The following is a 57,671-nucleotide window of genomic DNA, read 5'->3' on the forward strand; positions in this document are numbered from 1 at the left end:
GACTCGATCATCCCATAGGGGAGCAGAGCGCCGGAGTTTCAGTGGGTCAGGCGCAACGTCTGTGTCTGGCACGGGCCCTAGGTCAGTCGGCCAAGCTGTTTGTGCTCGATGAGCCGACTGCTAGCTTAGATAGCCACAGCGAGGCGGCGGTGATGCAGTCGCTTATTGATGCGCGCCAGGGCGCCACCAGTCTGCTGGTGACCCATCGCCTGGATGCCCTCATCGATATGGACAGGATCTGGGTGCTAGATGGCGGCAAGCTGGTGCAGCAGGGGGACTATCACACCCTGATGGCCGAGCCTGGGCTGTTTAGCGACCTGTGCCATCGACAGGAGGAGGCGTAATGAAACACCTGCTGCCTTTTATCAAGCTGTTTAAGCGCCAGTGGCTGATGATGCTGGTGGGGCTGCTGCTGAGCCTGACCACCCTGATGGCGGGTATTGGCCTCTTGTCTTTGTCGGGCTGGTTCCTGTCGGCTACCGCCGTGGCGGGACTGAGCGTGGTGACTGCCCAAGCCTTTAACTATTTCACCCCGGCCGGTGGGGTGCGTTTCCTCTCCATCGCCCGCACCGCCAGCCGCTATGGCGAGCGTCTGGCGACCCACGAGGCCACCTTCCGCCTGCTGACCGAGCTGCGCACCTGGGCCTGGGGCAAGCTGATGCCACTGAGCGCCAAGGATCTCAGCCATCTGCGCGGCGGCGATCTGCTCAACCGCCTGGTGGCCGATATCGACACACTGGATCATCTCTATCTGCGGTTAATAACACCGCTGCTGGCTTCGCTCTTGATGATCGCCGCCCTGTATGGCTTTCTTTCCTGGTTTGACAGTGAGCTGGCGCTGACCCTGTGCGGCGTGCTGCTGACTCTGTGGTTCCTGTTGCCTCTGGTCTTCTATCGTTTGGGCCACGGGCCGGGCATTGCCCAGCTGGAGAGCCGGCGTCAGTATCGGGTGCTGTTGCTGGAATACCTGCAAGGCCAGGCGGAGCTGACCCTGTTTGGCGCCGAGAAGCGCTTCAGGGCCGAGCTGGACGACGCCCAGGCGAAATTGTTTGCCAGCCAGTCCACCATGACGGCAGTGACTGCCCTGAGTCAGGCGCTGCTGATCTTAAGCCATGGCCTGGCGCTGGTGCTGCTTTGTTATCTCGCTGCCGATGGAGTGGGTGATAAGATGCCACCAGGGCCACTGCTGGCGCTGGTAGTGTTTATGACCCTGGCCTGTATCGAGATGTTGATGCCGCTGGCAGGCGCCTTTCAGCATCTGTCGGCCTGCGTGCAGGCGGCCGAGCGGGTGAGTGAGATCACCGAGCGTCGCCCCAGCATCGACTATGGCGAAGAGGCTAGCCTGGCGGCGAGTCGCGGCGCCCTCTCTATCGCGGGGGTCAGCTTCGGCTATCAGCCGAGTCAACAAGTTTTGGACGATTTGAGCCTGGAGGTGAAGCCGGGCGAGAAGCTAACCCTGCTGGGGCAGACTGGCTGCGGTAAGTCCAGCCTGCTGTCGCTCATCACCCGGGAGTGGACGCCTGAGTCGGGCACTATCCTACTCGATGGCCGGCCGATCGAGGCCTATAGCGAGCAGGCGCTGCGCCAAGCCATGACGGTAGTGAGTCAGCGTATCTATCTGTTTGCCGGCACCCTGCGCGATAACCTGACCCTGGCGCAGTTTGAGCAGGCACCAACAGGTAGCCGCGCTGAGCGTAAGGCCTGGCGTGAGGCCAACGATGCCAAGTTAATTGAGGTTCTCCAGCGTGTCGGCCTAGGGACATTAACCCAAGGCGACAAGCCGCTGGATAACTGGATAGGCGAGGGCGGCAGACAGCTCTCAGGCGGTGAGCGCCGTCGTATCGGTGTGGCCAGGGCGCTGCTGCGTGACGCACCGTTATTGCTGCTGGACGAGCCTACCGAGGGGCTGGATCAACGCACAGAGCGGGAGATCATGGCGCTGTTGCTGGAGTTTGCCAAGGACAAGACCATGGTGATGATAAGCCACAGACTGACCGCCATGGACAAGATGGATAGCATCCACCTGATGGAGGCGGGCAAGATCCGCATCAGCGGCACTCACCAAAGCCTGCTGGCTCAGGATGCCCACTACGCCAGCCTGAATCGGGTATTGAGTTAGGCGTCTACTTAGTATTGAGTCCTTGTGACGGGTAATAAAAAAGCCAGTGGAAATCCACTGGCTTTTTTGTTTGTCACTTAACGAGAGCGCTCAACTAAAGCGCTTAGCGAACGAGATTACTCTTCGCTGTCACCCAAAGAAAGCAGGGTGGCGTTACCGCCGATGGCGGTGATGTTGTTGGTGCGCGTCTTCTCGGTGACGAAACGGGTCAGGTAGTGTGGACCACCGGCCTTAGGGCCCGTGCCCGACAGGCCTTGACCGCCGAATGGCTGCACGCCAACCACGGCGCCAATCTGGTTACGGTTGATGTAGACGTTACCCACGTTCACCTTGTCGGCCACTTCCAGAGCATGGCCCTCGTTGCGGCTGTGGATGCCCAGGGTCAGACCGAAACCGGTTGAGTTGATGTCGTCGATCACCTTAGGCAGGTCGGCTGCCTTGTAACGGATCACGTGCAGGATAGGACCGAAGTGCTCCTTCTCCAGCACCTTGATAGAGTCGATCTCGACTGCAATTGGTGCCACGAAGTGACCATTTTCGGTACCTGCTGGCAGCTCCAGCTGGTTGATCAGACGACCCACCTGCTTGATATGGTCGATGTGGGCGTTGAGGTTAGCCTTGGCGGTCGCGTCGATAACCGGGCCGACATCTGTCTTCACCGAGCCAGGGTTGCCTATGGTCAGCTCGTCCATGGCGCCCTTCATCACGTCGATCACGCGATCGGCGATATCTTCCTGTAGATAGAGTACGCGCAGGGCCGAGCAACGCTGACCGGCGCTGGTGAACGAAGAGGAAACCACGTCGTTAACCACCTGCTCTGGCTGTGAAGTCGAGTCCACCACCATGGCGTTTTGACCACCCGTCTCGGCGATCAGCGGGATGATGGCACCGTCACGCTGTGCAAGGGTCAGGTTGATGCGCTTAGCGGTCACGGTAGAGCCGGTAAAGCAGACGCCGCCGATACGCTCATCGGCCGTGATGGTCGCGCCGACTGTCGCACCCGTACCAGGTAGGAACTGCAGGGCTTCTTTCGGAATACCGGCCTCATGGGCCAGTTGCACCGCGCGGTAACCTACGATAGAGGTCTGCTCGGCAGGCTTAGCAACTACTGTGTTACCCGCCGCAAGGGCTGCGGTGACCTGACCTAGGAAGATCGCCAGTGGGAAGTTCCATGGGCTGATACAGACGAATACGCCGCGGCCTTGTAGGAATAGCTCGTTCAGCTCACCCGTTGGGCCAGGCAGCAGCTCAGGCTTGCCCATCATCTTCTTGGCTTGTACCGCGTAGTAGCGACAGAAGTCGACCGCCTCGCGCACCTCGTCGATGCCATCTTGAATGCTCTTACCCGCTTCACGGGTACAGAGGGCGATCAGCTCTTCGCGGTTCTCTTCAAGCAGATCCGCCAGCTTCTGTAGCGCGTTGGCACGTACTTCAACCGGGGTTGAGCACCAGCTGCCGAAGGCGTTGTGGGCGCTGGCCAGGGCCTGCTCGCTAGCCTGATTGTTGGCGAAGGCAACCTTGCCGACGATCTGTGTGGTGTCGTATGGGCTCTTCACCTCAATGGTTTCACCGCTGAGGGTTTCGCCATTGACGATAGGGCCGGCAGACCACTGCTGGTCTTTGAACTTGTCCAGCGCGGCGAAGAAAGGCTCAGATTCTGAGATGATGTTCATGTTGATTCCCTTGGAGTTTTTACGCTCTGCGCCGAAGATGTCGATCGGCTGAACGATTTTATTGTTGGCTAGGGTTTTATAGCTTTGTAGGGTCGTCAATGGGTGGACAACCAAAGATTCGATCGGTGTCTTAGGGTCGACCAGCTTGTGTACGAACGAGGTGTTGGCGCCGTTTTCCAGCAGGCGACGCACCAGGTAAGGCAGCAGATCTTTGTGAGCACCCACAGGGGCGTAGATACGAACCGTGCTTACGCCGCTCTCGGCCAGCAGGGTGTCGTACAGCTCTTCGCCCATGCCGTGTAGGCGCTGGAACTCATACAGACGGTCGTCGGCCATGTCGGTGATGGCGGCCACTGTCTGGGCGTTGTGGCTGGCAAACTGCGGGTAGATGGCGCCGCGGGTGGCGTCAGACAGCAGGTAGCGCGCACAGGCCAGGTAAGAGACGTCTGTACCTGCCTTGCGGGTAAACAGCGGGTATCCGCCTTCGCCAGCGACCTGAGCCCATTTCAACTCGCTGTCCCAGTAGGCGCCTTTCACCAGGCGTACAGGGATCTCATCGCCCTGATCTTTGGCCAGGCGGGTGATCCAGCACAGCACAGGCAGGGCACGCTTAGAGTAGGCCTGAACCACTATGCCTAGTAGGCCCCAGCCCTTGGCGGCGTCAGAGTTATACAGCTTCTGGAACAGCTTGAGAGACAGCTCGAGACGGTCAACCTCTTCGGCATCGATAGAGACGCCCACGTTGAGGCTACGCGCCTGCGAGACCAATTTAACGAGCGTGTCATACAGCTCTGTCATGGTTCTGTCTTCGTTGGCCACCTCATAGCGAGGGTGCAGCGCCGATAGCTTGATAGAGATGGTCGGGCGTGGCGCCTCGCTCTCATCGTACTGCTGAGCGCCCAGTGCCGCGATGGCGTTGGAGTAATCCTGGTAGTATTTTTGCGCGTCTTTCATGGTCAAGGCCGCTTCCCCCAGCATGTCGTAGCTGTGGGTGTAGCCCAGCTTGCGCTTGTCGGTGCTGTTCTTCAGTGCCTCTTGCACAGTGCGGCCAAGGACGAACTGCTTACCCATGATCTTCATCGCGGCTAGCATGGCCTGGCGGATCACTGGCTCACCCAGGCGGTTGACCAGACGGTTCAGCAGGCTGCTTGGCTTGCCATCTATATTCTTGTCCAGAGAGATGATCTTACCCGTGAGCATCAGGCCCCAGGTGGAGGCATTAACCAGGGTCGAGTCACTCTTGCTCAGGTGCTCGTCCCACTTGGCGCCGGAGAGCTTATCGTCGATCAGTGCATCGGCGGTGGCGGCGTCAGGGATACGCAGCAGGGCCTCGGCCAGACACATGAGGATGATTCCCTCTTGGGTCTCCAGGCTGTACTGTTGCAGGAAGGCGTCGATACCGACCATGAGTCCCTTCTTGTCGTACTGACGCACCTTGTGTACCAGGTCATGGGCACGCTTGGTAATACGTTGAATCTCTTCGTCGCTCGAGGGAACAAGCTTAATCAGTTCAGAGAGGTATTGCTCTTCGTCGACAATATAGTTGTTGGTGATCGCTGTAAATAGCTCATCTAGGGTAGCTGAGTCGTAACGACCAGTCAGAACTTCACTTGCTTTGAACATAGTAATCACTTCCACCTGGACCTAAATAGGGACAGTTTTGGCTTGAACAAAAGGTAAGTTTTCAGGCGTTTAGTATTATTTTTGTATACAATCTGGCGCCATTTGCGCGCCGATTATACCTCCAAAATGTGACGAGGAACACTCTTGCGTGGGTGAATGTGACCTTTGTTTGATCTCGTCCGGCCAGAAGGCGGTTAAGGCCGCTGTTTATGGGGGGTGTGGCGGCGTGCTATGAATAATATTCAGGGTGTTTTATGGCTATTTTAGCCATAAAAAAAGCCAGGGACTCAGCCCTGGCTCATTATGGTCGCTCGCGGTAATGCCTAGATGATTACCAGCGGTTCTTCTGGCGACGACGTGGACGCGGTAAATAGACCAGAATTACACCGATTAACACGCCGATACCGGCAATCATGCCGCCTTGCTTCATCAGCTCGAAGCGCTCATCATTTTTCAGACGAGTCAGTTCGCGGGTGGCACTGTCGCGCTCGCTCGATGCCTTGGCCAGGGCCTCTTCGGCGTTGGCCAGCTGTGAACGTAGCTGACGGATCAGCTGAGCGCTGCTGTCGCTCTCGTTGGTGATGCTCTCAAGATCGGCCTTTACCTTGGCGAGTTCGGCCTGAACTTCGGGTAGCTGTACGCGGAAGCTCTTGCCTGAGTCCAGCATCTTGCTGTCGACCCAGCCTTCGCGGCCCTTGTGGTCGACTACCTTGGCGTAGTCGTTTTGCATCTCACCCAGGTAGGTCACCGGCTGACCGGCTTCGACGCTGCCCAGAATACGGTATTGGGTGCCTGGGCCCCCGTGAATGAAGGTGTAGACGTTATCTGAGATATAACGTGTCTGCTCTGCCGCCATCAGGGTCGATGACACTAGCATCATGGCGAGAATAGATAGGAGTCTTAACACTTTGAGTTCTCTTCAGCTAAATATTGGCACATGCTAGGGATTTAGCCACCTATTTGCAAGTGCAACATGGGAAGTGTTACCAGGAATTAATCTTTGTAGTGGGTAAGTGTGGCAGACAAGTTGCGCAGAAAAGATAAGCCAAAATGGCGCGGTTAAAAGTCAGGGTAAATGGAAACAAAAAAGGAAGCCCTGAGGCTTCCTTTTACTTCTCTCATCCATAGGGCTTAGCTTAGCTAAAGATACCCTTGATCATGAAGAAGAAGATGATCGACAGACCCGCGCCCGCAGGCAGTGTTACCACCCAAGACACCACGATGTTGCGGACCACGCCGATGTTGATGGCGGCGATACCACGTGCCATACCCACACCTAACACGGCACCAACCAGTGTCTGTGTGGTCGAGATTGGCAGGCCAGTACCCGAGGCGATAACCACGGTAGAGGCGGCAGCCAGCTCGGCGGCAAAACCACGGCTCGGTGTCAGGTGAGTGATGTTCTTACCGATAGTCTGCATCACGCGCTTACCGAAGATAGCCAGACCCATGACGATACCGAAGGCACCCAGAGGCAGGATCCACCAAACCAGTTCAGCCTTGCTGGCGATCTCGCCACCGCTATTTACCACAGATACTACGGCGGCTAGCGGGCCAATAGCGTTGGCGACATCGTTAGAACCGTGGGCGAACGCCATACAACAAGCGGTCACAACCATCAGGATAGCGAATACCTTTTCCACGTTACCAAACTGTGTCTGGTGATCGGCGCTCTGGCTCATCTTAAGACGCTTGATGGCAAGCATACCACCTATGCCCACCAGTACCGCGACAACTAGGGCCAACGAGTAAGCTTCGACGTTACTAAAGTGCAGACCCACGTGCTTCAGACCCTTCTTGATGGTCACCAGCGACATGACGAAACCGGCCAGTGCCATGTAGAAAGGCACGTAACGCTTGGCGTTTTCCAGCGGGTTGTCAGTGTTGAAGATCAGCTTCTGTACGCTTTGGAAGATGGTAAAGGCGATAAAGCCAGAGATTGCCGGGGTGATGATCCATGACCCCACGATACCCAATACCTTGCTCCAGGCAACAGAATCGGCGCTCACACCTACGGCGGCGAAACCTACGATGGCGCCAACGATAGAGTGAGTGGTCGATACCGGCCAGCCCAGGGCTGACGCCACAACCAACCAGATACCGGCAGCCAGTAGCGCCGAGATCATGCCGTATACCAGCAGCTCGGGCGAGTCGACAAAATAGGCCGAGTCGATGATCCCTTTACGGATCGTGCTGGTTACTTCACCGCCTGCGAGGTACGCGCCGGCAAATTCGAAGATCATCGCGATGATGATCGCTTGTTTAATGGTGATCGCGTTTGAACCTACTGAGGTTCCCATAGCATTAGCGACATCGTTTGCGCCAATACCCCACGCCATTAAAAATCCAAATGCAGCCGCAATGGCAATAAGCCATGGGCCATTGGTGATTAATACATCAACCATGTTGATACCTTGATAACTTTGTTTTTAGACGCGAGCTAACATTAGCTCTAGGCGGGAACCGACGCGCTCGGCAAGATCTGCCAAGTCTCCAACCCACTCAATTATCTTATAGAGGAACATCACATCCACAGGGTTTAGATCATTTTCGATGCTAAACAGCTGACGACGGATTTTGATTTGAAGATCGTCTGTGTCCTCTTCAATTTTGTCGAGTTCAACGATCATTTTAGCGACAAGATCGACTTCACGGCCTCTGAAACCTGTTTCGAGCAGGTCATCGAGTTCGTTGATGGCTTGCTTAGCCTGTGCTACTGCATCTAGGCAGCGGGTCAGGTAGGCACTGAAGGTATCTTGAATTGCTTCTGGGACAAGTAGTTGACGGCCGATGATACGACCCGAAATGTCTTTCGCCTTGTTGGCGATCTTATCTTGCTGGGTAAGTAGCTCCAGTAAGTCAGTTCTTTCAACTGGCATAAACAGGCCGCCGGGAAGCGTTAAGCGGATTTCACGCTTGAGTTCGTCTGCTTCACGTTCTGCTTGGCTGATTTGCTTACGGAGTTGAACCGCTTTGTCCCAGTCACCTGCGACAGTAGCGTCAAAAAATGGTACAAGGATCGAGGCACAATCGTGCACCTTATCGATATGATCTTGTAATGGTTTAATTGGCGATTTTGCAAACACGCCCAAAATAGAGTTTACTGGCATTGCCGTGTACCTATTTAGGTTATTCCACTGTTGGAAAATGCGGGCGCATGTTAACCCAAGCGTCCACGTATTGAAACTGCGTTTTTATATAAAAACTGACAGTTTTTATTCTAACGAGTTATATATAAACTGCAATGCGAGATACTAATGGCCTATTATGACATTAATATGACATTGTGAAATTTTCATTAAAGTATAATGACACCTTCATTACAGTTCCGAATTTTAGATTAAAAAAGTGAGCAGCTGGCGAATGGAAGCCGAGATAGAGCTAAAACTATTTTTCCCCGAAAACAAACGCGAAGCCTTGGTATCACTGCTTAACAGTCTACCCCATAGCGATGCAAAAGGCGCGGTTCATCTAACCAACAGTTACTACGATACTCAAGATCTGCAGCTCAGACGCTGGGACATGGGCTTGCGTATTCGTGGCCGCGACGGTCAATTTGAGCAGACCATCAAGACGGCCGGCACCGTGGTGGGCGGGGTGCACTCCCGTCCCGAGTACAATATTGATATCGATCAAGCAAAGGTTAATTTGTCACTTTTCCCTAGTGATATCTGGCCAGCAGGCGCCGATATCGGCGCGGTGCAGGCTGAGTTGGTGTCGCTGTTCGATACCGACTTTACCCGCATGAGCTGGCATATCTATCTCGACGAGAGCCTGGTCGAGGTGGCGCTGGATATCGGCAGCATAAGCGCCAACGGCCAGTGCGAGCCCATCTGCGAGCTGGAGTTTGAGTTGCTGGCGGGCGATGCCCAGGCCCTGTTGGCATTGGCCGAACGGGTGACAGAGCAGATCCCGGCGCGGCTCGGGCGAGCCAGCAAGGCGCAGCGGGGCTATCGTCTGGCTGCTATGGCCAGCCCCTTGCAGCTAGATACCCTGGCCTTTATCGCCTTGCCACAGAAGGGCACTCCGAAACAGGCCCTGGTGACCCTGCTGGAAACTGGCCTAGATCGCTGGCAGCTGCTGGAAGAGATGCTACTGGAATCTCGTCAGGCGGCGCGGCAGCTCCCCCTGCTGGGCTATCGTCTGCGCGCCTGTATTCGCCTGCTGCGCTGCACGCTGGCGCAGTTTGCCCTGTTGGATGACCCTCTGCTCGAGGCCTTCGCAGCCATAGAGTCTCAGCTAAGCTTCGTTGACAAGGGGCTGAGCCTGTGTGAGCTACTGGATGGCGATGGCGCCCTGCTGGGCAACCTGAGTGAGTCAGAACCTCTGTTGGCGGCGGTGCGCCAGCAGCTGGCAGGGCTCGATATGGCGCGGCAGATAGATGCCATGCTGGCAGATGTGACCTATGGTCAGTTGCAGGTGCGTCTGGTGAGTCTGCTGATGGCGGTCAATGCCGGACAGGTGTATATCGGTGAGCAGCAGAGTCTGCAGGCCTTCGCCGATCAATTACAGGAAGCCTCTTGGCAGCGAATCGTCGATCTTATGCCTTCCAATGCCGAGCTGAGCAGCGAAGATTATCAATCTTTTGCCAAGGCGCTGGATGAGAGCATACTGGTCGGGGTGGCCTATGGGGAGCTGTACAAGCACAAGTCGCGGGATCAGTTTCGTGCGCCTTGGCAAGATCTTGTGTTAGGCATACGCACCCTGGGGGCCTATCGCTGCCTGAGAGAAACCGCCGCTACCCTGGGGCTTGAGATAGCCGACTGGCTGGATAGCAAGGAGCAGAGCCTGCTGTTTGCCATGGAGCATTCGCGCCGCTCGGCGCTTAAGGTGCAGCCCTACTGGCGATAACTGTCCAACAGAGCCATCACTCAACGGATGACTCGGCGCAATCGCCCTGAGTCATCCGTTACTTATTTTTCTCATTTAACTGCTGCTTTAGCGTCGCAATTTCGGACAGCAGTGTCTCCTGATTCTTCTCCATTCGCTGCAATACCATCTCTAACTCATCACGCATCTGTTGGCTCTGGGCCTCCTGTCGCTGCTTGCTGTCGGGGGCGATGAAGATGGACGCCATGTAACCCGAGATCACCCCGAAGAAACTCACGCCACAGATGATCACCAGGCCGCCGATGAAGTGACCCACTGTAGTGACTGGATAATAGTCGCCATAGCCCACGGTGGAGATAGTCACCAGCGCCCACCAGATGGCGTTTTCTGCTGTGTTGATATTGGCGTTGGGTTCGCCGCTCTCCACCAGGAGGATCATCACCGAAGCCAGGGTGAGTATGGTCACCATGGCCACCAACAGGCTGGCCAGCGTGGTCTCCTGATGCTGACGCATCAGGGGGATCAGGATAGAGCGCGTCATGCGGATCAGGCGGATCACCCGCAGGATCTGGAAGAAACGGGCTAGCCTCAATGCCTCGATGGCGGGGATGCTGGCCACCAGATCGATCCAGTGATGCCTGAAGTAGTCGCGCTTGTCTTCGGCGCGAAATAGGTTAACAAAGAAGTAGCTGATGAAGATGATGCAGATGCTGGTGTCGACGAAGAAGAGCAGCCGGCGGGTCTCGTCATCCAGCTTGGCGAAGGTCAACATGAGTACCACGATGACTGACAGCAGGGAGAGCAGCATCATCGCCAGCTCGAAGGGAGTGGGGTTTTGGTTGATGGGCAGAAGCCAGCGCTTTCTATCGATCATGATGTCGATTCCTTTTCGGCCGCGGCGCTCAAGCCTAATTTCCCTGTGAGTCGCCCTAAAATAGTATGCAGCCCATGATCTTATTCGTTTTTGTCGACAAAATGAACCAGGTCATCCAACACGCGGCGTTTTATTTCCAGCTGCTCATCGGCGGACAGGCCATATTTTTCGGCCAGTTGCTGATAATCTTCCGGGCTGAGGGAGACGGTGAGGCGTGGGCGCTTAGGGCGCTTGGTGGTGGCCAGCCCAAGTATGCTGCGGATCTGATCCGAGGGGCTCACCCCGGCATCTAACGCCGCCTTGCGGATGGAGTATTGAAACTTCTCGTCTAGGTCGAAGGCGACCTGGGTGGCCTTGGCGGCTTTCTGATTCTGCTGCCACTGTTCGGGAAGCAGCTTCTTGTTCTTGCTCATTAGCTTGCCTTAAGGTGCTGTGGATCTCACAAAGTGGACGGCAACACCGCCCTGTGTTGTTTATAGCTGTCCCGGCCAATATTGGCGAATATCGCTCAGGGGACGGTAGAGGGTGAGGCTAACATCTGTGTCGCCCCCTTCATACACCTCGACCTCGACGGCGCGGTTTTCCTCTTCATCCAGCAGCAGATAGCTCTCGAAAGGCTCGCCCGAGGTCATCCCCTCGTCTTGGGGCGGCGGCATGCCGCGATAATCGGCGCGGTGGAAATAGCCAAACTGGGCGAAGTTGACCTGATGATAGCGCTCGCCCAGCCATCCCAAGAGGGCGGCAGGGGTCTCCTTAACCTCCAGCTCGGCGTGGCTATCCTCTTCGAAGATCTCGCTAAAGGCGTCCAGATCGAACAGCTGCTCCACCTGGCTGCGGGGGATCTTGATGGAGAAGGCCAGATAGGTTTCATCGTCTTCATCCAGAGACAGGCAGAGGCTGTCGTTGCCGTGGCCCTTGAGTACCCACTCGCACTGCTGTTTGCGCTGATATTCGTAGGTGTTGATCCCCTCGACTCTCAGCTGCTGACCGCGCAGTTGCTCGGGCAGGGCGAAGCTGTCATCCAGGCTGATGATGTCGCCTTTTTGTAGATGATTAGGATGGTTGAGTTGGCGCTTGGGCGCCTCTTTCTTACCAAACAATCCTTTTAAGAATCCCATGAACTACCCTCGAGAAGAATAATGGTTGATACCAATCCTAGTAAATCACTGCTCATGCTGGCTTGTTAAAACCTTCGATAACTGCTTATCGAAAAGTCCTGCCTTGTTAGCAAGCGTTTTCCTGCGCTATTGCAGAACGCTTACCGTGATTGGCATAAAAGCACCTTGGGCTGGGCCGCAAGGTGCTTTGATTTCGCTAGTCGCCTATGACTTACTTACGTGCCTTGAGGCGATCCAGTACCGCGTTGGCATTGGACTTCTGCTCGCCGATACCGGCCTCGGCCAGCTTGGCCTGTAGCGACTTGTCGCTGTTCTCGTCGGCCAGGGTTTCGGCGGCCTTGAGACGGTCGTCAAACTGCTGCTGACGTGCCTTGATGCGTTCCAAAGAGTCCTTGGCGTTCAGCAGTTTAGAGTTGCTGCTGGCGAAGGAATCTGTGATGGTTGCCGTGGCCTTCTGCACGCTTTCCGTGGTCTTGACCATGCTGAGCTGACGCTGATAGTCGGCCAGCTGACGCTCTGTCTTGCGTACCAGGTCTTTCAGGCGAGCGGCGTGGGCGCTAAAGTTGTCGTTGGCGCTCTGGTGCTCGGCAAGCTCCTGCTCAAGCTGGGCGATCTTCTCGGCCACTTCTAGGGCCAGGGCTTCGTTTTCCTTCTCCAGCGCCTGGGTCGCATAGCCTTCGTGTTCGGCGATGGCGCGCTTGAGGCGATCTACCTCGCGGCTGGCTTGCATCTCTTTGGCCATGACATCGGTCAGCTCGCGCTTGGCCTTGGTCAGGTGTTTCTCTGCGTCACGGATCTCTTGTTCGAAGATGCGTGTCGAGTTGGCGTCGACTATGCTCTGGCCAACTTCGGTGGCACCACCGCGAAATGCGGTGAGGATCTTGTTCAGTATGCCCATAATATGACTCCTCTTGGGGTAATGGCGCCGCCTTCTGCGTGGACCATTACATGACTAAATTGGTTAGCGGTTACTTTAAGAAATCGGCCAGCTCGTCGATCACTTCCAGACAGTTGTCGGACAGGACTGACAGCTCTTGCTCTATCTCTAACATGCTCGATTGCACAGACAGGGCACCATAGACCACATACTTGTCGTCGACCTTAGCAAAGGAGGACAGTGGCATAGGGATGTTGAGTTCGAGCATGGTTTCAAACATCTCGCTGCGACGTTCTTGCTTAACTTCGTCTTCGCCCCATAGGTAGCTGATGCACAGGATTTGGTTGTCCGTTACCGATACAAACACAGGGATCTCTTCGCGTCCCACAACGTTGACTTGCAGTACTTCGACGTCGCCATCTATGGGATAACAATCGAATTGAAAGCCTGTGTGGCTGTTGTCGCCAAGTGCATTGAGGTGGTTGGCAATGTTGTGAATGTTCATATTTATCCTCTTTGACATATTATGTCTGCGATTAAAGATAGCACTGCGACATAATATGTCAAGCGCTATTTTTGTGTTCCATTTTTACCTTCAGTCGAGCGTCAGGTTTTCATCCTCTGACCAGGCGCGCTGATGGTAGCGATACAGATGCATTGAGCCTATATCGTTGACCTTCACCTGGTCTGCATGTTCATAATAATTTTTAGGAAATTCAAACGCGGCCCTGATAAGCCCAGGCGTGAGCCAGGGGTCATCGACCGGCAGCTCTGTCATACTCGACAGCCGCTGCTTGGCGTTTTGGCCACTTAGGGTGCCTATGCTCCAGCCCCATTCGCCGAAACTGGGCACGTTATGGTGATACTGCTCTACTTGAAAGCCTGCGGCTTGCAGCGTCTTGCCGACCGAGATGAAGGCCTTGGCGGCGTGATAGGGGGAGGTCGACTGCACAGAGATCGCCCCGTCGCTGCTCAGCATCTCCTTGAGCTTGCGATAGAAGAGATCCGAATAGAGCTTGTTGAGATCCGGATGGCTGGGATCCGGCAGATCCACGATTATGGCGTCAAACTTCTCACCGCGTCTTATAAGCTTATCGGCGCCGTTAAAGGCATCGTCTATCAGCAGCTCGACCCGCTCATCGTTAAAGGCATCGCCATTAAGCTTTAGCAGCGCATCGGCAAGCCGCTGTGGCATCTCTGGGTCGCCCTCCTTGAACAGCCTCACCAGATCCGCGTCGAGATCCATCAGGGTGACCTGCTTGGGTTGCCACTTGAGCACCTGCCTCAGACCCAGACCGTCACCGCCGCCTATGATCAACACCTTGTCGTGACGGGCACTGGCGGCCAGCGTCGGATGTACCAAAAAGGCGTGGTAGATATGCTCATCCTGGCTGGAGAACTGCAGGCGGCCATTGATATACAGAGAGTAGACAGGTGCCAGGTGATTGCCCCGCAGTCGCTCGGTAAAGGTGAGCTGCTGAAAACGGGTCGCCTTGGCGTAGACCACCTTGTCCTTGTAGAGCAGGTTATTGAAGTCCTGATCCCACTTAGGGCCATGAATGGCCAGTACCAGCAATATCCCTGTGGCGATCAGGTGGCCTGCCAACAACAGTCGGTTAAAGCGGATCTTGGACCAGAAGCGCCAGATAAACAGGAAACCCGCCAGCAGGTTGAAGCTGGCGGTGAGCGCCGCGGCCAGCTGGATATCCAGGGCCAACATGAAGATCACCCAGATGGCGGCGCCGACGCCGGCACCTATATAGTCGGCGCCATAGATGGTGCCAGCGTTATGCATTAGGTGCTCGTCACACAGGGACTGACGTACCCGGGCGATCAGGGGAATTTCCATGCCGATCATCAGGCCAAGCAATACGCCCCAGGCGTAGGGCAGGTATTCGCTCAGCTTCTGCAGCGTGCCGATAAAGCCGCCCTGGGGCAACTGATCCGGCGGTAAGCCTATGGTACTGGCGATGATGATGGGCAGCTGTTGGCCGAAGCCGATAACGGCGGCGGTGATCAGAATCGCCAGGGCACCACAGAGGGCGACGCACAGCTCCAGCATGGCGAAGCCGGTGAAGGCGCAGCGGATCTTGCGCGCGGCGAAGGCGCCGACGCCCATGGAGACGATCATCAAGCCGATCATAGTGTAGATGGCGGCTTCCAGGGCCCCCAGGATCCGCCCCGCATAGTGGGACAGCAGGTATTCGTAGATGAGGCCACAGGCGGCCAGTACCGCCATGATCCCCAGCAGCAGGAGATCGTCGAGCCAGCTTAATGATTTAACGCCTGCAGGAGCAGGCGTTGTGGTGTGTGTCGATTGCATTCAGGGTAGCGTCTTAGGCCATCAGGCTGGTGAGGATCAGGGCGATGGCCACGCTGATGGCCAGCTCGACGGTGGCGATACCTATGTTGTGCTGCTCTTCGACCTCTGCTTTCAGGTTGATATTGGCCAGTACCAGTTTCTTCACCAGGGCCAGTAGCAGTGAGAGGGCGAGCAGCATGATCACCGAGAAGATCAGCCAGCCGAGTATGTTGGTGACATAGGCGGTCGGCATGAAGACTATGAAGTGGCTGGCGGCGTTGAAGCTCAGTGCCATGGCGAGCATATAGCCGCTGTGACGAATCGCCACCGCGATATGCCCCTTGGCCAGCGCCTCTTGCATCGAGCTGTCATTGTGGCGTTTGGCATAGCTGCGCTCGCGCAGACGGGTCAGTAGCACCAACATCAGCTGTGAGATGGCAAAGGCGCTGAAGATGGCGATAAAGGTATCCAGGGTCAGATCTTCGGCCCACAGCAGTACGGAACGTATGATGATGGCGGTGGCGATGGCGGCGGTGGCATCCACTATGGCGACAGAGATATTGCCTTTTAAGATCATGGCGTTCTTATCTATCTCGTTCAGTGCCACCTTGTCATGCAGAAAGCGACCGAGTTTGATCAGAATCAGGCCAAAGATGCCGTAGGCGCTCATGCCGATGGCCTCGATGAGATAAGACTGGGCCGCCTCGCCCGTGATGGCGCCGGTGAGTACGATACCAAGGCCTGCTATGGCACCGGCGGTGCTGATGCCGAAGGCGAAGTTATCCCGCTCGGATAACTCATGGGTGCTGTTGACCTTGACGGTCCAGCCTTGCAGGTAACGCATGGCCGTGAGCAAGACGATGGCGATAGTCAGATCTATGGCCAAGATGATCGCCAGTTCCTGGGTCAGACCGTAGTGTTGAAAAAATGTCATCTTAATATCCTTTATTTGCCCCGACGAACACTGCGCGTCGTACGACTGCTAGAGTTTCTGAAGTTACTGTTCTTAGAGTAGTTAGAGCGGAACTTGCTGCCGCCGGTTGCCCGTCCTGTGGTGCTGGCCTTAGGCGTCGAGGCGCTTTGACGCGACAGGCTGGTGGAGCCAGAGCGAGACTTGGCGTAGGGGCTGTCGAATTGCTTACCCTGACGGTTGAACTGCTTCTTGGTGCGCTCGAAGGTCTGATTCTGGGCGCGAGCCTGTTTGGGCGAGGTGTAGCGATAGCGGCCCACGTCGTTGTAGTAGCTGTAGTTGCGGCGGCTCGACCAGCGGTCGTAGTAGATAGGGCCGCGTACCAGGTTGGAAAACATGGAGTACATGCCGTACCAGGCCCAGAACGACATGCCGTTGCTGCCCGTCTGCCAGCTACCGTAGGCGGGGTTACCCACAAGTTGGCTGCCGGCACCAAAGTCTTCGCCGCCATTGGCGAGAATATCCGCCTCGCGGCTGATGGCATTCACCCGACTCAGGGCGCCGTCTGACATGTCGGCCACTACGTTGACCGGATCCGACAGCATGTCGTTAAACAGGCTAGGGTCGGCGGCCTGGTAGAGGTTTTCTGCCTCGGCAAGCTGCTGGTCGAGATCGACGAAGTTGTTTTCGTTGCCCAGCTCCTGCAAACGCCTCTTAAGCGAGGTGTACATGGGGCCCTGGCTGCTGGCGTCTTTGGCCAGCTCCTGCAACAGTGGGGCGACATCTGGCTTGGTTGAGGCGAGGATATCGCTATATTGTTTGAGTAGGTTGGCGTTACGCACCTCACCGTTGTCCAGCATCTGGCCTAGGGTGTCGACCCTGGATTGAGCCAACTGTTGAAACTTGGCGATCTTCTCTGGCCTGTCGTCGCCGCATCCCGCCAGGGCGAACACCAGGGTCAGCGCGAGAACACGCATTAGCATCACTGCCATGTTTTCTCCATAAATTTAGTTAGATTGAGACCGATAAATGAGTGATCAGTCTGCGACTTCTTTGCATAATATAGCGATAAGCTGGGTTATAGTAACCTGTAGTGCAGGATAAAAAGTTATCTTTACTTAGTGAGTAATATTGATGACAACTTTATGCCAAGATGATTACCGCTTGGTTGCATTAACATCTTATCTATAGCATTGATGACATAATATGTCGACCGTTTAAGGCTGAAGGATTTTTCTGGCGATGGAAAACATGAGCGAGCAAGCGTTACCCCATGAAGTCAATCAGGTTGCCGAGCAGCATTGGCAGCGCCTCGCCGAGGCCTGGCCGGATATCTCCGAGCAGCTCAGCCCGGAGCAGACTCGGGAGCTGAAAGCCATCTTCGGTCTCAGCGACTTTGTTGCCGAGCAGCTGTGCCGACACCCCAACTGGATAGTCTCTCTGTTCGAGGGGCAACTCACTAACCTGGCCCGCGACAGTTTCAGCGGCGAGCTACACTCCATCCTCGCCGGCGCCAAGGATGAGGAGCAGGTCAAGGCGATACTGCGCCGCTACCGCAATCGGCAGATGGTGCGTCTCGCCTGGCGGGATTTTCTGGGCTACGCCGAACTCAACGACTCGCTGCTGGACCTCTCGGCCCTGGCCGAGGCGCTGATCATCGCCGCTCGCGACTGGCTCTATGAGCAGATGTGTCAGCAGTATGGCACCCCCTGTGACGGCGAGGGCAACCCGCAGCCCCTGATGATCTTGGGCATGGGCAAGCTGGGTGGCCGCGAGCTTAACTTCTCCTCGGATATCGACCTCATCTTCACCTTCCCCGAACACGGTGAGACCCAAGGTGGGCGTCGCAGTCAGGACAACCAGCAGTTTTTCATCCGCATGGGTCAGCGCCTGGTCAACCTGCTCAATCAGGTGACTGTGGATGGTTTCGTCTACCGGGTCGACATGCGTCTGCGCCCCTACGGCGAGAGTGGCCCTTTGGTGGTCAGCTACAGCGGCCTGGAAGACTATTATCAGGAACAGGGGCGCGACTGGGAACGCTATGCCATGGTGAAGGCCCGCGCGTTAGGCCCATGGAGCGCCTACAGCGACGAGCTGCATGACATGCTGCGTCCCTTCGTCTATCGCCGCTATATCGATTTTTCCGCCATCGAGTCTCTGCGTAAGATGAAGCAGCTGATCACCCAGGAGGTGAGACGCCGTCGCCTGACCGATAACATCAAGCTGGGGGCGGGTGGCATTCGTGAGGTAGAGTTCGTGGTGCAGAGCTTTCAGCTGATCCGCGGCGGCCGCGAGCCGGCGCTACGCCAGCAGAGCCTGTTTGGCGCCATAGATACTCTCTATAAGCTGGGGCAGCTGGAATACCTGGCGGTGGACGAGCTTAAACAGAGCTATCTCATGCTGCGCCGGGTGGAAAACCTGCTGCAGGCCATAGGCGATCAGCAGACTCAGACCCTGCCACAACACCTGCTGGACTGGCAGCGCCTCTGCTTTGCCCTGGGCATGGCGGGTGAGGCCGAGCTGCGCACCCATATCGAGTCGGCGATGACCAAGATACATCGCTACTTCAAAGAGACGGTGGGCGGTCAGGAGAGCGACGAGGTGGCCGAGCAGTGGACCGCCCAGCTGTGGAGCCTGATTGATGATGAAGACGCCGAGTCCCTGCTGAGAGAGCACGGGGTGGAGGATGACGAACTCTGGCCCGCCCTGAAGAGCTGGCGTGGTACCGTCGCCAAGCGCACCATAGGCCCTCGCGGGCGAGAAACCCTAGATAAATTGATGCCCTGGCTGTTGCAGGAATTCATGCAGCTGCCGACGCCGACCAAGGCCCTCATCCCAGTGACTAAGGTGGTGGATCAGATCTTGACCCGCACTACCTATCTCGAACTCTTGTTTGAGAATCCAGGTGCCCGACAGCAGCTGGTGAGCCTGTGTCTGGCCAGTCCCTGGATTGGCGAGCAGCTGGCCAAGTTTCCCATGCTGCTGGATGAGCTGATCGATCCTGCGCAGCTGTACGACACCACATCCTTGGATGATTACCCCAGCGAGCTGCGTCAATACCTGCTGCGGGTGCCCGAGGAGGATATGGAACAGCAGATGGAGGCGCTGCGCCAGTTTAAGTTGTCGCAGCAGCTTAAGATAGCTGCCGCCGATGTCACCGGCGTGTTGCCTGTGATGCAGGTGAGTGACCATCTGACCTTCCTCGCCGAGGCGATCATCGAACAGGTGGTGCTGCAGGCCTGGCAACAGGTGAGCAAGCGACACGGCGTGCCGCCCTATCTGGCCCCCGAGGAGACGGGCTTTGCGGTGATAGGCTATGGCAAGGCCGGTGGTTTAGAGCTGGGTTATGGTTCGGATCTGGACCTGGTGTTTCTGCACAACTATACCCGTGACAAGTTCCCCGACGCGCAGCAGACCAACGGTGATCGTCCTATCGACATAGGTCACTTCTACCTCAAGCTGGCACAGCGGATATTGCACCTGTTCTCGACCCGTACCACATCCGGCGAGCTGTACGAGGTGGATATGCGCCTGCGCCCATCCGGCGCCTCCGGCCTCTTGGTGAGTGAGATCGAGTATTTTGGCAGTTACCAGCGCGAAGAAGCCTGGACCTGGGAGCATCAGGCCTTGGTGCGGGCGCGTTTCCTGTTTGGTGATAATCGTCTGGCCGCGCGTTTCAGCGAGCTGAGGGCCGACGTGCTCGCCATGAAGCGGGATAAGACAGAGCTTGCCAAGGAGGTGCGCGAGATGCGCCAGAAGATGCGCGATCACCTACTCAAGGTCGATAAGGGCTGTTTCGATCTCAAACAGAGCCCGGGCGGCATCGCCGATATCGAGTTTATCGCCCAGTATCTGGTGTTGGCCAACACCCATGAGCATCCCGAGCTGGCGATCTGGTCCGATAATGTGCGTATCTTCGAGGTGTTGTCTGAGCTTGAGTTGCTGCCTCATCTGAGTGCCCAGCACCTGACCCAGGCCTACTGCTATCTGCGCGACGAGAGTCACAGGCTGACGCTGCAACAGGCGCCGGGACAACTACCCCTGGAGAGCGTGGATCTGCATGTGCAGCGGGTGCTGGCGATCTACGAACAGGTGCTCAATAGCGGCCAATAGCCTTTCTGCTACACTCAAATTAGGTCGGTGACTCATGGGGTGGACATGTGGCAGTATGTCGGGCGTTGATCTTAGCCCTTGTGGCATTTTTTAGCTGCAATGGTTTGCTATTGGCCTTAGATAAGCTGTCACAGCTTAGCTATTTCACCGAGTCTTACCCGCCCTATAACTACCGCGAGTCAAACCAACTCAAGGGGATCGCGGTAGATCTGTTGAGCGCCGCGGCTCACCGGGTCGACGGTCAGTTCGATCTCCGTCGTATTCAGCTTGTGCCCTGGGCCAGGGGCTATAAGCTGACCCGCACCGGCAGAAATACCGTGCTCTTCTCCACTACCCGCACTCCCTATCGCGAGACGCTGTTCGACTGGGTTGGCCCCATCTCGGCGACCCGGGTGGTTATCTTTGCCCGCACCGATCGCGGCATCAAGATTACCGACGAGGATCAGCTCAATGGCTACACCATAGGGGTGATCGCCCAGGATATCGGTGAGCAGGCCCTGCTGGCCGCCGGTGTAGCGCGTGAGCAGTTGCGTCGTGCCCATGAGGCAACTTCTCTGGTGCATATGCTCAGACGGGAGAGGGTAGATCTCTGGGCCTACGAGGAGGCGGTGGGGCGCTACCTGATGAAAGGCGAGGGCGTGGATATCGACGAATTTGAGGTGGTCTTTACCCTCAAGGTGAGCGAGCTCTACTATGCCTTTAGCCGTGACAGCGACCCCGAAATGCGCCACCGTCTGCAGCAGGGGATAGACAAGGTGAAGGCAACTATAGAGGCCAACGGCAAGACCCAATACGAGAACATACTGGCCAAGTATCGCTAGGCGTGTTTTGCGGCTGAATTGCTCTGTTTTATCAGCAACTTACCGCTTTTGTTCAGGCATTGGCGTACCGCCAGACTGAGGGCGATTGCTACGCTTAGGCTTAACATCACCAAGATGGCCAGCATGATAACCACCTGATATTTCACCGCTATCAAGGGATCGCTACCGCCGAGGATCTGCCCCGTCATCATACCCGGCAGGGTCACCAGTCCCATGGTGCTCATGGCGGCTATGCTGGGGGCCATGGCTTGTTGCAGGGCGCTCTGCACGAAAGGAAGCGCCGCCTGCCAGGGGGTTGCACCCAGGGCGAGCCGGCCCTGATATGTCTCCTGCTGTTCGTCGAAGGCATTAAACAGCCGCTGTAGCGCCAATATGTTACCCGACAGGCTGTTACCCAGTAACATGCCCGCCAGGGGGATAAGATATTGTGCCTGATAGACAGGAATAGGCTGTAGCAGGGCGAGCAGGAGTAGCGCCAACAGGGGAAGCAGGCTGATGCTGAGACTAAATAGCTGGGGCAGTAGTAATCTTGCCTTTGGGAGTTTGGCACCGCCTAAGATGGCGCTGGCCCCCACAATTAGCATGACAAACAGCCAGAGCAGATTGATCCAAAGGCTCTCCAGGTTGAACAGAAATTTGAGATAGATACCCACCAAGATGAGCTGCAGCGTCATGCGGGCGGCGGCCAGCAGCATGGTCTTACCCAGCTCGAGACGAAACAGCTGGCTGATCCCCAGAGGCACAAGCAGCACCAGCATGAAGAGTGCCAGCGGCAGCCAGCCAAACTCCAGACTCGCCTGCATCTGAGTCTCCATGGGTTAGGCCCCGCCCGGAGAATGACTCGCGGTCAGATATTGGCGCGACTGCATCTCGACGAGGCGACTGATGGTGCGTTTGAACTCGAAGGCCAGGGCGCCCGGTGTATAGAGTTGCTCCAGCGGCAAGCTGGCCTCGAGGTAGAGTTTGACTCCCTGATCGTACAGCTCATCCACCAGGGCGATAAAGCGCCTGGCCGGATCGTCATTTGGGGCGTAGTTGAGCTGGCGGTCGCCTGCGGCCACAGCGGCGGCGCCATCTTCTGTGCCTCTGGCGCGGATCCAGCTACGGGGCGTGCCCCCCAGTGGCGGCACGTCGCTCAGCAGCAGGGTATCGAACTGGCTGGCGATGGCGATATAGTCGAGCTGTGAGCGCGCGCCGCCGCAAATGGAGTCGAAGTCGAGCCATAGGGTCGAGGTGCCGCGGCGAATAACGGCGATTTCACGGCCTAATATGGTCAGGGGCGAAGTGCTCACATCGCCGGGTTCCAGCTCATCGAAGCGCCTGTCAAACTCCCCCTGTTCCGGCTCAAAATAGGTCTGCACCCTATCGAGATGGCGCAGACGATGGTCCATGCCGCCATCCAGATGCAGGGCCTGGGTGTGGGCCTCAAGCAGGGCGATACAGGGCAGAAATCTATCTCTTGCCAGTCCATTCTCATACAGGCGGGCGATGGGAGTGTTGGAGGTGGCGACCAGGGTGAGCCCCTGCTGAAACAGGGCCTCAAACAGGCCAGACAGTATCATGGCATCGCCGATGTCGCTGACGAAGAACTCATCGAAGCAGATGACGCGACACTCCTGGCGTAGCCGTGTGGCGATGCGTTTGAGGGGATCTTGATGACCTTTCTCGGCATTGAGCTCCCGGTGGATCCTGGCCATGAAGCGGTGAAAATGCAGCCTGAGAGCCATTCCCTGGGGTAGGCTCTGACAGAAGAGGTCCATCAACATGGTCTTGCCACGACCGACATCGCCCCAGAGATAGAGCCCGCGAATGGATTCCTGCTCTTTGGGGAGCTGCCTATGCAAGGCCTGATATAGGGCTTCTAGCGCCATGATGGCACTATGCTGAGCGGGATCGTCGACAAACTTCTCCTGGGCGATTTGCTGTTTGAAGCCATGGAGGGGAGAGCGCGACATGAGAGGACCCAGAAAGTGAATGGGTGGTTATTATATCAAGAAGATATTAATTAAACAGCGCCCACAGGGGGCGCCGTTTGATGGACTATTGCAGGTCTGATCGCAGTACCAGTTCTACACGGCGATTGCGCTTTCTGCCAGCCTCGTCCAGGTTGTTGGCTACAGGCACATATTCCCCCACGCCCATGGGGCTAAGCTGGGCCTTATCTATGCCGTGGGATTGGGTGAGGCTGGCGACTACCGCCTTGGCGCGCTGCTCCGATAGTCCCTTGTTGTAACCCTGTTTGCCTTGATCGTCCGTGTGGCCCACCACATAGAAGCGCTGCTTAGGGTGGCTCTTGAGATAGGTGGCCAGGGTGGTGATCACTTCCTCGGCCTCGGGCAGCATCTGATCGCTGTCGAATTTGAACAACAGGCCGTCCAGCGCCACATGGCCTTGCTGGGCAATCTTATCCTTGAGCCCCTCGAGATCGATGACCACTCTGTCGTCGACGAGTTTGGTTTCTTCTACCACCTTTATCTCGCTCCATAGTCCGCTGCCAAAACCCGTGATAAAGACCATGGCGTGCACAGCGCCCTCGGGGCGATCGAGTCGATATAAGCTGTAATATTGGTTTTCATCGAAACCTATATGGATCAGTGTCTTGATGCGACGTTTGATGAGATCTGTCTTACCACAGGCTAAGCCCTGGCAGTTATAGCCGCGCACAAAACCAAGCTTTTCCAGCGCCGCCTTATAGTTAGCGTCGACCTCATACTCCGAGTAGCCCCTTGGGAGTTTATAGCCGATGTCGGTGACCTTGCCCTCTAGGGTCTTGATCTTGTGTTGGCCCTGTTCGACACCGTCAAATACCAAGGTCTGGGCGTAGCCCTGCTGCTGATAATCTTGGATGAAGGCACCGGGAAGCCTGGCTATCATCGGATGATCCTTCGAGCCCTGGGTATCCTTGTTGCCTCTGTCCTTAAATTCGCTCTGGGTGACCTCGCTTGTCAGGTAGGCCTGGTTGGTGGCAAGCAGATCCAGCGGCTCATCAATTACCTCGACGATATCCAGCTGCAGGCTGGTGTCGTGGATCCAACTTGCGCTGTAGACGGAAAGATACAGCTGTTTCTTGGCAAGCGGTAGCTCGGCGGTTAGCAGCGCGGGTGTATTCTTGGGGATGTTATTGAGGGGCGCTATCTGTTTTGAGAGTTTGAGATCATCGCCACAGGCTTGCTCTTGGCACTCGAACAGTATTGTGCCGCCGAGTTTTTCGATCTGTGCCTTATAGTTGTTGACGGCGAGGGAGGCCAGATAGCTGCTTGGCAACTTGTAATTGACTCGTTTCAGTTGACCGGCAACCGTCTGCGTCTGGTAAGTGTTTTTGTCGACGCCAATCACCAGGTCGAAGGGAGTGTAGTGGCGATCTTCTTGCTTATAAAGTTTACCTTCCGGCAGTGGCTGAAAGGGGAGGTCATTGGCCAGGGCCAGGCCGCTGAGGCCTAGACCGCTGCATAAGGCGAGTGTGCAGGCGAGAGTTTGGGGTTTCATCTTAATTCCCTTTAAGTTTTTGAAAAGTCTGCTTTATCAATATCTATTCTGTGAATATTGCGCTCCCCACTTAAGGCGCGGGGCAATCTGTCATTATGGTGAGCCCCTGCATAGATGCCTGGCGCTGCATGAGAGCGGCCATGGCCTGTGGCGATAGGCCTTTGTAGAGCAAGGCAACATTTGGCTGATTTGCGAGTGGCTTCAAGGCCTCGCAGCGGGTCGGAGACATGATGGCGATCGACTCGGCCTGGGTGCTTGCCAGAGCCTGCCAGTCTTGGCTATCGACCTCGCTGAAGCTAAGGTTGCCCTTAAGCGCCTTGAGGTCGCCAAAGCTGATGATTTGACTCTGCTCTATGCTCAGCATGCTGAGATGGTTAAGGTTTGCCAGCGCCGATAGGTCGGCCAGCACGCCGCCCTGTAGGCTCAGGATCTCTAGGTTAGATAGCTTACTCAGCCGCTTTAGGCTGACGGAGGTGCTGGAAAGGCGGCAGCTCAACACAGTAAGCGCCTGGGCCGATGTCAGCCCCAGTTGCGAGACCTGCTGTGCGATACAGGCATCGAGCGCCTCGTCTTGCTGGTTAAGCTTGTCACTGTCGGCAGATGTTGAGCCAGAAGTGGCTGGGCCTGCCGCATTATAATCGGTGCGGCTCGCATCCGCGCTCTCAATATCAGTCCCGTTAAGGTCTGGTGTGTTAATGCTTGATTCAGCCGCGCTAATGTCGTTAAGGCTAGATTCTGAATGCGCTAGCCCTTCAGGCTCGGATGCCGATGGGTTGGCCGCCTCTAGCATTTCGGGTAACTGCTCGGCCATGAGGCCTTCGAGCCTCAAGATCTCTTGGGCAACTTCCGGCATGGCCTGGGTAACAAAGCAGAGTTTGCTGGTCTCCAGCAGGTTGACCAGCACGGCCGCTCTGCTCTGACCGATATTTATCGCCATCAGGGCCGCGTAGGCTTCTCCCTGATCTTGAGCCTGATTCTGGGAGCTGATTAGGCCTTGCAGTTGATTGAGATAGTCTTGTACCTCATCTCGTGTCTGCTGGAATTGTTCGAGTCGTTTGGGCTGATAACAGCTGGAGTGCTTATCGATTCGGGCGAGGAAGGCGCGATAGCGAGGCAGATACTCGTTGGTCAGGGTTAACATCTTACTCGCCGTGAGCGCCATATCACCGATTAAGGCATCTTGCAGCAGCGGCCTGGCGTTCTGGTATTGGTCAAGCTTGTTAGAGAAGCTCTCCATCTGCTGGCTGTGTCTGCGACTCAACTGATGGGCGCGTTCGGTCAGCAGTATCGTTTCCGGTTGAAACTGTTTGATGGCATCTCTGTCGGTGTCTGCGCCGGTATCGGCAGCGGCGACGCCGCTAATTGAAACTAAGCTAAGCGCCGAGGTCAGCGCCAGTGGGCGCAGTACCTTGCCGCTGAAATTGGAGATGCTTTTGGGGAGCCTAAGGGCTTGATCAAATAACACGACTTAGCCTTATCAGATGGCGAGCGTTGAGGGGCGTCAATCTTGCGATTGAGCCGCCTTGGCATAGACAATCCTGCCTATGCCAGGGCGATCAGCTTTAGAAATAGAGGTTGTCTACTAGCTTTTCGTTGACATAGAGCTCGCACTTATCGGCTGTGCTGCTCTTAGAAGATTGCACTATGCCCGCGATGGCGCCGAAGGCACCGCCCTGATTACCCAGTACAGAGCCGAAGTAGCAGTGGCTTCGTACGGCAAAGTCTTTGTAGTTAGCCTTAAGGTTTTGGGTTGGGGTGTAAGGAGCGAATCGACCCTGCATGATAGGATCGCCGTTGACGCTGAGGATCAAGATGTTCTTCTTGTCGTGGTAGCTGCCGTTAAACTTAAGCATGGTGCCATCGACTTCGACGGTTTTCTCCAGTGCCATGCGTGGGCCGGGATCTGAGGCGCAGGCGGTTAACAACAGGGCTAGGGATAGAGCTGAGAGTGAAGCAATTTTCATCGAGTTAGTCCTTTAGATGAATGGAAAATTCGTCCTGTGTGATTGCATGCTAATTTGAGCGAAAGTCGTCCCAATATGCTGTATTCACAATCACTTAAAATAAGCCTTTAGGTCTATTCCTAGCGATCCTATCGCAAAATATCGGCCGGAAACATTATTCTTTCGGGTGTATTTTGGCGGTTTAATCGGCAAAAAATCATCGTTATGCATCGCCTAAGCGCTTTCAGCGTCAAGTTAAGGGCTGATGAAAATCATCCATAGGTTCAGTAGCAAGACACTCGCCCCCAGGGCGAGGAGAAGGCTAACCAGTCGCTCCTTGGGGGGCTTAGTTTCCTGCATGACGATAGGGTAATCGAAGAAGATGGCCAGATAGAGCAGGCTTCTGAGGGGATAGGCCATGCTGGATAAACGGTAGCTTTTCCCCTGTTTCAGCCTGATGACGAGGCTATGGGCGCGCTTACGTTCTTTTTGATTGCTGTTGTGGTAGCTGTGCCAGTCGAACCGCAGCTGGGCTATCTCTTCTCGGCCTATGCTTTGCGACGACCCAGAGTTGCTGCTGAGAAAGGGGGGCAAGGTGATGCCAGATTGGCTTATGATGATCTGCTGATTTGCCTGACTATCGGTTTCTATCCCCAGGTGCGCCTTGACTTGGCGTTTACGGATAATGGCGTAAACCAGCAGGCCTATTATGGTCAATATCGGGAAGCGTAAAAAATCGAACCTAGGGTCGACAGAAGGAATGAACAGTGCCAATAGGATGAAGGGGAGCAGGCTGGTGGCGAGCAGGAACTCTTTCTTAAGCGGCAGGGCAAAGAAGTTAAACGAGATCGGGAGCTTCTTTTCGCTCTGCTTGTCGAGGCCAAGGTATTGGCTCAAGAAGACGGTATCGAACCATTTTAGATTTTCCAGCAGGTGATCGAGTGAGTTCATCGCGTTTGAAAGTCCTTTTTCTTCCCATTTATGTCGAGCATCAATGCTCAGATTGCCGCGTAATAGATCAAAAAGGGCAATCAAGTTGCCCAAGAATACGCTGAGAATGTTTCAGATAATAGGTGTTAATTCAAGGCTATAGCCGTAACGAGCGGAAATGCCAGCTGTCACCTATGCGTAGGTATTTGCAAGCTGTCGAGCTACTGTTGCCTTTGTCACTGGCGATATAGAGGTCGATCTCCTTGGCCTCTAGCGCCCCCAACTTGTCTTGCTCTATCTTGGCAACGCTGGCAGGCGTTATTGCCTTTATTTTTATGGTGTCAGGCTTAGCTTGGTACTCCTTAACATATTTACCATGGCGGTCGGCGAGCTGTTTCTTTAAGGTTTTCTCACCGAAGATGCCTAGCCAGGGCTCGGGAAACTCGGCCACATAGGCGTCGAAGTCCTCAGCGGCGTAGATATCCAGCATCTTAATGCAGCGCTGAGCCAAGGGGTCATGACTGAAATTTTGCTCGGTTGATGCCTGGAGATCGGTTGATATTAGCGTTCCTGCTAATGTTCCCATAAATATTAATGCCGTCCATGGTTTGTTCATCTGGTTAGTTCCTTGTTAAATTGATGGGCTTACAGAAAATACTCTTTAAACAGCAAGCCAGTTACCGCCACAAGCGCAACGATAGGAAAGGCGACAAACAGGCTACGAGCGACGATGGCTAAAGAGTGTCGACGTTTTTGCGTTGCGATGGGGTAGTCGAAATAGACCAGCAGGTAGAGTAGCGGCTTAATCGGGAAGTAGAGGCTCTTCAAACAGATTGATTGGCCCGACTGCACCGTGATGACGAGTTCGCTGACATCGTAGGTGGTGCGCAGGTCGCGCGTGCTGGGCCAATAACGCACGCCTATTTGTTTTATGTCTCGTCGCTGAATTTCCACAGGGCCCGCTTTGGTATCGATAAGGCGACTGCCGGGAATACAGAGCCTTTCAGCGTTAATCTGGCAAACATGGTTTTTCGCCAGGCCATAAATGCTATTGATAAACAGTTTCTTGAGCAGCAGATAACTTATGATGGCGCCGATATTTAGCATCAGCCAGGCCTCTGGAAGCATCAGGCTAGGATTGATAAAGGGCAGAATGGCCAATGCCAGTGGGCCTATGAAAAAGAGTATTTCTAACGGCAAGGGGAGCGGATAGAGTAGCCTGGATGATTTTAGGTGTATGTCGCTATCTCGGCTTAGATGATTTTTTCCCTTGAAATCAGTGGTGCCGAACCAGGGGGTGTCGTCAAGAGCTAGCTTTTCCATGCTTATCGGGTTCCTTTTATGCCAAGTGAGCCTGTGAATGCCGCTATTTGAGTAAATAAATCATGTCGTGACTGTCGCCTTGCGGAGCGCCGCGGCAGCTGCTAGCCAAAGTTATCAATACCACGAGTGGTTTTAACATGATTTCATCCCTGATAAAAAAATGGCCCCTAGGGGCCATTTTGTCCTTTATTGGTTGGCCTTGGGACACTCTGTTGGTGTCTCGGCTGCCATATCGGCGTACTCGGGTTGCAATATCAATGGCTGTATCTGTGCTTTTAACGAAGCCGATTGCCCTGAGCTGTCAGCGCCGCTGGCGATGGTGACTTTATAGGTCTTATGTGTATTTGGACATAAGTCTCTACCCGTTAACGCATCACCGCTGACATTGACAACATCACCAGCAAATTCAATGTAGTAGGTGGCAATGCCGTCGTCGGCGCGAATACCTGTTAACTGGACAGTATGTTCACCTTCCTCAAGTGAGACGTTTAGTGGGCCCACCTTGCGTTGAGGTTGGTTGTTGTCATACATCACCTTGTTATTGACCGATAATTTAAACACATCGTCGTTAAAGTTACCATTGTCACCAAAGGTGATCAGTAGCTGGCTTGGTCCAACGAAGGGGTATTGATTACTCAATATATTGGCGACCTCCACGGTGATATATCCAGTTACCGCACCATTTGGCACGATAATCACTAGGGTATCTGTGGTGGCAGACTTTACCGCAGCTCTAATACGTTCCCCATTCGCACCGCTAAAGGTGACGATATTGCCCATTGGTTGTTTACTAAAACCAATGCCACTTATCTCTAACTCTGTGCCGGGAGAAGCCTTGTTAGGCGTTATGTTAGTGATCGTGAGATCTGTGCCGATTAGAATTTCATAAGGTACCTCGGCCACCTCATCTCTGTGGTGAACCTCAACCTTTAAGGGGCCTACAGCATTCTCGATTTGGCTTATGTCATTAAGGTCAAAGGTCAGTTCAGTGCCCAGTTTATTGACGCTTACGAAACTGGTGTCGAGCTGCTTCTCACCCTTGCCCAGATCGAAGACTTTCACTTCTGGTTTGGTATCACCAAATACCCCTTTAACGACGGCCATGCCACTTCCGACTAGGGTAAATCGCTTAGTTTCTTGGGTCTTTTCAATGGCTCTTGGCGTGATATCTGAGGCCTTTAGTCCCCAGGTAACGATATAGTCGAGCTTGGTCGGCACATCGACCAGATCGTCTATGGTTTTGGCCATATCGACCATAGAGTCGGCAAGCTTACTGGCTTCATATACCGAGGTAATAGTCCCCCAGCCGGGAATAAATTTTTGGGCGACCTTTTGCAGCATTTTGTTGATGAAGTATTTCTCGTCAACCTCTAATGCAGTCAGAAGTGCCATGGTGACTGGGCCGTAGGAGGCACGATTGGTTGGATCTGAGATCACCGCCTTGATCTCTTTGCTGTATAACTCCTTCCCTAGATTAGCCGCAAGGGTCTGCCAGTCGTCAAAACTTGGCTTATCCTTGGCCATTAGTTTGTCGATCTCTGTGCTGATGGCTGGCAGGTATTGATAAACGGCCTTGACGATTGCCAGGGCTGTTGCCTGTTTCTTGTATTTGCTGTCGTTGAGGTCTATGCCCGCCGCATCGAATAATATGGAGTAAAACCGAATGACGACATTATCTATGATGGTCCTGATCGCCAACATCTTACGGGCATCTTGAGCTCGCTTATCGTAGGCCTCTTGTCCCCTGAAGCTGAATGGGCTGGGGCCGAAAATGCCATCAACGCCAGGTGTGATGATCTGGTATAGGCAATCTGTATAGACGCACTTGTCGATAAGGGAATCACTCGACCAGAGCGAAATGCCTAACCAGGTACCAGATTGCGGCCCCATCATGCCTGAATCCCAAGGGGTAGTGATATGGTCGGCAATCGGTTTGTTGAGAGAGGCTAGATCTGTTTTTATCTCTCCTGTTTTGGAATCGATAGGATAGATTCTGGCGCTTAGGTAGAGCTGACTGCGATTTCTTATTTCAACGCAGCCATCGGCATTCAATACTTGGTACCACTTGGGATCGACCCCTTCGCCACAGTTATTCATTATCTCTGTACTGTTTTCGGCGAAGGTTGTGGCCGCCATCGACATGTCGAAGGCTTGCCAAGTGCCATTAGTCTCTGGATAGGAGACTATGCTGGGGTCAATAGCGGATAGTGCCTGGTTGGTACTCGAGCCCGCGGCACCGTCATCTAGAGGGGTAAACCTAGCCTTGGATGGTGACAACGAGGATTTTAGCAAACGCTTTGAGCTTAGCTCTTCCTTGATTTTGGACTCAAACCGGTTGAGTAGATCGTAAGCCTCTGCTTTTCTCGCCTTATAGCCGAAGAAGCTCGTATCTTTGGCTAGTGCCGCTTTGGCCTCTGCAAGGTAAGCTTGGTATGCCTGTGTTGTCTGCACTATTTGCATGAACTTCTCTGTGCCGACACCTTTTGCCTCATAGTAATAGTTCATATGAAGTACCAAGCTTGCCAAGGCTGTCGATTCGAAGCTCAATGAGATACTGTCTTGGTTCATGGAATAGACTGTACTCAGGTAGGCTTCGAGTTGGCCGTCGGCACCCTGGGTATAAGAGAAGATGACTTCCGCCTCACTCCCCATTTTCTCCAGTTCGAAGCTATTACCATTAAGCGTCTGGGCCATCTCGGGATAGATCCCCCCTATAGCAGCCAAAGGTTTGGCTGAAGGTTCGAGGACGTTAACGGCTATCTCTTGTGTGATGATGAAGGTGATGGGGTTACTCTGCCCGTGAGCATTGCTGACTGAGTAGCTGCCACCGCTTAGCGTCTCTGGCACTGTGGTTCTAACAGTGTTTTCATCGACGAACTGTGCATTGACAGGTTGGTTGTTGAAGAAAACGCTGGTGTCTTCATCAAAGTTGTCACCACTAAGTGTTATCTGTTGGCCTGGTTTGAGGCTTCTAGGGTTAGAACTCATGAGTAGTGGCAGTTCAGCGTCGCCAATTTCAATTGGAAATGGGTCTGATTTATTTGTGCCGATAACAATCGAGAGCGCGCCTTTCCCCATATCCTGGGGAAGTAAAAACCTTAGGTGACTTCTTTGCGATGCGTGTTCGACTTGCTTTGGAAATAGGTTGTAAATTCTGCCATTTATGTTCACCACTAACAGGGTGTTTTCAGACGCACTAGATACTCCTTCGACGGTGAGTTCGAATTCATCCCCGGCTCTGAGATAATTTTTGATCTTATTCTGCTGGAAGAGGGTGTGCAGAGATTCGATAAAGAGATCGCCTGGCTTGGTCCAGGAGACAATATTGGCCGGGATTAAACGTTGAGCGTCATTCTTGTCGAAGATATCGTCGTTGTCGTCATCGTTATCTAAGTGATCAATGAATTTATCGTTATCCGTGTTAGTGGGATCATTGCTGTTGCCGCTTTCTAGTTGATCATCAATACCGTTACCGTCGGCATCGCGCTCAAGGAAGTTAGGGGCGCCGTCGTTGTCCAAATCTTCCATGCCTTCGATGGAATCGTTGAAACTATCGCCGTCTGAGTCGGTATCTAACCAATTGGGAATGCCGTCCCTGTCTGTATCTAGTCCTAGACTCTCCAAGGCCATACTGAATTCGATACCGTCAATGATTTTGTCTTTATCTTGATCATTTTCATTGATATCTGCGCCTAAGGCGGGCTCTTTCGTATCGTCGAATCCGTCGATATCCTGATCGTTAAACATAGTCACTTGATAGGTGAGGTCGCTACCGCCAGCATAGTTCTCATCTATGATACTGAGCTGATAAGTACCTGGTGTATAGACGGGAAAGTTCACTACATAGGTATTTGCTCGAGTGTATCGATATAGTTGAATGTCATTAATAACCAAACCATTGGCATCTGAAACATAAACCTGAGGTTTAAACCTTGCCGAAGGTGAAGTGAAATAGGCTGTGTAAGATTGTGGCTCATCGACATGGAATTTAAACAGGTCGCCTTTATCAAACTCTGAGTCAATGACACCTTGTACCCTGACGCCGAGATCGATTTCGATTGGGGTGGCTACCGCAGGATTGTCATTTGGCTCTTGTTCTACAAACAGAGGATAAGCATGCTTGCTGGCATCAAACGGATAATCATCCAATTCATCCACCACGCCGTCGCCATCTTCATCTTTGTTTTCCCAGGTGCCTACCTGAGGAGGCTCGGTTGGATCTGTGGGATCCGTTGGTTCTGTGGGGTCGACGGGATCGACAGGATCTGTAGGTATCTCAGCGTTTGGGCCTTCTCCCTCTTCGAGTTCGCCGTTACAACCCGTTATTGCCAGGGTTGAGGTCAGCATGAGTGCCAGCCAATGTTGCTTGGTCAGGCGAGACGTGTATTTCATCTTATATATCCCTATGATTTTACAAGGTCCAGATTGTCTGTTTGGTATTGAATATTCGGTTTAAGTATTTCGTCGGGCTTACATTCGAAACGGGGTCTGCATGCGCATCAGCCCCTGTGCCGTGAGCGCCAGATAGGTATCTCCGGTTGCCAGCCCCAATAGGTTGCAGGCAAGTTGGTCCTGACTCGGGTTGTAAAACGGCGAGGTGACTATCTCCTTGATGAGGTAATTGGCAAAGGGCACGATCAGCTTTTGGCACCAGCGCACCTCGATCTGCAGTAGGTTGGCGTCCTGCACATTCAGCTGTCGGTTATTGCCGACATTCTTAGGAGCTGGATTACGAAACATCAGGTTGTTGTTGGGGATCTCGTAGCGATAGCCAGTGTCATACTGACTGCGTACCTTGAACTGGTCGAAGGTTTCCCTGTCTGGGCTGAGTATTCTTATCTGACTTTGTACTAAGGTGGCGATTCTTGCCTTGGCATAGGCCTGAACCGTGTCGGTCATGCCTGTGCCATGGGCAAACAACGGCATCATCCCCTGGGCCAGCCCTTTGCGGATCTCATCGATACTGCCATGGTGTAGCGTACCGGCTCGGACGGCGGAAACCGTGGCCGCATCCAGGGTGCTCTTGCTGGTATAGATAAAGGCCCACTGCACAATCAGCATCATGGCCACCAGTATGATGGGCATGAGAAAGGGCAGGGCGAGGCTGAATTCAAACATGCTCTGACCTCGCTGCTTTGAGCGTGCCTTTATCATAGGCCTGCCTGCGCCGTGTTCTGTGGCTGGCTCTGCAGCTGGTTAAGGGCGTCGAGTAGCGCCCTGATCTGACGGCCCACGGCTGAGTCGGCATCGCCCTGGCTGCTGGCGGTGTTGAGTACATTGGTCGACTGCTTGATACGTACCAGTCCCATGTTGTACCAGGCCTTCTGGTTATTCGGCTCTAACTCGATGCAGCGTCGATAGGCGGCGATGGCGGCCTCATGACGGTTGGTGCGGGTATAGATGTTGCCCAGGCGAAACCAGGCGGGCGCATAGTTAGGCACGCTCTTTAGCACCTCCAGGTAGAGGCTCTCTGCCTGATCCAGCATGGCCAGCTTGTAGGCGTGCTCCGCCTGAGACTGAATCGCCATGATCTGCTCGTTACCCTTGTGCTCCGGCTTCTTAGGCGTCGATGAGCAGGCGCCGAGCAATGCCGTGATGGCTACGATTAGCGAGAGGCGTATTAGTTTGCCCATGTCAAAATATCTCCGGGTTTTATCTGTTTGTGGGTAGAGTTGCCTGCCGCCAGTTCCAGCACCTGGGTGGCGCCGCGACAGGCGCTGCTGCGCCAGGGCTTGAGGTCTCGGGTGACTTTGAGCACCTTGTTGTGTTTATTGAGGTAGACGATATCCAGCGAATAGCCCATGCCTATGGTGTGTACCGAACTGCAGGGAGCGATCAGCATGCCCTGCTCATTCGACAGTGGCCTGCGACCCAGGAGCCCCCTGAGTCTGAGCCAGGGGGTATCGGCCACGAACACTTCGCTGATCGCCTGACCGCTGGGAATTTTTAGTTTGGTTTTCTTCATGTTAGAGCTCGTACATAAACTTCATGGCAATCGGGAAGGCCAAGATCATAAAGGTCACGGGAAAGATGAAGACGATCAGCGGGAAGACCAACTTGACCGGCGCCTCCAACGCCTTCTTCTCGGCGCGTTGAAAACGCTCGATTCGGCGTTGATCCGACTGGATCCTCAGCGTCTGCCCCAGGCTGGCGCCGGTTCTTTCCGCCTGCGCCAGGGCGCTGACCAGGCTGTTGACCTCGGTCACCTGCACACGATCCGCCATGTTACGAAACGCCTGGGCACGTGACATACCGGCGCGCATGTCGCGGATCACCTTCTCAAATTCGATACGCAGCGGGCCGGCGGGGCCACGCTCGACCGCCTGGCTGAGTGCCCCCGTCATGTTCAGGCCCGCCTCGATGGACATGGTGAGGTAATCCAGGTACACGGGCAGGCTCTTGACGATCAATCCCTGGCGTTTCTTCCGCAGATCGTTAAGGGTCATCACAGGCAGAAAGTAACCCAGCACGGCGGCCAGCAGCAGGTACTGAGGCACATAGGTGTCTAGCATGGCACTACAGATAAGCGTCAGCCCTAGGCTAAACAGGGTGCTTAGGATACGGATGGCAAAGTATTGCTCCGCGGTCATGATGTAAGACAGGCCCGAGACCTGGAGTTTCTTGGAGACCCGCTCCAGATAGTCGACGCTCAGGTTTTCACTAACATAGAAGGCCAGCAGGCGCACCAAGGGCCAGATAAGCTTAAGACCCGGCGACAGGGGATCCATAAACTCACGGTTTTCCTTAGGGACCCTGAGGTAGATACGGGCGCAGCTGATGGTCAGGAAAACCAGGGAGACCACGAAGCAGGCGACAATAAGATTGACCATGATTTTTCCTATACGTCTATCGCGACGATCTTACGGATCGACAGGTAACCACTGGAGAGCATGATGATGACCAGGGCGATCAGGGCCCAGCCCATGGGCTCTGTGAAAATGCGGCCCATGGCGGAAGGCTCCATGTGGTAGAGCACCACGCCGATAAACACCGGCAGCAGTGTCATCACTATCCCTTGCATCTTGCCCTGAGAGGTCAACGCATCGATCTTGCCTTCCATCTCTATCTTCTTACGCAGGGTGGCAGAGAGTCGCAGCAGCACCTCGGCCAGGTTGCCCCCGACCTCGCGAGAGATCTGCATGCCGGCGGTTACCAGCTGAAACTCCTCTTCCGGGATGCGTTTAAACATGTTGTCTAGCGCGGTGTTGAACTCCACCCCCAGGCGCTGCTCACGCAGGAATAGCTGAAACTCCTGCTTGATCGGCGCCTCCATCTCCTCGGCCATAAACTCGATGGCGTTGCTGACGTTGGCCCCTGACTGCATCGAGGAGGCGACCATGTTGAGCGCGTCGGGCAGCTGGTGGACAAACTTACGGCGACGGCGCTTATGCAGGAACTGGTAGGCAAAGCGCGGCAGCAGGGCCAGCACGATACTCACCAAGATCCCCAGCACCCAAGAGCCGAAGAAGAGCCGCACCACGAAAGGCACCGCCAACAGGGTCAGCATGTTGATGACAAACAGCTGCCTGGGCTCGATAAACAGGAACATATCGAACAGGTTGGTGCGGGCCGAACTGGTAAAGGTTTCCTGATAGCGCTTGGCGAATCGTGTCGACAGGTGCTTTAGCGCCCATACCAGCATGGTGACCGAGGCAAACGCCAGCAGCGCGGCGATTAACGGACTACTCATAGCGGCTATCCTTGTCGAAGATATCCAGACGCACGGCGATTCCTTGCTTGCGCAGCTGTTCATAGAATTCGGGCAGGGTACCGGTAGCCGTGTAGTAGCCCTGTACCTTACCCTGCTCGTCGAAGCCGGTTTGCTGGAACTTGAAGATCTCCGAGAGCTGCACTACGGAGCCCTCGATGCCTGTCACCTCACAGATACTGGTGACCCGGCGCGAGCCGTCACAGAAGCGCGACTGCTGCACTATGATGTTGACCGCCGAGGTGATCTGTTCGCGAATCGCCGTTACTGGCAGATCCATGCCGGCCATCATCACCATCACCTCCAGACGTGAGATACAGTCTCTGGGGGAGTTGGAGTGTGCCGTGGTGAGCGAGCCGTCGTGACCCGTGTTCATCGCCTGCAGCATGTCCAGCGCCTCACCGCCACGACACTCACCAATCACCACGCGATCGGGGCGCATCCGCAGACAGTTCTTGACCAGATCGCGGATCTCGATGGCACCCTTGCCCTCCTGATTGGGGGGACGGGCCTCGAGGGAGACCAGGTTGGGTTGATAGAGCTGTAGCTCGGCGGCATCTTCCACCGTGACGATACGCTCGTTATCTGGGATGAAGTTAGACAGCACGTTCAGCAGGGTGGTCTTACCCGAGCCAGTGCCCCCCGAGATGACCACGTTGCGCTTCTGCTTCACGGCGATTTCGAGGAACTCTGCCATGGCCGGGCTCATGGAGCCGAAGGCCACCAGATCGTCACAGCTCAGGCGTCGCTGCATAAATTTACGTATGGTGATGCAGGGGCCCTTGAGTGCCAGCGGGGGGATCACCGCATTGACACGGGAGCCATCCTTGAGGCGGGCATCCACCATGGGCGAGCTCTCGTCGATACGTCTGCCTATGGGGGTCACGATACGTTCGATGGCGCCCAGCACCGCCTGATCGTCAGAGAAGGCGATATCCGACAGGTAGAGGTTACCCGCCTTCTCATAGAAGATCTGATCATGGCTGTTGACCATGATCTCGGTGACATCCGGGTCGGCAATCAGCCCCTCGAGCGGCCCAAGGCCTATGGTTTCGTCCAGTACCTCTTTGGTGATTGCCGAGATCTCGATATCTTCGGGTAGCTTAAAGTTGTCGATGATCTGCTTGAGCAGCACCTCACTTTGTGCGCGCAGCTCGGTATCGCTCATCTCGTTCACATTGACCCTACGCAGATCCATCTGTTTGAGTAGCTCGGTATGCACCTTGCGGCGCCACTCGTTGCGTCTCTGAATCTGGGCGCTCTGCTCCGACACTATCTGAGGTGTTGCCTCGACCGATGCTGCCACGGGCGAGCTTGCTACAGGGGCTGTTGCCACCTGTGCCGCCGCTGGCGGTGGCGTCTCAGCGGGGACGCTGGCCTGAAATTGTGGATCGCTGCTCTGTACCCTGAGCTGGTAATCACCCACCTGGATCTTGTCGTTGAGACTGAGGGGGCCGAACTCCTGATGTTTCTCATCGTTCACGCGTACACCGGTACGGCTCTTGTTATCGACGATGAAGATGCCATCCTCATTTTGCCGTAAGGTGGCGTGATGCTTGGAGATCTTAAAGCCTCGAAGGACGATGAGCTGGTCGGGATCTTTGCCCACGCGACATTCGCGATGGATACACTGAAACTCGCCGACCTTGGTGCCCTTAGTGGTGCTGACTAAGATATTAAACATGCGCTGCTCCTAGTCCAAGATGTAGAAAGCTTCGAGCTTGGTGGCTTCTTCTGCCATCTCCAGGCCACGATTGAGCTGAGTGTCATGCTCTTGCTGCCCCGGATAGACCACCACGGGCGTGACGAAGATAACCAGTTCTGTCTTGTCGTCTTTAAAGTCGCGCGACTTAAAGAGCTCACCCAGAATGGGGATATCGCCCAGCAGAGGGAACTTGTTGACTATCTTAGACATCTCGCTGTTGACCAGGCCTGAGATCACTATGGTTTCGTTGTTTTTTACGTTGATAACCGACTCGGTGCGGCGGGTTAGCATGCCAGGCACGCCATCGACGGCCACCGAAGGGTCGATGGAGCTGACCTCGGCCATCACCCGGCTGACGATGTTTTGTTGATCATCTACCACTGGCTCGATATCCAGCTTGATACCGTATTCTTTGTATTCGACATCCACGGCGCCCAGGCCGCTGACGCTACGTATGGGGAACTCGCCACCGGCCAGGAAGCTGGCCGACTCGCCGCTGCGGGTGGTCAGATTGGGCTGCGCCAGCAGGCGGGCGTCGCCCTTTTCTGACAGCAACTGGATCTGGCTGCCGATGCCCGAGACTATACCCAGCGAGCTCCAGCCACGGGTATCCAGCACACCAATGTTGCTGGTTATGGCTTCTGTGATGGCTTCGGTATATTGCCCGGGGGAGGCGACGTTGAAGATAGGATTGGCGGTGAAACCCTTGGCCACGCCATAGGCCGGACCGGCCATGGAGGTCTCCCATTTGATGCCGACGTTGTTGAGGGTCGACTTGTTAAACTCGACGATCTTGACCTGCATCTTCACCATGGGAGACATGGTCTTGGCAAACTTGAGGTATTTCACCAGAGAGACGATGTTAGGGCCACCTTCGAGGATCTTCTCCAGCTGCTCCTTCTGGGCCAGGTCGGCCTCGCCCTGAACTATGATCAGGCCATCGCTTTCCGATACGGTGAGCGACGGGAAGGCGCTCAGCATCTTCTTGACCATGGCGGTGGTGGCAAGGCTGTTGTCTGGGGTGACGGTGAGGCTGAGCTTGATCAGCTTGCCATCTTTCTGCCACAGCTGCAGGTCGGTATTGCCCGGGGCTTCGCCAATCAGCAAGACCCCCTTGTTGTCGACGACCTTGGCGCTGAGCACCTTGCCGTTACCCACGACGATGCGCTCGACATTGGCCGCTTTGTAGAGTTCTACGGCGCCGACATAGAGCTTCATCGGGCGGTTGTTGTGCGCCATGCTCGAGGCGGGCAGCAGCAGGCATATCCAAAAAAATGCGACAATTTTCAATGTTTTCATAGTACGGCTTTATCTTTCAGTTGACTGAGTTGCTCTAGCATCTCTTTGGGAAGCGGGTAGGTTTGGGTACTGGTCTTGATGCCGTTGCCGCCGGTGATCACCTCGACGGCAAGCTCGTGGTTTTTCTCTTCGCGGTTAAACAGCTGGCCTTCATGCATAGAGATAAACTCCAGCGCGCTCGACTCTTTCTGGTTTCTCAGCAGGGTGACGAACTTGCCTTTCTCTTTTGCCAGTGAGACGCGGGCCGCGTCGTTGACCGATAGCGCCAGGGTCACAGTGTTATAGGCGTTAGGATTGTCGTACAGGGTGTCGACCAGCTCGGGATTGACATCTATGCTGCGTCTGCCGGTAGCCAGTACGGTGACATCTTCCAGGAGTAGCTGAAGTCTTTTTCGCTCGCCATCGCGGCCCTCTTCTTTGAAGGCCAGCAGCAGGTCGACATGATCCGAGGGCACCAGCATGCCGGCATTCGAGTTAAGCTCGTCGATATCTATGGTGACGGCGCGTTGACCCTCTTTGAGGATGTCGGAGAACTGTGCCACACGCATGCCGGGCAGATAGGTCTCAATCAAGGGGCGGCCCGGAGCCATGGGTTGCAGCAACATCTGACCTGAGACCTCGCCGAAGCGGCTGGGGTGTATGGCATCCAGCGGCAGAGTATCGGCGCGGATCTGACGTACCGACATGTTGGCCTGGGAGATGATGTCGCCCTTTTGCAATTGCTGGGTGGCGACGATCACGTCGGCCATGGCGATGTTGTCCTTGGTTAACTCATCTCTGAGTTCCTGCTCTTTGGCTATAAAGTAATTCTTGGTCGCCCACGCCGAAATACCACCTAATATCAAGGCAATAACTAGCAGCACCCAATTGAAGTCAATTGATTTTAATTTCATCGTCAAACCTGAAGTTAGTTGGGGAGTATCGAGAGCGATTTCGTATAGGCAAACGCCGTATACCACTCGGTGAGGGCATCGGCGCACAGATCCAGCACATTGTTATCATTGCTGACGGGGGTGAGCAGAGCGGCGACTAAGGCGCCGCATACCACCAGGTATTCGACGCTGGCCTGGCCCCGACAGCGGGTGTTGCTTAACTGCATGGGTTCATCATCCTTGTTTCACTTGATTGGCAACTATGTAAACTTGCGAATTACGGGTGTCGAAGCTGATGTCGACACTATTGGTTCCCTGGCTCATCTGCAGGGCGGCCTTACCCGATTGGGTATCGAGTATGGCGGTTTCTTCTACCCAGCCTCGCTGCTGGTAGTGGCGGCGGTAGTAGTGATAGTTACTGGCCAGGCTACGAGTGCTGCTCAGTACGATAGTGCGTCCCTGCTTGTAGAGATCGGTCGAGGCGATATCCGACAGCAGGGTCGCGCCGCTGGGCTGGGGGAAGCTGTTGCGTCTCACCTTAGTCAGCTCATTTTCTTCCATGTTCTTAGTGATGCCGACAAAGGCGGTGACGCCATCAAACTGCTGGCTGATACGAGCGGTCAGCAGGTAGGGAGGCTGCAGGCTGTTGATCACCAGGTCGCCGTTAAAGGGGCGCGAATCGAAGCGTTCGCTCTCCTTCTGCCAGGCCTTAGTAAAGAAGGCTGCCAGCTGAGCCTGGGTCTGGGTGTCTTTGACCACCCAGGTCTTCATGGGGTAGCCGTTGTAGCGCATCTCGTCGGCGACTATCTCTACCTTGGCAGTGTCGGGAAAATCTATTTCTGGCCAGTCGCTTGCGTGTGAGAGGCTGGTGAACAGGACGAGGATAAGGGGGAAAAGGGATTTCATGGGATCAGCCTCCACAGTTCTTGGTGCCATAGGTACATAGGCGATTAGCGGGGAGCACATCGGGCTCGACGAAACCCAGCTTCAGCGAGTTGGACTTGATCTCTTTGCCGAAGGGGATGATGCCGATGAGGTTCTGGGCGGTGCGGATCACGCCAACGTCCATATAGTTGGTCAGCACCAAGCGTCTAACCCGGTTCCTCACATGGTAGGGGCCGGCGGCGTTCCATCCCGAGGCGAGCAGGGCACTTTGGCCGTGAACACTCAGATCCAGCTCGTCAAAAGGGCTCATGTTGAGGTTTTCCAGATCTGTCCTGATCTGGGTGCGATAGAACTGATCTCTGGGCAGTTTAAAGCCGGTGAAAGAGAGCATGCCCACGGCCTGCTCGACGGTCTTGCCGTAGGTGCCGGGCGTGCCTGTGCCCTGTTGGCTGCCGGTTAACCTTGCCAGTTCCTGCTCATCCTTGGCCGACTCCTGCAGGTTCTTGAGCAGCAGAGTGTTTGTGCCGTCGCGCTTTAGAGGATACTTGAGCAGTGGGTGGACCCTGTTGTCCCAGCTCCACTTTTCCTGATGGCGGCTCGCTATCTTGCGACCATCTTGCTGGTAGAAGCGCCAGGGCAGGTATTGCATCTGCTGGTCATCCGAGCGGATGGCCACATAGAGGCCACTGCGGCTGGGCATTCTGTCCGGTCGTCCCTCTTTCCAGACGGTGCGCTCCCAGGCGTTATAGTGCGCGGCCTGATCCGCCCTGTGCTGGGCTGAAGAGACCTTTGACAGTAGCGGGAAGACGACCAGCAGGGGGATAATCACCAGGCTGAGTCCGACCACACTTTCGACCAATGCCTGGCCCCGTTGTTTCTTGGCCATTAGAGCATCCTCGTCAGGGCTAGCACGCTGCTGCGCTCGCCATTGGTGGAGTCGGTGAGACGGGTCTGCCAGAAGGGATTGTAGAGGTTGCCATACTCGTGGCGACCATCGCGTCTGGCCCATGAGGAGGTGATCTGCATCAGATCTCTGGGGCGAGAGTAGTAGGCCTGTGCCGTCGCCAGTGCCGTCATGCGATTGCCGAGCATCTCCTCGTCTTTCGCCGGATTGAGGCCATCACCCACCAGCTTGGTACTGCTCGATGTGCCGACCTTGTTACGCTCCTTAGAGACCACCACGGCGATATTATCTGTCTGACTCTTCTTGTTGGCGCTGCTTGAGAGGCCAAAGAAGGGTCGTACCCCATTGTAGTCGCCACGGGTTTCCTGGGCGTAACCTGCGTATCGGGATGCGGTGCGATTGATGCTGCGACTACTGCCCCATGAGTGACGATTGCCGACCCGGGCGATATTGGCGCGATCATCTGAGCTGGTTGAGCCCCAGCCCAGCGGTGTTTCCCTGTATCCGCGCCAGCGGCATCCTGACCAGCTACAACGAAACTTAGAGAGGTGAAAACTGATGGTGTCCATCGAGGTCCAAGACTCCGCCTGACCATTTTTGTAGCTAATGAGATCGCTGCCACCGGTTTTTTGGGTTTTCCAACGTATGGGAAAGAGGGTCATCGACCAGATGCCGCCCAGCTTGTAGGTTCGTTTTGCGCTGAAAGGATCTCTGGAGGCCAGGGTCACCCCGATAAAATCTTTAAACTGGGTTTCCTTTCTGTTGGAGCCGCGACTATGGCGCTTTTGGAATGATATCCAGGTATCTTTCACATCGAGAAACAGTAGCGGGTTTTGCGCCAGATCCAGCCTGGCTTCGCTATCGTTGGCCTTGACCACCTTGCCAGCCGATTCGATGCTGGAGGCCATGCCCGCGTAGTGGATCACCTGTTGTGAGCTGCTTAGGGTCCAGAGGATGGCGTCTTCGGCGTAGATCAACCCTTCAAACACGGGTTGTGCCACCTGATTGATGGTGCCCACCGCCTGTTCTATGCCGCGAACCACGGCGCCGACATAAGGCACCCAGCAGAGGCTGTAACAGGCATTCTGGGCGAATCTGTCTGTCATGTTAAACCAGGAGGAGAGCCCTACCATCTGCGCGATGGCGACCTGGTTCGCGACCGAGGCGCGGTTGGTATAGGCCTTGAAGTTGAAGTCTCTGGCGGCAAAGGTGGCAACGCTGTAGGCCGTGTTGTCGGCGGTATTTTGCAGCTTGGTCGCGTTGAGGTTGACCTTGGCCGTGTTAAAACTGTAGAGCACAGACATGAGTGCGAGCGACATCAGCATTAAAGACAATGCCATGGCCTGTCCTCGCTGTCTGGAGCGCATGGAATTCGGATGCATAGGAGTCTCTTGGCTAGTGTTCGAGGAAAGGGAGGAGTTAATCTACGCTGCTACCTGAGCCACCGCCTGAGCCGGTACTGCCGCTGGCCTTATTGGCTCCGTCGTTGTAATTACCTAGGTTGTAATCTTTATCGGCGACTTGATTGGCGCTCGATGCCGAGCCTTTGGCTGCCCCTATTTGAGTGGCTGAGTCTTGTCCTGATATTTCGGCTGATAGACCGGCGACCTGGTTGCGCACCGTCTGTCCGAAGAAGCTGTAGACACCAATTGCCGAGACGGCGATTAAGGCGACTATGATGATATATTCGGTCATGCCCTGACCTTTTATGTTTGTTCTCTTCACCATAAATTCCTTTTATGAATGACATCAATGCTAGCGGCTGGAGGCCGCTAGCATTGAAAAGGGCTTAGTTACCCGAAGCACTCTTGTTGGCAGCGTCGTTATAGTTGCCTAGGTTGTAGTCCTTGCTAGCCACATTGTTTGCGTCGGTAGCAGAACCTTTTGCATTGGTAATCTGTGCTGCCGAATCCTGTCCAGACATCTCTGCCGACAAGCCTGCAACCTGGTTACGAATGGTTTGGCCGAAGAAGCTGTATACCCCGATGGCAGATACGGCGATCAGTGCGACAATGATGATATATTCGGTCATGCCTTGACCGCGTTGCTTTTTCTTTAACATCTCTTTTCTCCTTGAGAATATATAATTAAGACTCGGCTATTTTATCGTCATACCCTAGTGTCTCAATTATCCCTAGGAATAATATTGTCGTGGCAAACCTACCCGTTGTTATTATTTTCCGTATTAGATTTGGTTATATTTAACCAGAAGCTGTCCTCGACTCTTGCAATCGGTTTTTTTGTAAATGTTTTGTAAATGCATCTTGATGGTATTGATTGAAACGTTCATTTTATTTGCGGCTTCCGAGTTGCTTAGGCCCTTGCAAATAAAAGAGAGCACCTCTTTTTCCTTCTTGGTGATCCCCTGAAACAGCGCATGTCGCTCGGAGGCTTTAGCGGGTTGCTGCTGGGTCTGAATATAGTGCGACAGGGCGCTCAGGCTAAAAAACAGGTTACCCTCCAGCACATTGTCGAGCATCTGCACTATGGCGTGCGCCGGGCTGCACGCCTTGGTTGCACCGCTAAATCCATGTTTTATTAGTGTTAATTCATCGTCCATCGAGAGGCTTTCGCAGATGGCAATATGCTTGCCCGCCGACAAGAGCCCCGAGTCTATCTTACCTAGCTCGCCGTGAACGTCTTTAAGAAAATGAAATAGAATTTTGGGGATTTGTTGTGGGGTGTGCCAGGCCGTGAGCGAGTTTGCGCTGGTATTAACTTTTAAATTGAGTAATCCAGAAACATGCTTTAACAGCTGAATATTTTTTGGCGACTGACTCAGGGTAAATATTTCACCATTATACATTTCACGTCCTTATGAGATTTATAATGTACTACTTTGTTACTAATAGGGTTTGTTTATTTGTCTGAGCGTAAGACTTTATTATTACTAAATTATTAAACGCTCGTTTATTTTTACGTATTCTATATAAGAAGGAATTAATATCAAGGGGCGACGACTTAGGGTTTATATCCTTTTGGGCAGGAACCCCAAAGGATATTGTGGCTAGGCGAGGGAAAATGAACAGCGATGGGGGGTGATTTTTACGCCCCATCTTTGCGGTGAGATTAGTCCACCGAGGTGAGCTTGAGTTGCCAGTCGGGTAGCTTTTCCTCGAGATCAGGCCTGATGCGTTCAAAGTCTCCACGGATGACGATAACAGGTACTTGGCCAAAGTGTTGCTTTGCCATGGCTTGTAGCGATTCGGGTGTCATCTGTTGCCAGCGCAAGAGTCGATCGGATAGCGAGTCGACGCCTGCTTGACGTGCAATGGTCTGAGTGTAGTCCTCGATACGTTGGCCGGGATCATCCCGACGCAGGGCGAGTCGACTGAACTGAGAGGTCTTCAGTGCGGCGAGCTCGGCCGCCGAGGGCGGAGCATCGGCGGCCAGCGCCAGGTGATCTAAGATGCCACGAATGAAGGCGCCCGTATGCTGCTGTTGGGTGGCGCCAAAGTATTTGAGGATCCTTGCCATAGGATTGTTGAAACAGCGGCCATAGATACCATAGGTGAGGCCCCTTTGCTCCCTGAGATCGAAGTAGAGACGCCCCGAGAAGCTACGGCCGAGCCAGCGACTGAGGGCCTCACAGGCAAACGCCGAGTCGGCCTGGTCATCTTGTTCGAGGCTCAGGTGATAGCCGATCCGTACCTGAGTCTGCACAGTACCGGGGGCGTCGATCACAAACAGCTGCTTGCCGTAGGGGCTAAAAGTATCGACGAAGCTGGTCTCATCCGCTTTTTGCTGGCCCAGTTGACTCAGGCTGGCGGCAAGCTTCTGCCTTAAGCTGTCATTTATGTCGGGACTTCCCTCCAGCAGCAGATGCCAGCGGCTCTGGGCCTTGGTCTGCCTGAGCAGGGCGAGCAGCTGAGGCGCATCCAGGCTCTGTTGCAGCGCCCTGTTATTCAAGGCCTTATTATAGGGATGTGCGCTACCTAAGATCTTGTCGGCCCAGACCTGTTCTACCTCGCTGCCGTTAAAGGCCCTGATATGTTTATCCAGGGCCAGCTGGCGTCTGAGTTTGGCCAGATCCAGCTCGCCATAGGCCTCGGGTGACCAACTCTGCACCAGGATGTCCACCGCCTGCACTAGCTCAGATGCCGGGCATTTGAGGCTGAGCCTTAGGCCATGGATGCTGGGGTGTATGGTCAGGCTTTCGAGACAGGGCATGTCGTGGTGATTGGCCAGCTTGACGCTATGCTGCTGCAGGGCCGTATGCAGTATATCGAGGTTTTCATAGGGCGCATCCGGGCTGACGGCCAGCAGGTGTATGCCGACCAACTGCGAGGGCATGCCGGGGAGTCTATGCAGGCTCACCTTGTTTGACAGCGAGATAACCTCGGGGCGCGCCAAAGGTGTAAAGTCGCTACTTGCCAGTGCAGGGGCATTGGTCGGTGCGTCGAAACTCGGCACCTTAGGGGCTTCTACCTGTGTAAAGCTTAGCCGGGTCTGCTGGCAGCCACCGCTTAAGAGGCTGCAGCCGAGGATCAGGAGTAGGCTTATCTGTCTCATAGTACCTTCTCCTCCAATGAGTCGGACATGCCGTCGGGGAGCCACTCTAATATCGCCTTACCCCAACGTATGTACCAGGGGGGAAGCAGATCCAGGCGAACATAGCCCGGGCTGAGATATTGCTGGGTGACCCGCTTGATATCCTCCTGAGTCACGGCCGAAATTCGCTCCCAGGGGGCGGTAAGGGGGTTGAGCTTATCCCTCTGTTGGCTGGCGCTGAGCAGGTTAGCCAGGCTGACGTCGTTGTCGAGTTTACTCAGCTGGGCCAGCAGCCAGCGACGCTTGAGTCGTTCAAGTTCAGTCGATGTGACCCCCTGAGTAGCGAGCCGGTCGACCATCTCTGTGATGCGCTGGCTGAGTTCGTCGAGGGAGACCTTGGCTCTGGGGACCAGAACCAGGTTCATGACGCCGAGATGTTGCATCGACAGGGGAACGGAGTAGTGCAGCAGGGTTTCTGGCGTCTTGAGATGCAGTTTCTCCAGCATGCTGGTGCGGTTTTGCAGCAGGTAATCCTCGACCAGTGTCATCGCCGCCGCGTCGGGATCTAAGGTGCCGACCGTGTGCCAGGCCAGCAAGAGTCCCGGCCAGGGGCCGCGGCTATCGACTATCTCGCCTCGCACCGGCTGTCGCTCGACGGCCAGGGGGGAGAAGTGCGCCAGCGGACGACTGGGTTTCTGCCAGCTGCCGAAGTACTGCTCCACCCAGCTCAAGGTTTGTGACGGCAGGTCGCCGACGATAGCCAGCTGCATGGCATCTGGGCGGTAGAAGTCATGGTGGAAACGGCTCAGGCTGGCGGGTGTGGCCGCCGATACATCGTCAACTGAGCCGATCACCGCGTGGCCATAGGGGCTGTCCTTTACCTGGTTGAGCAGAAAGGTCATGGCCGGGCGAATATAGGGCTGGTTGTCTATGGTGGTAGCCATCTCTTCGAGCACGGTTTGTTGCTGATTGCGCACCGTCTCTTCGCTGAGTCTGGGGCGGATGAAGCGATCCGATTCGAGCCAGAGCGCCAGCGCTAACGCCTGGCTGGGAAGATTGACATAGTAGTTGGTGGCATCGAAGAAGGTACTGGCGTTAAAGTATCCGCTGTGGGCACTCATGGTCTGGCCATAACTGTCGCCCGGGGCATTCTCGCTGCCCTTAAACAGCATGTGTTCGAACAGATGGGCGTAACCCGATTCGCCCTCGGTCTCGTTGCGCGAACCGACCGCAAATTGGCTGGAGATGGCGACACTCTGCTTATTGGGTAGCGGTAACAGATAGAGGCGTAGGCCGTTATCGAGCTCATGCCGGCTAAGCTTCTGCTCCAATTGATAGAGAGGCGCCGCCAGCGCCTCCAGACTGGGTTCACTGGCGATGGCGTTAAAGCCTAGTAGGCTCAGCAGAGCAACGAGCAGGGAGTAGCGGCGTGTCTGGCTTGGCATCTTATTGTATTTTCTGAAATTGACTTACTTTAACCCTATCCGTTTTGCCAGACGGTGTAAATTCCCCGAATCGACCTCGAGCTCTCTGGCGGTCGCAGCCCAGTTGTTATCGTGCTGGGTGAGGGATTGGCGTATGTAGTCGGCCTGAAAGGCTTCGGTCGCCTGCTTGAGGCTGCCACTAAATTGTGGCGCAACGGTTTTGCCGCTGCTCTGGACGCTGCGCGGCGCCGAGTTGGCGAACTCGAAATGCTCGGGATTGATAAGGCCGTTACTGCCGGACGACTGAGCCCTTGCAAGAATGGCCGCACGGTAGATGCTGTGCTCCAGTTCCCTGACGTTGCCGGGCCATTGGTAGCCCTCGAGCATCGCCAGACTGGCTGGACTGAGCCTCAAGGTCTGCAGTCCAAGTTGCTGACGGCAGCGCTCGACGAAGAAGCCGCTCAGCAGGGTGATGTCCTGCTCCCTTTCTCTCAGCGGCGGGGCAACTAAGGGGAAGACGCTGAGTCTGTGGTAGAGGTCGGCACGAAAACGTCCGGCTAACACCTCGTTCTTGAGGTTTTTATTGGTGGCGGCAATGATGCGCACGTCTACCTTGAGGCTGCGATCGTCACCGACGCGTTGCAGATCGCCATACTGTAATACCCTGAGCAGCTTGGCCTGCAGTGTTAGCGGCAGTTCGCCTATTTCATCGAGAAATAGCGAGCCCTTGTCGGCCATCTCGAACTTACCGCTACGGTTGCTGACGGCGCCGGTAAAGGCCCCTTTGACGTGGCCAAACAGCTCACTCTCGGCCACAGATTCTGGCAGGGCGGCGCAGTTGAGGTAGACCAGGGGCTGGCTGGCGCGCATGGACCCCTGATGGATCTCATGGGCGATCAACTCTTTACCCGTGCCCGTCTCGCCCATGATGAGGACGTTGAGATCCGTCGGTGCCACCACGGCGATCTCCTGCTTAAGGTTGTTCATCACCTGGGACTGACCAATGATCTCCTTGGTGCCTTCCTTATTCTGGGTCGTGCCGTCGTCCTTGTCCCACTGGGCCTGCAGCGCCTGTTTCTCCAGCTTGTCGATCAGCAGGGCGTTGTTGAGGGAGGCCGAGGCGATGGCGCTGATCCCTCTGAGCTGCTCATTGGTGAAGGACTTAAATTGATCCGGATCGAAGCCATCTATGGTCACTGCGCCGATCAGGCTGCCGTCGGCCAGCAGCGGCAGGCCGATACAGGCGTGTACCGTGAGGTTATCGCCCTGATTGGGGATCAGGCCGTCGTAAGGATCGGGTAGATCGCTGTCGGCGGGAAAGCGCACCACGTCACCGGCACGGGCGATCGCCTCCAGTCTGGGGTGCTCGTGGAGGACGAAACGGCGCCCAAGTACATCTGGGCTCAGGCCGTTGATGGCTAATGGGGTAAACTGCTGACCCTTAAATTCCAGCAGCGCCGCGGCGTCGCACTGCATACTTTCCCTGATGGTGTCGAGCAGGCGCGAGAACCTGTCATGATTGGACAATCCCGAGGTGATATCTAACGCCATCCGCGTCAGTTGGGTTTGACTTAGTGCCATGGGGTCTCCGAAATGTAGTACCTATGCCAGGCTGTATCCTTCTCTACTGGCATGCTGCGGCGGTTTTAGATCTTAGTATATGTCAATTTAACACTAATGTTTATTGTCATTTTTACACTTGCTTTGAGGGTAAAAAGGGGTCGCTATGACCCCTTTGTCGAGTGATGTCAGGCCTTATGCGTTAGCCGACAGTGTTGAATCGGCAATGGCTTGAGTACCCTTGGCACCGATGGCCTTCTTGATGATGTCGAACAGGAAGGCACCTAGGAACAGACCACCTGCACCGAAGATGACGTCACCAGGGACACGCATCCAAACCAGTGTCTCAACTAATGGGCTGTGGATCACTTCAGGTGAACGGGCGAACCAGTAGCCATTTTCGATGACGGCGAAGAACTGAGTCAGACCGACAGGTAGCAGTGACATGAAGACCATGGCCGCCAGACCTATGTTAAGGCTCCAGAAGGCACCCTTAAGCAGCTTGTCGCTCCATTGGATCTGACCGGTAAGACCGCGCAGACAGAAGAGCATCAGACCAACACCTAGCATACCGTATACACCCATGAAGGCAGCGTGGCCGTGGGTCGCAGTAGTGTTAAGACCCTGGATGAAGTATAGCGAGATCGGTGGGTTAATCAGGAAGCCCAGAACGCCGGCACCCACTAAGTTCCAGAAGGCTGTTGCGACGAAGAACATGATGGCCCACTTGTAGCGAATCATCCAAGGGCTGGCGTTACGCATACGGTAGCTTTCGATAGCCTCGAAGCCGATCAGTGCTAGCGGTACCACTTCCAGTGCTGAGAAGATGGCGCCCCAGGCGATCACACCCGTAGGTGTACCAGTGAAGTAGAGGTGGTGCAGGGTACCGATAAGGCCACCGGTGAGGAAGATAACCGTGGCGAACAGTACGGCGCCGTTGGCGCTACGAGCACGGATTAGGCCAAGACGCACCAGCATCAGGGCGATAACAGAGGTCGCGAAGGTCTCGAAGAAGCCTTCTACCCATAGGTGAACTACCCACCAGCGCCAGTACTCGGCGATAGCCAGGTTGGTGTGCTTGCCCATGAAGAGACCGGCACCATAGAAGAGGCCGATGGCGACACAAGAGGCGTACAGTACCCAGATAACAGGGCGCATCTCACCTTGCACCTTAAGGGCTGGGCGGATGGCGGCGGTGACCAGGGTTAGCCAGATTAATAGACCAGCGAGTAGCAGTACCTGCCAGACGCGGCCGAGATCGATATATTCGTATCCTTGATGACCGAAGAGGAAGTTGGTATCCAGGTCGAAGTATTGTTGTACACCGATCCATTCACCGGCCATTGAGCCCAGTACTACGATTACCAGGGCAACCCAGAGGACGTTGACGCCAAGGCGTTGGAACTTAGGCTCGTAACCCGATAGCGCAGGTGCGATATAGAGGCCGGTGCCAAGCCAGGCGGTGGCGATCCAGAATACTGCTAGCTGGGTGTGCCAGGTACGTGTTACTGAGTAAGGCAGGATCTCGGATAACGGAATACCGTAGAAGTTTTGGCCTTCTACCGCGTAGTGAGCCGTTATGCCCCCCAGGAGGACCTGTAGCAGGAAGAGACCGACCGCAGTAACGAAGTATTTACCCACGGCTTTCTGTGAGGCCGTTGGCTTCTTGAGGAACAGGGGATCTTCCTTGGCGGGTGTTGGCAGCTCTTCATGCTTGCCAGCCGCATGATGCCAAACCAGGGCACCGACACCTGCGATCAGGGTCACGATACTCAGGATAGACCAGACGATGTTGTCAGAGGTTGGGGTGTTACCCAGCTGAGGGTCGAATGGCCAATTGTTTGTGTAGGTGTACTCTTGACCTTTACGTTCGGTGATGGCGGCCCAGGCACCCCAGAATAGGAAGGCGTTTAGCTGTTGACGACGCTCTAGGTCGGGTACAGTGCCTTCTTTCATCGCGTATTGTTCACGCAGAGTAGCAAGCTTAGGATCGTCACCGAAGAGAGACAGATAGTGATCCGAAACCTCTTCAATCGCCTTGACGCGGGTGTCAGACAGGCTGATGTGAATCTCACCATTGGCCGAGGTGGTCAGGCTGTTGTGGCGAAGATCGTCACGCAGAGACTGTTCGAGCCCGGCTTTCTTGATAGAGTCCAGTTCGTTAAAGCTTCTGCCATATTGCGCCTTGGCGGTGATATCTAACCAGGCCTGAGCCTCACGGTGTAGCCAGTCTGCGGTCCAGTCTGGGGCAACGTAGGAGCCGTGACCCCAGATAGAGCCCAGCTGGTGTCCGCCCATAGAACGCCAAACCAGTTGGCCGCGTTCGATATCATTTTGAGTGAACAGGGGCTGACCCTGAACATCGGTAAAGGCAGTGGGAATCGGAGGTTTTTCGCGATAGATGTCACTGCCTATGCTTAGCAGGACAGAGAATGAAGCGATAAGTACTATCAAGAGTGCTATCGCCGTTAGCCGTTGTTTGTTCATAGAGCCTCTCAGCGCAATATATTGTAGGTGTGGAGTACCCTGTAATAGCATCTAGTGTGCCAGTTTTTTAAGCAATTGATTATTAATGATTAACCTTGTATTGGTGTCTTATTAAGTTGTCATAATGACATCCCTGTTAAAGTGTAAAAATGACACTGCTTGTCAAAAAGACAGTATGTATTTTGTCTGTGTCGATTTGATACTTGTTGGCTCGGTGGGGTGATGCTTGGTGACAAAAAAGCCAGCCTCAATGGCTGGCTTTATCTGGCGTTTCCCGTTAGGGATTGAGCCTTCAGTGGCGAGATGAAAGTCTACAGGCCTCTAGCGATAGAGCGACGGGTCATCCTTATTGGGGCGCGTCTTGAAGCGTCTATGCAGCCACATATACTGCGCTGGGCTTCGTTCGATGCTCTCTTCTATGATGCGGTTACCCCGCTTGGCATCTTCCAGCTCGTTCTCCCCAGGGAAATCCTCCAGCGGTGGCTGGATCTCTATGGTGTATCCCTTGTCATCCTGGTTACGCACCACAATGAATGGCAGTACCTTGGCCTTGCCGAGCTTGGCGAGGGTAGTGGCACCCGTTATGGTTGCGGCTTCCTGTACGGCGAAGAAGGGGATAAAGACGGCGCTTGAACGGCCAAAATCCTGGTCCGCGGTATACCAGATCACATCTGGGTTGCGCAGGCTGCGCACCATCTGCCTGAGATCCCGTTTAGGCACCAGTCCCTTGTTGGAGCGCAGGCGTCCCTTGACCTGAAGGTATTCCATCAGCGGATTATTGTGGGGACGGTAGACGCCTATGCCCGGCTGAAACTGGCCGAAGATACGAGCGCCCATCTCCAGTGGCAGGCAGTGCACCGCAAAGAGGATAACCCCCTGACCCGCCGCCAGTGTCTGTTCCACATTTTCCTGGCCTTTAATCGTCATGTGGCGCTGAATGCGTTCATCGCTCCACCACCAGGCGTTGGCGATGTCGAAGATAGCCTTGCCAGTCTCTTCAAAGTTTTGGGTCAACAAGGCCTGTTGCTCGGCCGGGCTCATCTCGGGAAAGCAGAGTTCGATGTTGCGTTTGGCTGTGTTGACGCGGCTGCCGGCGATCGCCATGGCTAAGCGGCCTATGCCTCGCCCCAGCTTCATCTGGGCTCTGAGCGGCAGCAGCTGGGTCAGGCGCATCAAGCCGACACCTAACCAGATGAGCCAGTATTTGGGATGGAAAAATTGAGCGGAGAATTGAGCGTTTTCGACCACGGTTGACCCTATGGGGTTTACAAAAATTACTGCTTATTCTAACTCAATTTGTTGGGAAAATTAGGTATAATCAGGGATTAATTTTCGCAAAAAGATAAGTGCCATATGAAGATTTCTCTGCCAGCTTTCGAAAAAGCAAACGTTCTGGTCGTCGGTGATGTGATGTTAGACAGATACTGGAGCGGCCCAACGGGGCGTATTTCGCCCGAGGCGCCTGTGCCTGTGGTAAGAGTGAATCAGATAGAAGACAGACCCGGCGGGGCGGCAAACGTTGCCCTGAACATCGCTGCCTTGGGCGGTCAGGTGAGCCTGGCGGGCATAGTGGGTGAGGATGAAACCGCTGCCGCCCTGACCCAAGGGGTTGAGGCCATGGGCGTTGCGCCTAAGTGGCACAGAGTGGCTCACCTGCCAACCATTACTAAGTTACGCGTCTTATCCCGCAACCAGCAGTTGATTCGCCTCGACTTCGAGGAGGCCTATCCGGCCGAGCAGAGCCAGGCCTTGCTGGAAAGTGCCGAGAAAGAACTGGATAAGGTGGCCGTGGTGGTCTTGTCAGATTATGCCAAGGGGGCCATAGATACGCCTCAGGCCTTTATCGCCAAGGCCAAGGCCAAAGGGGTCAAGGTGCTGGTGGATCCTAAGGGCAGTGATTTTTCCCGCTATCGCGGTGCCAGCCTGCTTACCCCTAACATGAGTGAGTTTGAGCAGGTGGTCGGTGCCGTGGCCGATGAGGCGGATCTGGTAGCCAAGGCCAAGCAGCTGATGCGTGATTTCGATTTCGAGGCGCTATTGGTGACCCGCTCCGAGAAGGGGATGACGCTGATCACCCAGGATGGCCCTGAGTTGCACATTCCAACTGTTGCCCGTGAGGTCTATGACGTTACCGGCGCCGGTGACACTGTGATTTCGGCATTAGCGACTTCGCTGGCGGTAGGTTGCGACTTGCCTGTGGCCTGCGCCCTGGCGAACACGGCGGCGGGTATAGTCGTCGGCAAGCTGGGTACCTCTACCGTGAGCCGCATCGAACTCATCGCGGCGCTTAATCTGAGCCATGGCGAGAGCGGATATGGGGTGGTAAGTGAAGATCAACTGGCCTATGCTCTGGAGCAGGCCAAGTTGAAGGGCGAGCGCGTGGTGATGACCAATGGCTGTTTCGACATCCTGCACGCCGGCCATGTGAGCTACTTGCAGCAGGCGAGAGCATTGGGTGACAGGCTTATCGTGGCCGTCAACGATGATGAATCGGTGAAGCGCCTCAAGGGTGACGGCCGTCCGGTCAACAAGCTGGAGCGTCGTATGGCGGTACTGGCGGGTCTTGCCTCGGTAGACTGGGTGGTGCCCTTCAGCGAAGACACGCCACAGCGCATCATCTCCAGACTACTACCCACCAAGCTGGTGAAGGGCGGTGACTACAAGGTAGAAGAGATCGCCGGTGGCAAAGAGGTGATCGCCGCCGGTGGCAGCGTCGAGGTGCTAGGCTTCGAAGATGGCGTCTCTACTACGGCCATCATCGAAAATATCATGGCCAAGCAGTGATCCTCGAGACGTTACTGATCGCCAGTGCCTGGTTCTGGGCGCCCATGCCCCAAGGTCAGGCCCTGGTATGTCAAACGTCTCATATTAAAGAGTGCCTGGCCCAGTTACCCCCTGAGGCCAGGGCGCAATTCCCCCTCAATTCTCAAACGCTGGTGAGTCAGATGGGCCGTCGCGGTGCCATGGTCAGGCCCCTGGGCGATCTAGGTGTTACCAACTTAAGTGTTACCGGCCTGGTGTTGCTGGCCGAGGCGCGCATTCCCAAATCTTATTCGGCGCTGTGGAACGGCCAGGTCTATGCCCTGCCGATAGCGCAGGCCAAGCAGATGACCCTGGCTCACGAGCTGGGGCACCTGGCGGTGAGCCGTTCGCGCTCCACTTACTTGCAAGTCGATAAGCTAACGCCTTACCAACACGAGTGGCTGGCAGATTTTTACCTGCTCTGGTCGCTTGCCAAGGCAGACTGGCCGGAAACTCTGGCCTGGCAGCAGTATCACAGACGCAACCTAGAGGTGTTTGAGAACGTGAAGGCGATCTCTCACTGGTCGACGCCCATGCTCTCTCAGCTGCTCACTCGATATAGCTGGCAGGCGTTAGGGGCATTTGAGGATTTCGATAGTCTTATCGACGCCATCTATCCCGATCTGGTGCAATACGATCAGGAGACCCTAGATGAGTTTGCCAGCCTGCTCCACAGAGTGTTCGGCGCGGCGACCCAGGCTAAGTTACCTCATTACATGTTCTGGCGCAGACCCGAGATGGGCGTCATCATCCGGCCAACCCTGAACCACTTGATGGGGGAACAGGCGGCCGATCGCTGGTTGACTGAACAGGCGATGCAGGGGGAGTAATACCAATCGTAATGTTTTTCCTGCGCTATTTCTGATCACATATTTACTGTGATTGGTATAACCGGAACGTTTGGGAAATAAAAAAGGAGCCAGAGGCTCCTTTTTTAACTTATTGCTTTCGAGGTGGACGGCGTTCGCGCAGGATGATATCTGGGTTAAAGTCGATATCACCGTCATCGTCTATGGTCGCGAGTTGATCTTCCTGCTTGGCGATAGCCGTACTCGTTGTAGGGGTTTGTCTGACAAAGAGTAGCTGATAACCAAGTTTCGCTAAGGTGTAGAAGGCGAATCGCTGCGCCGTCGTCAACCTGTCCCAATGTTCGTTAGTGTGAGCCTGAGAAACGCGCCTATCCTCGAAAGAGAGCAGTCCATTATTTAGCACTTGAGTTTGCATTTTCAAAGCCTCTTTAGGAAACGCTAACATTGTTACATGATGATTATATAATCAGATGTTAAGTCAATATGCAAGCGATTCACCCGGCCAAAGCGTGGCCTCTCACGCTAAGTATAGCCGAAATGTTTGGATAACTTTTCACCAAAAAGCAAGGTCGAGAAGATAAAAAATAAACTGCAAATTTATCAAGAAGATTTATCTAAATTCATTTTTCGCGAGGCAATAAAAAAGGCCGTTAAACGACCTTTTTGTAGATGTTGTACGCTTAGTCCGCTTCTTTCAGGGACTGAGTCAGATCGACAATCGCCTTCTTACCGTCACCAAACAACATCAGGGCGTTATCTTTGGCAAACAGAGGATTGGGCAGACCGGCGAAGCCTGGGCTCAGGGAGCGCTTAACGACCACCACGGTACGCGCCTTATCGACGTTTAGGATAGGCATGCCGTAGATAGGGCTGCCCTTGTCCTCACGGGCCATAGGGTTGGTCACGTCGTTGGCACCAATGACGATGGCCACATCTGTCTGCTCGAACTGAGGGTTGATCTCATCCATCTCGATCAGCTGCTCGTAGGGTACCTCGGCCTCGGCCAGCAGTACGTTCATGTGGCCTGGCATGCGGCCAGCAACAGGGTGAATGGCGTAGAGCACCTGGGCGCCGCGCGCCTCCAGTATCGAGGCCAGCTCACGCACCGCATGTTGCGCCTGCGCCATCGCCAGACCGTAACCCGGGACAATCACCACGCGCTCGGCGGTTTCCAGTAGCATGGCGACCTCTTCTGGTGAAGAGGAGGTTACCTTGCCGGCGTATACCTCGTCGGCATCCACAGTCTCACCGCCTTCGGCCATGACACCAAAGAGCACGTTGAACAGCGAGCGGTTCATCGCCTTACACATGATCTGGGTTAGGATGATGCCCGAGGCGCCGACCAGTGAACCCGAGACGATCAGTACCGTATTGCCCGTGATGAAACCTGTGGTCGCCGCCGCGATCCCCGAATAGGAGTTCAGCAGGGCGATAACCACTGGCATATCGGCGCCGCCAATAGGCACCACCAGGAAGAGACCCAGTAATAGCGATACGGCTACCAGGGCGTAGATGAAGGTCGGATTGCTCGGCGTGGTGACCACGGCAACCGTCAGTATCAGGGCCGCGATCAACAGGCTGGCGTTGATGAACTTGTTACCCGGTACCCGGATAGGGTTACCCGAGATAAGCTCCTGTAGCTTAGCAAACGCCACGAAGGAGCCCGACAGGGTCACAGAGCCGATAAGCACGGTCAGGCCGATAGAGATCAGCGCGACCACATGGGTCGCCGAATCGGGATCCAGGAAGCTCGCTAGGGCGATAAACAGCGAGGCGCCGCCAC

Annotated in this window: 50 protein-coding genes (2 of these 50 cut by a window edge); 7 read left to right on the forward strand and 43 right to left on the reverse strand. The window is 55.0% G+C overall.

Annotated features, from left to right (window positions below):
* Together cydD and cydC are read left to right on the forward strand one after the other, a co-directional pair.
* Window positions 1-344: the 3' end of a heme ABC transporter permease/ATP-binding protein CydD gene (gene cydD, locus L2731_RS02645; RefSeq protein WP_249251713.1), read on the forward strand. 1,420 nt of this gene lie to the left of the window's left edge; the window shows 344 of its 1,764 coding nt (coding positions 1,421-1,764); the start codon falls outside the window, past its left edge; its stop codon occupies window positions 342-344.
* Window positions 344-2,119, forward strand: coding sequence for a heme ABC transporter ATP-binding protein/permease CydC (cydC, locus tag L2731_RS02650; RefSeq protein WP_249251714.1), 1,776 nt, complete (start codon window positions 344-346; stop codon window positions 2,117-2,119). The genes cydD and cydC overlap by 1 nt, the downstream gene beginning before the upstream one ends.
* A gap of 116 nt (window positions 2,120-2,235) precedes the next feature.
* Here the strand turns inward: cydC and putA are convergent, their stop codons facing one another.
* From putA to L2731_RS02670, 4 genes are all read right to left on the reverse strand, one after another.
* Entirely contained in the window at window positions 2,236-5,415 is a 3,180-nt protein-coding gene (putA, locus tag L2731_RS02655; RefSeq protein ID WP_249251715.1) for a bifunctional proline dehydrogenase/L-glutamate gamma-semialdehyde dehydrogenase PutA, read from the reverse strand.
* Between the two features lie 331 nt (window positions 5,416-5,746).
* Window positions 5,747-6,295, reverse strand: coding sequence for a TIGR04211 family SH3 domain-containing protein (locus L2731_RS02660; protein ID WP_249251982.1), 549 nt, complete (start codon window positions 6,293-6,295; stop codon window positions 5,747-5,749).
* A gap of 256 nt (window positions 6,296-6,551) precedes the next feature.
* The gene (locus tag L2731_RS02665) at window positions 6,552-7,820 is read right to left on the reverse strand and encodes an inorganic phosphate transporter (RefSeq protein WP_249251716.1); all 1,269 of its coding nucleotides are present in this window, start codon (window positions 7,818-7,820) and stop codon (window positions 6,552-6,554) included.
* A 24-nt stretch (window positions 7,821-7,844) separates the two neighbouring features.
* Window positions 7,845-8,525: a TIGR00153 family protein gene (locus L2731_RS02670; protein WP_041508409.1), complete on the reverse strand. Its 681-nt coding sequence runs from the start codon at window positions 8,523-8,525 to the stop codon at window positions 7,845-7,847.
* 253 nt (window positions 8,526-8,778) lie between these two features.
* Here L2731_RS02670 and L2731_RS02675 point away from each other — a divergent pair, with 253 nt between their 5' ends.
* Window positions 8,779-10,266 carry a CYTH domain-containing protein gene (locus tag L2731_RS02675; RefSeq protein WP_249251717.1) on the forward strand — a complete coding sequence of 496 codons (1,488 nt, stop codon included), beginning with the start codon at window positions 8,779-8,781 and terminating at the stop codon, window positions 10,264-10,266.
* A 58-nt stretch (window positions 10,267-10,324) separates the two neighbouring features.
* Here the strand turns inward: L2731_RS02675 and L2731_RS02680 are convergent, their stop codons facing one another.
* From L2731_RS02680 to L2731_RS02715, 8 genes are all read right to left on the reverse strand, one after another.
* Complete coding sequence (locus tag L2731_RS02680) at window positions 10,325-11,119, reverse strand: potassium channel family protein (protein WP_249251718.1); 795 nt, start codon at window positions 11,117-11,119, stop codon at window positions 10,325-10,327.
* Window positions 11,120-11,199: 80 nt separating this feature from the next.
* Window positions 11,200-11,532 (reverse strand): hypothetical protein, encoded by a 333-nt coding sequence (locus L2731_RS02685; RefSeq protein WP_239852564.1) that lies wholly within the window; start codon window positions 11,530-11,532, stop codon window positions 11,200-11,202.
* 60 nt (window positions 11,533-11,592) lie between these two features.
* Entirely contained in the window at window positions 11,593-12,237 is a 645-nt protein-coding gene (locus L2731_RS02690; protein WP_249251719.1) for a DUF4178 domain-containing protein, read from the reverse strand.
* A 211-nt stretch (window positions 12,238-12,448) separates the two neighbouring features.
* Window positions 12,449-13,135: a PspA/IM30 family protein gene (locus L2731_RS02695; protein ID WP_041508414.1), complete on the reverse strand. Its 687-nt coding sequence runs from the start codon at window positions 13,133-13,135 to the stop codon at window positions 12,449-12,451.
* Between the two features lie 70 nt (window positions 13,136-13,205).
* Window positions 13,206-13,619, reverse strand: a complete 414-nt coding sequence (locus tag L2731_RS02700) for a YjfI family protein (RefSeq protein WP_041508415.1) — start codon at window positions 13,617-13,619, stop codon at window positions 13,206-13,208.
* 90 nt (window positions 13,620-13,709) lie between these two features.
* Complete coding sequence (locus tag L2731_RS02705; RefSeq protein ID WP_249251720.1) at window positions 13,710-15,437, reverse strand: polyamine aminopropyltransferase; 1,728 nt, start codon at window positions 15,435-15,437, stop codon at window positions 13,710-13,712.
* A gap of 13 nt (window positions 15,438-15,450) precedes the next feature.
* Entirely contained in the window at window positions 15,451-16,350 is a 900-nt protein-coding gene (locus L2731_RS02710; protein WP_249251721.1) for a DUF350 domain-containing protein, read from the reverse strand.
* 11 nt (window positions 16,351-16,361) lie between these two features.
* Window positions 16,362-17,318 (reverse strand): hypothetical protein, encoded by a 957-nt coding sequence (locus L2731_RS02715; RefSeq protein ID WP_249251723.1) that lies wholly within the window; start codon window positions 17,316-17,318, stop codon window positions 16,362-16,364.
* Window positions 17,319-17,568: 250 nt separating this feature from the next.
* On the opposite strand from L2731_RS02715, the gene glnE reads away from it, so the two are divergent.
* On the forward strand, window positions 17,569-20,439 hold the full coding sequence (glnE, locus tag L2731_RS02720) for a bifunctional [glutamate--ammonia ligase]-adenylyl-L-tyrosine phosphorylase/[glutamate--ammonia-ligase] adenylyltransferase (protein ID WP_415837010.1): 2,871 nt from the start codon (window positions 17,569-17,571) through the stop codon (window positions 20,437-20,439).
* A gap of 110 nt (window positions 20,440-20,549) precedes the next feature.
* Window positions 20,550-21,260, forward strand: a complete 711-nt coding sequence (locus L2731_RS02725) for a substrate-binding periplasmic protein (RefSeq protein ID WP_249251724.1) — start codon at window positions 20,550-20,552, stop codon at window positions 21,258-21,260.
* Here L2731_RS02725 and L2731_RS02730 read toward each other — a convergent pair.
* From L2731_RS02730 to L2731_RS02870, 29 genes are all read right to left on the reverse strand, one after another.
* Window positions 21,257-22,063, reverse strand: a complete 807-nt coding sequence (locus L2731_RS02730; RefSeq protein WP_249251725.1) for an ABC transporter permease — start codon at window positions 22,061-22,063, stop codon at window positions 21,257-21,259. The two genes, L2731_RS02725 and L2731_RS02730, sit on opposite strands and share 4 nt — an antisense overlap.
* A gap of 15 nt (window positions 22,064-22,078) precedes the next feature.
* Window positions 22,079-23,215, reverse strand: a complete 1,137-nt coding sequence (zapE, locus tag L2731_RS02735; RefSeq protein WP_249251726.1) for a cell division protein ZapE — start codon at window positions 23,213-23,215, stop codon at window positions 22,079-22,081.
* An 85-nt stretch (window positions 23,216-23,300) separates the two neighbouring features.
* Window positions 23,301-24,746 carry an OmpA family protein gene (locus L2731_RS02740; protein WP_249251727.1) on the reverse strand — a complete coding sequence of 482 codons (1,446 nt, stop codon included), beginning with the start codon at window positions 24,744-24,746 and terminating at the stop codon, window positions 23,301-23,303.
* Window positions 24,747-24,816: 70 nt separating this feature from the next.
* A complete protein-coding gene (locus L2731_RS02745; protein WP_249251728.1) occupies window positions 24,817-26,211 on the reverse strand; it encodes a hypothetical protein in 1,395 nt (464 codons plus the stop codon).
* Between the two features lie 97 nt (window positions 26,212-26,308).
* On the reverse strand, window positions 26,309-26,710 hold the full coding sequence (locus tag L2731_RS02750) for a hypothetical protein (protein ID WP_041508426.1): 402 nt from the start codon (window positions 26,708-26,710) through the stop codon (window positions 26,309-26,311).
* Window positions 26,711-26,944: 234 nt separating this feature from the next.
* A complete protein-coding gene (locus tag L2731_RS02755; protein ID WP_249251729.1) occupies window positions 26,945-27,640 on the reverse strand; it encodes a hypothetical protein in 696 nt (231 codons plus the stop codon).
* Window positions 27,641-27,776: 136 nt separating this feature from the next.
* Window positions 27,777-28,235: a hypothetical protein gene (locus L2731_RS02760; protein ID WP_249251731.1), complete on the reverse strand. Its 459-nt coding sequence runs from the start codon at window positions 28,233-28,235 to the stop codon at window positions 27,777-27,779.
* Window positions 28,236-28,264: 29 nt separating this feature from the next.
* Complete coding sequence (locus L2731_RS02765) at window positions 28,265-28,942, reverse strand: hypothetical protein (protein WP_249251732.1); 678 nt, start codon at window positions 28,940-28,942, stop codon at window positions 28,265-28,267.
* Window positions 28,943-29,128: 186 nt separating this feature from the next.
* On the reverse strand, window positions 29,129-33,334 hold the full coding sequence (locus L2731_RS02770) for an IPT/TIG domain-containing protein (RefSeq protein WP_249251733.1): 4,206 nt from the start codon (window positions 33,332-33,334) through the stop codon (window positions 29,129-29,131).
* A gap of 78 nt (window positions 33,335-33,412) precedes the next feature.
* Window positions 33,413-34,060, reverse strand: coding sequence for a pilus assembly protein (locus L2731_RS02775; protein WP_239852537.1), 648 nt, complete (start codon window positions 34,058-34,060; stop codon window positions 33,413-33,415).
* A gap of 32 nt (window positions 34,061-34,092) precedes the next feature.
* Complete coding sequence (locus L2731_RS02780) at window positions 34,093-34,575, reverse strand: tetratricopeptide repeat protein (RefSeq protein ID WP_249251734.1); 483 nt, start codon at window positions 34,573-34,575, stop codon at window positions 34,093-34,095.
* Window positions 34,563-34,907 (reverse strand): DUF192 domain-containing protein, encoded by a 345-nt coding sequence (locus L2731_RS02785; RefSeq protein WP_041508433.1) that lies wholly within the window; start codon window positions 34,905-34,907, stop codon window positions 34,563-34,565. Before L2731_RS02785 ends, L2731_RS02780 begins: the two co-directional genes overlap by 13 nt.
* Before the next feature lies 1 nt (window position 34,908).
* Entirely contained in the window at window positions 34,909-35,772 is an 864-nt protein-coding gene (locus tag L2731_RS02790) for a type II secretion system F family protein (protein ID WP_041508434.1), read from the reverse strand.
* Between the two features lie 8 nt (window positions 35,773-35,780).
* On the reverse strand, window positions 35,781-36,632 hold the full coding sequence (locus L2731_RS02795; RefSeq protein ID WP_041508435.1) for a type II secretion system F family protein: 852 nt from the start codon (window positions 36,630-36,632) through the stop codon (window positions 35,781-35,783).
* Complete coding sequence (locus L2731_RS02800; protein ID WP_249251735.1) at window positions 36,625-38,334, reverse strand: TadA family conjugal transfer-associated ATPase; 1,710 nt, start codon at window positions 38,332-38,334, stop codon at window positions 36,625-36,627. Before L2731_RS02800 ends, L2731_RS02795 begins: the two co-directional genes overlap by 8 nt.
* Window positions 38,335-38,343: 9 nt before the next feature.
* Window positions 38,344-39,654 carry a type II and III secretion system protein family protein gene (locus L2731_RS02805; RefSeq protein WP_249251736.1) on the reverse strand — a complete coding sequence of 437 codons (1,311 nt, stop codon included), beginning with the start codon at window positions 39,652-39,654 and terminating at the stop codon, window positions 38,344-38,346.
* Entirely contained in the window at window positions 39,651-40,547 is an 897-nt protein-coding gene (cpaB, locus tag L2731_RS02810; protein ID WP_041508438.1) for a Flp pilus assembly protein CpaB, read from the reverse strand. The genes L2731_RS02805 and cpaB overlap by 4 nt, the downstream gene beginning before the upstream one ends.
* A gap of 14 nt (window positions 40,548-40,561) precedes the next feature.
* Window positions 40,562-40,753 carry a hypothetical protein gene (locus L2731_RS02815; RefSeq protein WP_249251737.1) on the reverse strand — a complete coding sequence of 64 codons (192 nt, stop codon included), beginning with the start codon at window positions 40,751-40,753 and terminating at the stop codon, window positions 40,562-40,564.
* Window positions 40,754-40,760: 7 nt separating this feature from the next.
* Window positions 40,761-41,432 carry a hypothetical protein gene (locus tag L2731_RS02820; RefSeq protein WP_249251739.1) on the reverse strand — a complete coding sequence of 224 codons (672 nt, stop codon included), beginning with the start codon at window positions 41,430-41,432 and terminating at the stop codon, window positions 40,761-40,763.
* A gap of 4 nt (window positions 41,433-41,436) precedes the next feature.
* Window positions 41,437-42,297 carry a type II secretion system protein gene (locus tag L2731_RS02825; protein WP_249251740.1) on the reverse strand — a complete coding sequence of 287 codons (861 nt, stop codon included), beginning with the start codon at window positions 42,295-42,297 and terminating at the stop codon, window positions 41,437-41,439.
* Window positions 42,297-43,655 (reverse strand): hypothetical protein, encoded by a 1,359-nt coding sequence (locus L2731_RS02830; protein WP_249251741.1) that lies wholly within the window; start codon window positions 43,653-43,655, stop codon window positions 42,297-42,299. Before L2731_RS02830 ends, L2731_RS02825 begins: the two co-directional genes overlap by 1 nt.
* Before the next feature lie 79 nt (window positions 43,656-43,734).
* Window positions 43,735-44,043 (reverse strand): Flp family type IVb pilin, encoded by a 309-nt coding sequence (locus L2731_RS02835; protein ID WP_249251742.1) that lies wholly within the window; start codon window positions 44,041-44,043, stop codon window positions 43,735-43,737.
* 61 nt (window positions 44,044-44,104) lie between these two features.
* Window positions 44,105-44,377, reverse strand: a complete 273-nt coding sequence (locus L2731_RS02840) for a Flp family type IVb pilin (RefSeq protein WP_041508442.1) — start codon at window positions 44,375-44,377, stop codon at window positions 44,105-44,107.
* A gap of 123 nt (window positions 44,378-44,500) precedes the next feature.
* A complete protein-coding gene (locus L2731_RS02845; RefSeq protein WP_249251743.1) occupies window positions 44,501-45,121 on the reverse strand; it encodes a helix-turn-helix transcriptional regulator in 621 nt (206 codons plus the stop codon).
* 263 nt (window positions 45,122-45,384) lie between these two features.
* Complete coding sequence (locus L2731_RS02850) at window positions 45,385-46,827, reverse strand: M16 family metallopeptidase (RefSeq protein ID WP_249251745.1); 1,443 nt, start codon at window positions 46,825-46,827, stop codon at window positions 45,385-45,387.
* Window positions 46,824-48,251, reverse strand: a complete 1,428-nt coding sequence (locus tag L2731_RS02855) for a M16 family metallopeptidase (RefSeq protein ID WP_249251746.1) — start codon at window positions 48,249-48,251, stop codon at window positions 46,824-46,826. The genes L2731_RS02850 and L2731_RS02855 overlap by 4 nt, the downstream gene beginning before the upstream one ends.
* Before the next feature lie 24 nt (window positions 48,252-48,275).
* On the reverse strand, window positions 48,276-49,811 hold the full coding sequence (norR, locus tag L2731_RS02860) for a nitric oxide reductase transcriptional regulator NorR (protein ID WP_249251747.1): 1,536 nt from the start codon (window positions 49,809-49,811) through the stop codon (window positions 48,276-48,278).
* Window positions 49,812-49,985: 174 nt separating this feature from the next.
* Complete coding sequence (locus tag L2731_RS02865) at window positions 49,986-52,277, reverse strand: nitric-oxide reductase large subunit (protein WP_249251748.1); 2,292 nt, start codon at window positions 52,275-52,277, stop codon at window positions 49,986-49,988.
* Between the two features lie 321 nt (window positions 52,278-52,598).
* The gene (locus tag L2731_RS02870; RefSeq protein ID WP_249251749.1) at window positions 52,599-53,525 is read right to left on the reverse strand and encodes an LpxL/LpxP family Kdo(2)-lipid IV(A) lauroyl/palmitoleoyl acyltransferase; all 927 of its coding nucleotides are present in this window, start codon (window positions 53,523-53,525) and stop codon (window positions 52,599-52,601) included.
* A gap of 105 nt (window positions 53,526-53,630) precedes the next feature.
* Here L2731_RS02870 and hldE point away from each other — a divergent pair, with 105 nt between their 5' ends.
* Both hldE and L2731_RS02880 read left to right on the forward strand, forming a co-directional pair.
* Window positions 53,631-55,061, forward strand: coding sequence for a bifunctional D-glycero-beta-D-manno-heptose-7-phosphate kinase/D-glycero-beta-D-manno-heptose 1-phosphate adenylyltransferase HldE (gene hldE / locus L2731_RS02875; RefSeq protein WP_249251750.1), 1,431 nt, complete (start codon window positions 53,631-53,633; stop codon window positions 55,059-55,061).
* Window positions 55,058-55,909 carry a hypothetical protein gene (locus L2731_RS02880; protein ID WP_249251751.1) on the forward strand — a complete coding sequence of 284 codons (852 nt, stop codon included), beginning with the start codon at window positions 55,058-55,060 and terminating at the stop codon, window positions 55,907-55,909. The genes hldE and L2731_RS02880 overlap by 4 nt, the downstream gene beginning before the upstream one ends.
* Window positions 55,910-56,018: 109 nt before the next feature.
* Here L2731_RS02880 and L2731_RS02885 read toward each other — a convergent pair whose 3' ends face one another.
* Both L2731_RS02885 and L2731_RS02890 read right to left on the reverse strand, forming a co-directional pair.
* Window positions 56,019-56,303: a hypothetical protein gene (locus L2731_RS02885; protein ID WP_239852497.1), complete on the reverse strand. Its 285-nt coding sequence runs from the start codon at window positions 56,301-56,303 to the stop codon at window positions 56,019-56,021.
* Between the two features lie 265 nt (window positions 56,304-56,568).
* A protein-coding gene (locus tag L2731_RS02890) for an NAD(P)(+) transhydrogenase (Re/Si-specific) subunit beta (protein WP_041508451.1) crosses the window boundary here: on the reverse strand, window positions 56,569-57,671 show its 3' portion. Its footprint extends 280 nt past the window's final position; 1,103 of the gene's 1,383 nt are visible here — the last part of the coding sequence; its start codon lies off the right edge, out of view; its stop codon occupies window positions 56,569-56,571.

This window comes from Shewanella aquimarina (assembly GCF_023349185.1).
In the GTDB taxonomy this organism is placed as follows: domain Bacteria; phylum Pseudomonadota; class Gammaproteobacteria; order Enterobacterales; family Shewanellaceae; genus Shewanella; species Shewanella aquimarina.

What these genes read in the sequence shown, in the direction of transcription:
- cydC (WP_249251714.1), top strand. Translation starts at nt 344, where the DNA reads ATGAAACACCTGCTGCCTTTTATCAAGCTGTTTAAGCGCCAGTGGCTG.
- putA (WP_249251715.1), bottom strand. Translation starts at nt 5,415, where the DNA reads ATGTTCAAAGCAAGTGAAGTTCTGACTGGTCGTTACGACTCAGCTACC.
- L2731_RS02660 (WP_249251982.1), bottom strand. Translation starts at nt 6,295, where the DNA reads ATGATGCTAGTGTCATCGACCCTGATGGCGGCAGAGCAGACACGTTAT.
- L2731_RS02665 (WP_249251716.1), bottom strand. Translation starts at nt 7,820, where the DNA reads ATGGTTGATGTATTAATCACCAATGGCCCATGGCTTATTGCCATTGCG.
- L2731_RS02670 (WP_041508409.1), bottom strand. Translation starts at nt 8,525, where the DNA reads ATGCCAGTAAACTCTATTTTGGGCGTGTTTGCAAAATCGCCAATTAAA.
- L2731_RS02675 (WP_249251717.1), top strand. Translation starts at nt 8,779, where the DNA reads ATGGAAGCCGAGATAGAGCTAAAACTATTTTTCCCCGAAAACAAACGC.
- L2731_RS02680 (WP_249251718.1), bottom strand. Translation starts at nt 11,119, where the DNA reads ATGATCGATAGAAAGCGCTGGCTTCTGCCCATCAACCAAAACCCCACT.
- L2731_RS02685 (WP_239852564.1), bottom strand. Translation starts at nt 11,532, where the DNA reads ATGAGCAAGAACAAGAAGCTGCTTCCCGAACAGTGGCAGCAGAATCAG.
- L2731_RS02690 (WP_249251719.1), bottom strand. Translation starts at nt 12,237, where the DNA reads ATGGGATTCTTAAAAGGATTGTTTGGTAAGAAAGAGGCGCCCAAGCGC.
- L2731_RS02695 (WP_041508414.1), bottom strand. Translation starts at nt 13,135, where the DNA reads ATGGGCATACTGAACAAGATCCTCACCGCATTTCGCGGTGGTGCCACC.
- L2731_RS02700 (WP_041508415.1), bottom strand. Translation starts at nt 13,619, where the DNA reads ATGAACATTCACAACATTGCCAACCACCTCAATGCACTTGGCGACAAC.
- L2731_RS02705 (WP_249251720.1), bottom strand. Translation starts at nt 15,437, where the DNA reads ATGCAATCGACACACACCACAACGCCTGCTCCTGCAGGCGTTAAATCA.
- L2731_RS02710 (WP_249251721.1), bottom strand. Translation starts at nt 16,350, where the DNA reads ATGACATTTTTTCAACACTACGGTCTGACCCAGGAACTGGCGATCATC.
- L2731_RS02715 (WP_249251723.1), bottom strand. Translation starts at nt 17,318, where the DNA reads ATGGCAGTGATGCTAATGCGTGTTCTCGCGCTGACCCTGGTGTTCGCC.
- glnE (WP_415837010.1), top strand. Translation starts at nt 17,569, where the DNA reads ATGGAAAACATGAGCGAGCAAGCGTTACCCCATGAAGTCAATCAGGTT.
- L2731_RS02730 (WP_249251725.1), bottom strand. Translation starts at nt 22,063, where the DNA reads ATGCAGGCGAGTCTGGAGTTTGGCTGGCTGCCGCTGGCACTCTTCATG.
- zapE (WP_249251726.1), bottom strand. Translation starts at nt 23,215, where the DNA reads ATGTCGCGCTCTCCCCTCCATGGCTTCAAACAGCAAATCGCCCAGGAG.
- L2731_RS02740 (WP_249251727.1), bottom strand. Translation starts at nt 24,746, where the DNA reads ATGAAACCCCAAACTCTCGCCTGCACACTCGCCTTATGCAGCGGTCTA.
- L2731_RS02750 (WP_041508426.1), bottom strand. Translation starts at nt 26,710, where the DNA reads ATGAAAATTGCTTCACTCTCAGCTCTATCCCTAGCCCTGTTGTTAACC.
- L2731_RS02755 (WP_249251729.1), bottom strand. Translation starts at nt 27,640, where the DNA reads ATGAACTCACTCGATCACCTGCTGGAAAATCTAAAATGGTTCGATACC.
- L2731_RS02760 (WP_249251731.1), bottom strand. Translation starts at nt 28,235, where the DNA reads ATGAACAAACCATGGACGGCATTAATATTTATGGGAACATTAGCAGGA.
- L2731_RS02765 (WP_249251732.1), bottom strand. Translation starts at nt 28,942, where the DNA reads ATGGAAAAGCTAGCTCTTGACGACACCCCCTGGTTCGGCACCACTGAT.
- L2731_RS02770 (WP_249251733.1), bottom strand. Translation starts at nt 33,334, where the DNA reads ATGAAATACACGTCTCGCCTGACCAAGCAACATTGGCTGGCACTCATG.
- L2731_RS02775 (WP_239852537.1), bottom strand. Translation starts at nt 34,060, where the DNA reads ATGTTTGAATTCAGCCTCGCCCTGCCCTTTCTCATGCCCATCATACTG.
- L2731_RS02780 (WP_249251734.1), bottom strand. Translation starts at nt 34,575, where the DNA reads ATGGGCAAACTAATACGCCTCTCGCTAATCGTAGCCATCACGGCATTG.
- L2731_RS02785 (WP_041508433.1), bottom strand. Translation starts at nt 34,907, where the DNA reads ATGAAGAAAACCAAACTAAAAATTCCCAGCGGTCAGGCGATCAGCGAA.
- L2731_RS02790 (WP_041508434.1), bottom strand. Translation starts at nt 35,772, where the DNA reads ATGGTCAATCTTATTGTCGCCTGCTTCGTGGTCTCCCTGGTTTTCCTG.
- L2731_RS02795 (WP_041508435.1), bottom strand. Translation starts at nt 36,632, where the DNA reads ATGAGTAGTCCGTTAATCGCCGCGCTGCTGGCGTTTGCCTCGGTCACC.
- L2731_RS02800 (WP_249251735.1), bottom strand. Translation starts at nt 38,334, where the DNA reads ATGTTTAATATCTTAGTCAGCACCACTAAGGGCACCAAGGTCGGCGAG.
- L2731_RS02805 (WP_249251736.1), bottom strand. Translation starts at nt 39,654, where the DNA reads ATGAAAACATTGAAAATTGTCGCATTTTTTTGGATATGCCTGCTGCTG.
- cpaB (WP_041508438.1), bottom strand. Translation starts at nt 40,547, where the DNA reads ATGAAATTAAAATCAATTGACTTCAATTGGGTGCTGCTAGTTATTGCC.
- L2731_RS02815 (WP_249251737.1), bottom strand. Translation starts at nt 40,753, where the DNA reads ATGCAGTTAAGCAACACCCGCTGTCGGGGCCAGGCCAGCGTCGAATAC.
- L2731_RS02820 (WP_249251739.1), bottom strand. Translation starts at nt 41,432, where the DNA reads ATGAAATCCCTTTTCCCCCTTATCCTCGTCCTGTTCACCAGCCTCTCA.
- L2731_RS02825 (WP_249251740.1), bottom strand. Translation starts at nt 42,297, where the DNA reads ATGGCCAAGAAACAACGGGGCCAGGCATTGGTCGAAAGTGTGGTCGGA.
- L2731_RS02830 (WP_249251741.1), bottom strand. Translation starts at nt 43,655, where the DNA reads ATGGCATTGTCTTTAATGCTGATGTCGCTCGCACTCATGTCTGTGCTC.
- L2731_RS02835 (WP_249251742.1), bottom strand. Translation starts at nt 44,043, where the DNA reads ATGGTGAAGAGAACAAACATAAAAGGTCAGGGCATGACCGAATATATC.
- L2731_RS02840 (WP_041508442.1), bottom strand. Translation starts at nt 44,377, where the DNA reads ATGTTAAAGAAAAAGCAACGCGGTCAAGGCATGACCGAATATATCATC.
- L2731_RS02845 (WP_249251743.1), bottom strand. Translation starts at nt 45,121, where the DNA reads ATGTATAATGGTGAAATATTTACCCTGAGTCAGTCGCCAAAAAATATT.
- L2731_RS02850 (WP_249251745.1), bottom strand. Translation starts at nt 46,827, where the DNA reads ATGAGACAGATAAGCCTACTCCTGATCCTCGGCTGCAGCCTCTTAAGC.
- L2731_RS02855 (WP_249251746.1), bottom strand. Translation starts at nt 48,251, where the DNA reads ATGCCAAGCCAGACACGCCGCTACTCCCTGCTCGTTGCTCTGCTGAGC.
- norR (WP_249251747.1), bottom strand. Translation starts at nt 49,811, where the DNA reads ATGGCACTAAGTCAAACCCAACTGACGCGGATGGCGTTAGATATCACC.
- L2731_RS02865 (WP_249251748.1), bottom strand. Translation starts at nt 52,277, where the DNA reads ATGAACAAACAACGGCTAACGGCGATAGCACTCTTGATAGTACTTATC.
- hldE (WP_249251750.1), top strand. Translation starts at nt 53,631, where the DNA reads ATGAAGATTTCTCTGCCAGCTTTCGAAAAAGCAAACGTTCTGGTCGTC.
- L2731_RS02885 (WP_239852497.1), bottom strand. Translation starts at nt 56,303, where the DNA reads ATGCAAACTCAAGTGCTAAATAATGGACTGCTCTCTTTCGAGGATAGG.